Origin of the sequence: Streptococcus sp. VTCC 12886 (assembly GCF_049893425.1) — a bacterium.
Lineage (GTDB): Bacteria > Bacillota > Bacilli > Lactobacillales > Streptococcaceae > Streptococcus > Streptococcus suis_AA.
In genome coordinates this window covers 1-57,671 of the sequence record NZ_JBMVJB010000008.1, presented here as the reverse complement: position 1 = coordinate 57,671, position 57,671 = coordinate 1, and the positions used below count along the sequence as shown (strand labels likewise).

46 protein-coding genes, 5 pseudogenes and 1 riboswitch (1 of these 52 running past the window's edge) are annotated in these 57,671 nt (G+C 39.8%); of the genes and pseudogenes, 10 read left to right on the top strand and 41 right to left on the bottom strand.

What is annotated here, in order from left to right; all coding sequences use genetic code 11:
• The 7 genes from recJ to miaA form a co-directional block, all read right to left on the bottom strand.
• On the bottom strand, nucleotides 1-1,232 hold the 5' portion of the coding sequence (recJ, locus tag ACPC57_RS03825; protein ID WP_434066350.1) for a single-stranded-DNA-specific exonuclease RecJ. It extends 982 nt beyond the left edge of the window; 1,232 of the gene's 2,214 nt are visible here — the first part of the coding sequence; its start codon is at nucleotides 1,230-1,232; its stop codon lies beyond the left edge, outside the window.
• A 348-nt stretch (nucleotides 1,233-1,580) separates the two neighbouring features.
• Entirely contained in the window at nucleotides 1,581-3,128 is a 1,548-nt protein-coding gene (gene cls / locus ACPC57_RS03820) for a cardiolipin synthase (protein ID WP_434066349.1), read from the bottom strand.
• 279 nt (nucleotides 3,129-3,407) lie between these two features.
• Nucleotides 3,408-4,163 carry an SDR family NAD(P)-dependent oxidoreductase gene (locus tag ACPC57_RS03815; RefSeq protein ID WP_434066348.1) on the bottom strand — a complete coding sequence of 252 codons (756 nt, stop codon included), beginning with the start codon at nucleotides 4,161-4,163 and terminating at the stop codon, nucleotides 3,408-3,410.
• Complete coding sequence (rnz, locus tag ACPC57_RS03810) at nucleotides 4,160-5,089, bottom strand: ribonuclease Z (RefSeq protein ID WP_217375022.1); 930 nt, start codon at nucleotides 5,087-5,089, stop codon at nucleotides 4,160-4,162. The genes ACPC57_RS03815 and rnz overlap by 4 nt, the downstream gene beginning before the upstream one ends.
• Nucleotides 5,089-5,724, bottom strand: coding sequence for a cystathionine beta-lyase (locus ACPC57_RS03805; protein ID WP_434066347.1), 636 nt, complete (start codon nucleotides 5,722-5,724; stop codon nucleotides 5,089-5,091). The genes rnz and ACPC57_RS03805 overlap by 1 nt, the downstream gene beginning before the upstream one ends.
• Entirely contained in the window at nucleotides 5,708-6,958 is a 1,251-nt protein-coding gene (gene hflX, locus ACPC57_RS03800) for a GTPase HflX (RefSeq protein WP_434066346.1), read from the bottom strand. Before hflX ends, ACPC57_RS03805 begins: the two co-directional genes overlap by 17 nt.
• Nucleotides 6,951-7,835, bottom strand: coding sequence for a tRNA (adenosine(37)-N6)-dimethylallyltransferase MiaA (gene miaA, locus ACPC57_RS03795; RefSeq protein ID WP_434066345.1), 885 nt, complete (start codon nucleotides 7,833-7,835; stop codon nucleotides 6,951-6,953). Before miaA ends, hflX begins: the two co-directional genes overlap by 8 nt.
• A 68-nt stretch (nucleotides 7,836-7,903) precedes the next feature.
• Here miaA and ACPC57_RS03790 point away from each other — a divergent pair, with 68 nt between their 5' ends.
• Entirely contained in the window at nucleotides 7,904-8,074 is a 171-nt protein-coding gene (locus tag ACPC57_RS03790; protein WP_042761772.1) for a DUF3042 family protein, read from the top strand.
• A gap of 75 nt (nucleotides 8,075-8,149) precedes the next feature.
• On the opposite strand, the gene ACPC57_RS03785 is transcribed toward ACPC57_RS03790, so the two are convergent.
• On the bottom strand, nucleotides 8,150-9,316 hold the full coding sequence (locus ACPC57_RS03785) for an MFS transporter (RefSeq protein WP_434066344.1): 1,167 nt from the start codon (nucleotides 9,314-9,316) through the stop codon (nucleotides 8,150-8,152).
• Between the two features lie 202 nt (nucleotides 9,317-9,518).
• On the opposite strand from ACPC57_RS03785, the gene ACPC57_RS03780 reads away from it, so the two are divergent.
• Nucleotides 9,519-10,667 (top strand): cobalamin-independent methionine synthase II family protein, encoded by a 1,149-nt coding sequence (locus tag ACPC57_RS03780; protein WP_434066343.1) that lies wholly within the window; start codon nucleotides 9,519-9,521, stop codon nucleotides 10,665-10,667.
• Between the two features lie 64 nt (nucleotides 10,668-10,731).
• Here ACPC57_RS03780 and ACPC57_RS03775 read toward each other — a convergent pair whose 3' ends face one another.
• The 10 genes from ACPC57_RS03775 to ACPC57_RS03730 all read right to left on the bottom strand — a co-directional run bounded on the left by ACPC57_RS03775 (nucleotide 10,732) and on the right by ACPC57_RS03730 (nucleotide 20,720).
• Nucleotides 10,732-11,148: a CPBP family intramembrane glutamic endopeptidase gene (locus tag ACPC57_RS03775; protein ID WP_434066342.1), complete on the bottom strand. Its 417-nt coding sequence runs from the start codon at nucleotides 11,146-11,148 to the stop codon at nucleotides 10,732-10,734.
• A gap of 54 nt (nucleotides 11,149-11,202) precedes the next feature.
• Nucleotides 11,203-11,493: a hypothetical protein gene (locus ACPC57_RS03770; protein WP_434066341.1), complete on the bottom strand. Its 291-nt coding sequence runs from the start codon at nucleotides 11,491-11,493 to the stop codon at nucleotides 11,203-11,205.
• A 52-nt stretch (nucleotides 11,494-11,545) separates the two neighbouring features.
• Nucleotides 11,546-12,229, bottom strand: a complete 684-nt coding sequence (locus tag ACPC57_RS03765; RefSeq protein ID WP_434066340.1) for a YjjG family noncanonical pyrimidine nucleotidase — start codon at nucleotides 12,227-12,229, stop codon at nucleotides 11,546-11,548.
• A 679-nt stretch (nucleotides 12,230-12,908) separates the two neighbouring features.
• A complete protein-coding gene (gene thiE, locus ACPC57_RS03760; RefSeq protein ID WP_434065218.1) occupies nucleotides 12,909-13,553 on the bottom strand; it encodes a thiamine phosphate synthase in 645 nt (214 codons plus the stop codon).
• Nucleotides 13,546-14,331: a hydroxyethylthiazole kinase gene (gene thiM / locus ACPC57_RS03755; RefSeq protein WP_217375012.1), complete on the bottom strand. Its 786-nt coding sequence runs from the start codon at nucleotides 14,329-14,331 to the stop codon at nucleotides 13,546-13,548. Before thiM ends, thiE begins: the two co-directional genes overlap by 8 nt.
• Before the next feature lie 4 nt (nucleotides 14,332-14,335).
• A complete protein-coding gene (gene thiD / locus ACPC57_RS03750; protein ID WP_434065217.1) occupies nucleotides 14,336-15,133 on the bottom strand; it encodes a bifunctional hydroxymethylpyrimidine kinase/phosphomethylpyrimidine kinase in 798 nt (265 codons plus the stop codon).
• Nucleotides 15,130-15,777 carry an HAD family hydrolase gene (locus ACPC57_RS03745; protein WP_434066339.1) on the bottom strand — a complete coding sequence of 216 codons (648 nt, stop codon included), beginning with the start codon at nucleotides 15,775-15,777 and terminating at the stop codon, nucleotides 15,130-15,132. Before ACPC57_RS03745 ends, thiD begins: the two co-directional genes overlap by 4 nt.
• A 335-nt stretch (nucleotides 15,778-16,112) precedes the next feature.
• Nucleotides 16,113-16,202, bottom strand: a riboswitch (TPP riboswitch).
• A gap of 62 nt (nucleotides 16,203-16,264) precedes the next feature.
• Nucleotides 16,265-18,544: a DNA helicase PcrA gene (gene pcrA, locus ACPC57_RS03740; RefSeq protein WP_434066338.1), complete on the bottom strand. Its 2,280-nt coding sequence runs from the start codon at nucleotides 18,542-18,544 to the stop codon at nucleotides 16,265-16,267.
• Nucleotides 18,545-18,841: 297 nt separating this feature from the next.
• Nucleotides 18,842-20,209 carry a H2O-forming NADH oxidase gene (gene nox, locus ACPC57_RS03735; RefSeq protein WP_217375008.1) on the bottom strand — a complete coding sequence of 456 codons (1,368 nt, stop codon included), beginning with the start codon at nucleotides 20,207-20,209 and terminating at the stop codon, nucleotides 18,842-18,844.
• Between the two features lie 172 nt (nucleotides 20,210-20,381).
• Complete coding sequence (locus ACPC57_RS03730) at nucleotides 20,382-20,720, bottom strand: ATP cone domain-containing protein (protein WP_024397113.1); 339 nt, start codon at nucleotides 20,718-20,720, stop codon at nucleotides 20,382-20,384.
• A 127-nt stretch (nucleotides 20,721-20,847) separates the two neighbouring features.
• Between ACPC57_RS03730 and pepF the strand changes: the two genes are divergently transcribed.
• Nucleotides 20,848-22,638: an oligoendopeptidase F gene (gene pepF / locus ACPC57_RS03725; protein ID WP_434066337.1), complete on the top strand. Its 1,791-nt coding sequence runs from the start codon at nucleotides 20,848-20,850 to the stop codon at nucleotides 22,636-22,638.
• Between the two features lie 27 nt (nucleotides 22,639-22,665).
• Here the strand turns inward: pepF and ACPC57_RS03720 are convergent, their stop codons facing one another.
• The 13 genes and pseudogenes from ACPC57_RS03720 to ACPC57_RS03660 form a co-directional block, all read right to left on the bottom strand.
• Nucleotides 22,666-23,268, bottom strand: a complete 603-nt coding sequence (locus ACPC57_RS03720; RefSeq protein WP_434066336.1) for an alpha/beta hydrolase — start codon at nucleotides 23,266-23,268, stop codon at nucleotides 22,666-22,668.
• Between the two features lie 12 nt (nucleotides 23,269-23,280).
• The gene (locus ACPC57_RS03715) at nucleotides 23,281-24,231 is read right to left on the bottom strand and encodes a VOC family protein (RefSeq protein WP_434066335.1); all 951 of its coding nucleotides are present in this window, start codon (nucleotides 24,229-24,231) and stop codon (nucleotides 23,281-23,283) included.
• A 131-nt stretch (nucleotides 24,232-24,362) separates the two neighbouring features.
• On the bottom strand, nucleotides 24,363-25,070 hold the full coding sequence (locus ACPC57_RS03710; RefSeq protein WP_277837240.1) for an MIP/aquaporin family protein: 708 nt from the start codon (nucleotides 25,068-25,070) through the stop codon (nucleotides 24,363-24,365).
• A gap of 13 nt (nucleotides 25,071-25,083) precedes the next feature.
• Nucleotides 25,084-26,913, bottom strand: a complete 1,830-nt coding sequence (gene glpO / locus ACPC57_RS03705; RefSeq protein ID WP_434066334.1) for a type 1 glycerol-3-phosphate oxidase — start codon at nucleotides 26,911-26,913, stop codon at nucleotides 25,084-25,086.
• 75 nt (nucleotides 26,914-26,988) lie between these two features.
• On the bottom strand, nucleotides 26,989-28,503 hold the full coding sequence (glpK, locus tag ACPC57_RS03700; protein WP_434066333.1) for a glycerol kinase GlpK: 1,515 nt from the start codon (nucleotides 28,501-28,503) through the stop codon (nucleotides 26,989-26,991).
• A gap of 211 nt (nucleotides 28,504-28,714) precedes the next feature.
• Nucleotides 28,715-30,181, bottom strand: coding sequence for a helix-turn-helix domain-containing protein (locus ACPC57_RS03695; RefSeq protein ID WP_434066332.1), 1,467 nt, complete (start codon nucleotides 30,179-30,181; stop codon nucleotides 28,715-28,717).
• Entirely contained in the window at nucleotides 30,171-31,520 is a 1,350-nt protein-coding gene (locus tag ACPC57_RS03690; protein ID WP_434066331.1) for an FAD-dependent oxidoreductase, read from the bottom strand. The genes ACPC57_RS03695 and ACPC57_RS03690 overlap by 11 nt, the downstream gene beginning before the upstream one ends.
• 414 nt (nucleotides 31,521-31,934) lie before the next feature.
• Nucleotides 31,935-32,870, bottom strand: a complete 936-nt coding sequence (dapA, locus tag ACPC57_RS03685) for a 4-hydroxy-tetrahydrodipicolinate synthase (RefSeq protein ID WP_130554620.1) — start codon at nucleotides 32,868-32,870, stop codon at nucleotides 31,935-31,937.
• 70 nt (nucleotides 32,871-32,940) lie between these two features.
• Nucleotides 32,941-34,017: an aspartate-semialdehyde dehydrogenase gene (locus ACPC57_RS03680; protein WP_418127359.1), complete on the bottom strand. Its 1,077-nt coding sequence runs from the start codon at nucleotides 34,015-34,017 to the stop codon at nucleotides 32,941-32,943.
• Between the two features lie 288 nt (nucleotides 34,018-34,305).
• Nucleotides 34,306-34,597: pseudogene (locus ACPC57_RS03675) on the bottom strand (DUF1905 domain-containing protein).
• Nucleotides 34,598-34,605: 8 nt separating this feature from the next.
• Nucleotides 34,606-35,258 (bottom strand): annotated as a pseudogene (locus tag ACPC57_RS03670) (DNA alkylation repair protein).
• A 1-nt stretch (nucleotide 35,259) separates the two neighbouring features.
• Complete coding sequence (locus ACPC57_RS03665) at nucleotides 35,260-35,757, bottom strand: GNAT family N-acetyltransferase (RefSeq protein ID WP_418127357.1); 498 nt, start codon at nucleotides 35,755-35,757, stop codon at nucleotides 35,260-35,262.
• Nucleotides 35,758-36,375 carry a DUF5052 family protein gene (locus ACPC57_RS03660; RefSeq protein WP_418127356.1) on the bottom strand — a complete coding sequence of 206 codons (618 nt, stop codon included), beginning with the start codon at nucleotides 36,373-36,375 and terminating at the stop codon, nucleotides 35,758-35,760.
• 332 nt (nucleotides 36,376-36,707) lie between these two features.
• Here ACPC57_RS03660 and ACPC57_RS03655 point away from each other — a divergent pair, with 332 nt between their 5' ends.
• Complete coding sequence (locus ACPC57_RS03655; RefSeq protein WP_434066330.1) at nucleotides 36,708-37,484, top strand: DUF6261 family protein; 777 nt, start codon at nucleotides 36,708-36,710, stop codon at nucleotides 37,482-37,484.
• A gap of 233 nt (nucleotides 37,485-37,717) precedes the next feature.
• Here ACPC57_RS03655 and ACPC57_RS03650 read toward each other — a convergent pair whose 3' ends face one another.
• The 4 genes and pseudogenes from ACPC57_RS03650 to ACPC57_RS03635 all read right to left on the bottom strand — a co-directional run bounded on the left by ACPC57_RS03650 (nucleotide 37,718) and on the right by ACPC57_RS03635 (nucleotide 44,968).
• A complete protein-coding gene (locus tag ACPC57_RS03650) occupies nucleotides 37,718-38,881 on the bottom strand; it encodes a restriction endonuclease subunit S (protein WP_434066329.1) in 1,164 nt (387 codons plus the stop codon).
• Complete coding sequence (locus tag ACPC57_RS03645) at nucleotides 38,874-40,490, bottom strand: N-6 DNA methylase (RefSeq protein WP_434066328.1); 1,617 nt, start codon at nucleotides 40,488-40,490, stop codon at nucleotides 38,874-38,876. Before ACPC57_RS03645 ends, ACPC57_RS03650 begins: the two co-directional genes overlap by 8 nt.
• A gap of 4 nt (nucleotides 40,491-40,494) precedes the next feature.
• A pseudogene (locus tag ACPC57_RS03640) lies at nucleotides 40,495-43,558 on the bottom strand (DEAD/DEAH box helicase family protein).
• 93 nt (nucleotides 43,559-43,651) lie between these two features.
• On the bottom strand, nucleotides 43,652-44,968 hold the full coding sequence (locus tag ACPC57_RS03635; protein WP_434066327.1) for an FAD-containing oxidoreductase: 1,317 nt from the start codon (nucleotides 44,966-44,968) through the stop codon (nucleotides 43,652-43,654).
• 301 nt (nucleotides 44,969-45,269) lie between these two features.
• On the opposite strand from ACPC57_RS03635, the gene ACPC57_RS03630 reads away from it, so the two are divergent.
• Complete coding sequence (locus ACPC57_RS03630) at nucleotides 45,270-45,989, top strand: PrsW family glutamic-type intramembrane protease (protein ID WP_434066326.1); 720 nt, start codon at nucleotides 45,270-45,272, stop codon at nucleotides 45,987-45,989.
• Between the two features lie 178 nt (nucleotides 45,990-46,167).
• On the opposite strand, the gene ACPC57_RS03625 is transcribed toward ACPC57_RS03630, so the two are convergent.
• On the bottom strand, nucleotides 46,168-47,838 hold the full coding sequence (locus ACPC57_RS03625) for a formate--tetrahydrofolate ligase (RefSeq protein WP_434066325.1): 1,671 nt from the start codon (nucleotides 47,836-47,838) through the stop codon (nucleotides 46,168-46,170).
• A gap of 198 nt (nucleotides 47,839-48,036) precedes the next feature.
• On the opposite strand from ACPC57_RS03625, the gene ACPC57_RS03620 reads away from it, so the two are divergent.
• The 4 genes from ACPC57_RS03620 to ACPC57_RS03605 all read left to right on the top strand — a co-directional run bounded on the left by ACPC57_RS03620 (nucleotide 48,037) and on the right by ACPC57_RS03605 (nucleotide 51,638).
• Nucleotides 48,037-48,732, top strand: coding sequence for a phosphopantothenate--cysteine ligase (locus ACPC57_RS03620; RefSeq protein ID WP_434066324.1), 696 nt, complete (start codon nucleotides 48,037-48,039; stop codon nucleotides 48,730-48,732).
• Entirely contained in the window at nucleotides 48,725-49,273 is a 549-nt protein-coding gene (coaC, locus tag ACPC57_RS03615) for a phosphopantothenoylcysteine decarboxylase (RefSeq protein ID WP_130554610.1), read from the top strand. The genes ACPC57_RS03620 and coaC overlap by 8 nt, the downstream gene beginning before the upstream one ends.
• On the top strand, nucleotides 49,260-49,829 hold the full coding sequence (locus ACPC57_RS03610) for an ECF transporter S component (protein ID WP_434066323.1): 570 nt from the start codon (nucleotides 49,260-49,262) through the stop codon (nucleotides 49,827-49,829). The genes coaC and ACPC57_RS03610 overlap by 14 nt, the downstream gene beginning before the upstream one ends.
• 90 nt (nucleotides 49,830-49,919) lie before the next feature.
• Nucleotides 49,920-51,638, top strand: coding sequence for a phospho-sugar mutase (locus tag ACPC57_RS03605; protein ID WP_277843521.1), 1,719 nt, complete (start codon nucleotides 49,920-49,922; stop codon nucleotides 51,636-51,638).
• Between the two features lie 154 nt (nucleotides 51,639-51,792).
• Here ACPC57_RS03605 and ACPC57_RS03600 read toward each other — a convergent pair whose 3' ends face one another.
• Nucleotides 51,793-52,707, bottom strand: a complete 915-nt coding sequence (locus ACPC57_RS03600; RefSeq protein ID WP_434066322.1) for a magnesium transporter CorA family protein — start codon at nucleotides 52,705-52,707, stop codon at nucleotides 51,793-51,795.
• 414 nt (nucleotides 52,708-53,121) lie between these two features.
• Here ACPC57_RS03600 and ACPC57_RS03595 point away from each other — a divergent pair.
• Nucleotides 53,122-53,537 (top strand): annotated as a pseudogene (locus ACPC57_RS03595) (transposase); the annotation flags it as partial.
• Nucleotides 53,538-53,728: 191 nt separating this feature from the next.
• Here ACPC57_RS03595 and ACPC57_RS03590 read toward each other — a convergent pair.
• The 4 genes and pseudogenes from ACPC57_RS03590 to ACPC57_RS03575 all read right to left on the bottom strand — a co-directional run.
• Nucleotides 53,729-54,643 carry a magnesium transporter CorA family protein gene (locus ACPC57_RS03590; protein ID WP_434066321.1) on the bottom strand — a complete coding sequence of 305 codons (915 nt, stop codon included), beginning with the start codon at nucleotides 54,641-54,643 and terminating at the stop codon, nucleotides 53,729-53,731.
• Between the two features lie 494 nt (nucleotides 54,644-55,137).
• Nucleotides 55,138-56,100: a DNA/RNA non-specific endonuclease gene (locus ACPC57_RS03585; protein WP_434066320.1), complete on the bottom strand. Its 963-nt coding sequence runs from the start codon at nucleotides 56,098-56,100 to the stop codon at nucleotides 55,138-55,140.
• A 294-nt stretch (nucleotides 56,101-56,394) separates the two neighbouring features.
• Entirely contained in the window at nucleotides 56,395-56,670 is a 276-nt protein-coding gene (locus tag ACPC57_RS03580; RefSeq protein ID WP_434066319.1) for a YciI family protein, read from the bottom strand.
• A gap of 598 nt (nucleotides 56,671-57,268) precedes the next feature.
• Nucleotides 57,269-57,399 (bottom strand): annotated as a pseudogene (locus tag ACPC57_RS03575) (helix-turn-helix transcriptional regulator); the annotation flags it as partial.
• Nucleotides 57,400-57,671 lie beyond the last annotated feature (272 nt).

Genomic DNA, 57,671 nt, shown 5'->3' with positions numbered 1-57,671 from the left:
TGACCACCAAAAGCGATAAAGAGGTCCTGATGATCTTTAAGGGCCTTGAAAATATCAACCGCTTCAACCGAACGAGCCGAACCTTTTGCCTTACCATCTTCAATCGACAAAACGACGACAGGCTGGTGCAATTCTTCTAGTAGGCGTCCTGCCACAATCCCTAAAACACCTGGATTCCAACCTTCTTTAGCCAGAACTTGAAGAGGTCTATCTCTTCGGAACATGGTTTTTGCTTCATCGTAAATTGCTTGGACAACGTCTTTGCGTTCTACATTTTTACTGTCAATCATGAGAGCAATTTGATGGGCCTCTTCGTCATCAAAACCAGTCAGTAATTCGATGGCTGGATTTGGATCATCGAGTCGACCAAGGGCATTCAACCTCGGAGCAAGTTGGAAACCAACTGTTTCTTCATCAAGGCTATCCATATCAATGCCAGCTATTTTCATCAATTCTTGAAGGCCTGCACGTTCGGTCTGTTTGAGAAGCGAGAGACCATATTTGACCATGACACGATTCTCATCGGTCATGCTAACCATATCAGCGATGGTACCAATTGCGACCAAATCCAGCAAGTCTGCATGAACAGTTTCAAGAAGAGCACAGGCCAATTTGAAGGCTACACCGCAGCCCGCCAAATGTTTGAAAGGATAATTTCCCTCTGGATGCTCTGGATGTACAATCGCATAGGCATTGGGAAGGGTTTCCTGCATGGAATGGTGGTCTGTCACAACAACATCGACACCCATCTCCTGGGCATAGGCAATCGCTTCATGACCCGCTACGCCATTGTCCACCGTCACAATAAGAGAAATCCCATGCTGCTCGATAAAATACTTGTAAACTGACTGATTCGGCCCGTAGCCATCTGTGAAACGATTGGGAAGATAAACTTGGACTTCTGCACCCATTTCTTCCAGAGTTTCTTTCAGAATCGATGCCGAGGTCATGCCATCAGCATCATAATCTCCATAAATCAAAATCTGTTCGTAGTCTTCGATGGCTCGGCGAATCCGCTCTACCGCCTTGTCCATATCGTGAAGCAGGTATGGGTCATGGAGATCTTCTAAACTTGGTTGGATAAAGGAATGCAGTTCTTCTTGCGAATGAATGCCCCGCTCATACAACAATTTGGCCGCTACTGGATCCAGCCCTTCTTTTTTTGCTAATTTGATAAAGTGTTCATCAGAAAAACTGGTCAATAATTGCCAGTCATAATTGGGTTTGATCACGTTATTAACTCCTTTAATACTCATACTCAATGAAAACCAAAAGTAGCCTAGCTTTAACAATCTTGGGGAAAGTTGAAAACTAGAAAAATAAAAAACTGAGTTCGCGTCATAAAGCTGAAGATAGAACTCTGTCACATTCACATTTCAAGGTAACAGACTAAAAAGCTCTTGACAAGGGACAATTTTGATTTTCGAAGAATATCAAATAATTGAAACAATGTCCACACTGATAACATTGATTTTTTCGAGTATAAACTATCTTACTATTATACCATTTCCCAAGAAAAAAGGAGCAGAGGAATTCAACGATTGATTTGAGTCGCCCTGCTTCTTTCTTTGAAACAATTATTATAGTAAAGGTGACAAGATATTTAACAACGCTCCTGCCAAACGCTTATACCACGGGTAATTATTTTCAAAACCAAGTAAAGTAATCCGTTCAGATTGTTCAAAAGAATGCATGAAATCTTTGTGAATATCTTCTAAAACTTGGCGATGGTTATATATATAAAGCCCACATTCAAAATTGAGATAAAAAGATCGAAAATCCATGTTTACTGTGCCAACTGTTGCCTTTTTATCGTCGACTAAAACCACTTTGGAATGAACAAACCCAGGAGTAAATTCATAGATTTCAATACCGGATTCTAAATAGGTTCTAAAATCTGTTCGTGCTGCCAGATAAGCCATCTGCTTATCGTAAATATGAGGAAGAAGGATACGAACTGTAACCCCACGTTTCGCTGCATAGGTGAGATTATCAATCATTTCATCATCCAGAACCAAATAGGGAGTCATAATATAGATGTAGTCAGTTGCTGACTGGATCATATCCAAGTAAACCCGTTTCGCAACCTCATCTCCATCAAATGGACTTTCACCGTAAGCTAAGAAATAGCCTTCTGTATCTATAGTCTCTGTCTCAGCATCATGCGCTTCCTTTAAGTATTTCAAATCATCATTTGACTTTTTCTCATCATGATTCCACATTTGCAAAAACATCAAGGTAAAGTTTGATACGGCCTCACCTCGTATCATAATCGCTGCATCTTTCCAGTAGCCAAATCGTTCCTTTTTATTGATATATTCATCGGCAATATTGACACCACCTGTAAAAGCAACTTTTCCATCGATTACTGCAATCTTTCTGTGATCACGATTATTATGAATAGTTGACAGAGCAGGGATTATTTGACAGAAGACCTTTGTCTTGATACCAAATTGCCGTAGGGTTTTATAATAATTATAAGGTAGAGTGCTTAGCGAGTTCATTCCATCATACATAAACCGAACCTCTACACCCTGAGCAGCTTTTTCTTTTAAGATATCTAAAATAGAATCCCACATATAGCCAAAATCGACAATGAAGTATTCCATAAAAATATATTTCTCAGCTTTTTTTAATTCTTCTAATAACGCCTCAAATTTCGCTTCTCCAGATGGAAAATAGACTGCTTCTGTGTTGGTGTGTAAAGGATAGCCCACATATTCACTCATATAATGAGCTAACTTAAGTTGCTCACGGTCTTCCTTAGCCAAACCTCTCATTACTTTTTCAGAAGTCTTCCCATACAATCTCAATATTTCAGCTTGACGCTGAAAAGTCCTGCGAAACCGTCTGGTTTCAATGTTTGACTGTAAAATAAAGTAAAACAGAGCTCCAAATACTGGGATTCCAAGTACAAATACAATCCAGGTTAACTTGAAACTAGCATTCATCCGCCGATTAATAATCGAAACTGCTACAACTAGAGAAAAAAGTTGCATAACCGTCACAAACGCTGGGAAATAAGTTGCCGCTGAACTAACTGCCCACAAAATAACAAAAATTGTTAAGGCAATCAAACTAAGAACAATAAATGTTCGACTATAAATAATCCTCCAAATCTTTTCCATGTCATCCCCCCTTGCAAATTTCAACTATTATATCAAATTTTAGTCAAATATCCCACTAAAACGATGTATTCTTCCTACACAATCTATGTTTTTTCATTTACATCTACCTATTGTATCTAAATTTTGAAAATAAAAAACAGATACTTTATACAGATTTTGCTCATAACGAAGAAATCTTTTTATCTTGTGCTCATTACCAGGTATACTATGTAAAGAATATGACTTCACTATTTGAGAGATGGTTAAACGTAAAACAAGAATTCAGCGTTTTTTCTATGTTTATTTTAAATTAAATACTGTACTGGCCAAGTAATCTGATATTCTTGGGAAAAGGGTATAGAGTTTATGAGCTGCAGCTAGTGACCACGGTAAATTGATATCACGCTTCTTCGTCCCCATGGCAGCCACAATTCTCTTAGCTACATAGTCGGGATGCAAGAGAAAGGTTTTGACGCTTTCTTGATAGCTTCCATCAGGATCTGCTTGGTCGAAAAAGCCAGTCGCAATAGGTCCTGGGTTAACAGTTGTTACTGTCACACCATACTGGGCCAACTCCAAGCGAATGGTATTTGAAAAACCCATAGCCGCAAACTTAGTTGCAGAATAGACTGACGACTTGCTTGAAGCGATTAGACCTGACATCGAAACAATATTAATGATTTGCCCGCTCCGTCTAGCCTTCATCCGTTTACCCACTAAACGGCACATGGTCATCAGAGCAAAAGTATTGATGTCAAACATAGCTTGAACCTGCTGACTTGAAAAATTTTCAAAGTCATCATAAATTGCATAGCCTGCATTATTGACTAAAATATCGATTTGACCAAACTGGCTATCTAATCCTTCAAAAAATGCAATTAATGCGGCTTCGTCTCGAATATCCACATTAAAAACTGCCTTTTTTTCATGATAGGCATAGAGCTGCTCTATCTTCTCTACATCTCGCCCCAACAAAATCAAGAAGTCATCTTTCAGCAAAGGAATCATTTCCTGTACTAGACCACCAGATGCCCCAGTTATTAAAATGGTTCTCATAGTTCTATTTCCTCTAAATCTTTAACGATATGGACCTGTTCAAATATAGTTCTCGCATCATTGCGCAATCGGCTGATATCCTTGGACAAAAAGCGCGGACTGATATGATTGAGCAAGAGTCGCTTGACACCAGCATCCTTAGCTACTTGAGCCGCTTCCATATTGGTTGAATGCCCATGCTTACGAGCAATCTGCTCATCACCCTTACCATAGGTGGACTCATGCACCAGCACATCAGCATTTATAGCTAGACGCACACTGGCATGACACTTACGCGTATCCCCTAAAATCGTCACTACCTTACCAGGCCTTGGAGGGGAAATATAGTCACTAGCGATAATTTCAGTCCCATCCTCAAGTGTCACATTCTGACCATTTTTTATTTTCCCAAAGAGGGGGCCAAATGGTACACCCGCCGCGCTCAGAGCATCCGCATCCAAGGTCCCTTCCAAATCCTTTTGGATGACACGGTAGCCGACACAAGGAATGGTATGGTCCAGCTTTTCGGCGAATACCATGAATTTGTCTGTTTCTAGAACCTGACCGACTGTATCAACATCAAACTCATGAAAATGAATGCGATAAGGTAAGTGTGAACCAGATGCTTTCAGACTAGCCAAAACAAAAGATCGAATACCCATAGGACCGTAAATATCAATATCTGTTTGTTCCTCACTCGATTGAAACGAACGGCTGGATAAAAAACCTGGCAAACCAAAAATGTGATCACCATGTAAATGTGTTATGAAAATTTTAGCAACTTTTCGAGGACGAATAGTGGTTTCCAAAATCTGATTTTGAGTTCCTTCGCCACAATCAAAAAGCCAAATTTGATTGATTTCGTCCAAAAGTTTTAAGGCCAAACTGGACACATTACGGGCCTTGGAGGGCTGACCAGCCCCTGTACCTAAAAATTGAATTTGCATTATTTACTTTCTAATCGATATATTATAGCTGAGCGACCCGACCAGGCAAAATAGCGCTGACCCGAATAAGAATCCGCCACTTCTACTACTTCCTCCTGATTGAGACCCGAAATTTTGATAAAGTCAGCCGAGCTAGCCACCTCTGTTAGCAGAAAATCTGTTTCCTCATCTTTCAACTGACGTTCATCAAAGGCATTGGCCTCCATGAAAATCTTGCCGTCTTCTACAAAAACGACATAGTGGAGAAAGACTTGAGCTATCTCAAAGAGCAGATCTTCAGTGATCTCCTCTTCTCCTTCCGAAAAAACTTGAGCCAGTCCGTCTGCCGACACATAGGCAAATCCGAAAGACTTACCTGATAAATTCAGGCGGACAAAGGGCTTGTCTTCTTCAAAGCTGGGATCTTTTGGAAAAAGGCAGAGCTGCTGAGAAAGTGTCAGATAGTAGTCCGTCGCCTCTTCTGCTCCTTGTTTCTGGTAGATTTCCGCAAAATATGCGTTGATAACAGAAGGCGGTGGTGTGATAAAGTCTAGTTTTTGTTGGTCAGTCAAATCAGCTAATTTCTTCGCCAGATAGACCTTGTCCAGACTGGTAAAGCCACCGTATTTGATTGCCAAATCAAGATAATCCGTCATAAAATTCTTCCAACTTCCATTTATTAGCGGAAGCAATATAGCCTGATACCACTTCCACATCCTCTTCGTAGGTCCGATTTTCTATCAGGGCAAGAGTTGCTAAATCATGCAATTTATAAGATTCAGCAAGTGGCACTCTGACCTCAAATCGTTCAAACATAGTCTTAATCTTAGCCAAGACCATCATCTGAATATGGCCTTTGGCATTTTCATCCTTAGCGGACAGCATGACATGCGGAAACTGACTAGGGGTAAAGCTGTCATCGGTCTTGTCCAGCTTGTTATACAGAGCCAGGCGAGGAATGTCCAGCATATCCAGGTCTTTCAAAATATCCAAGACCACCTGCTCCTGCTCACTGTGATTGGGGTCAGAGGCGTCGATGACATGGAGCAAGAGATCCACGTTCATGGACTCCTCCAAGGTTGATTTGAAGGCAGAAATCAACTCAGTCGGCAGGTCCTGAATGAAACCAACCGTGTCGGTCAAGGTCACGTTGAACTTGTCTGCCAAGTTAATCTGCTTGGTCGTGGCATCAAGTGTGGCAAAAAGTTCATCTGCCTCATACTGTCTCTTGTCCGTCATGGCATTCATGATAGTAGACTTACCAGCATTGGTATAGCCAATCAAGCCAATCTTGAAAACGCCTGATTGCAGACGGCGTTCACGTACAGTCGCTCGGTTCTTCTCTACCATTTTGAGTTGGCGTTCGATATCGTGAATCTGGTTGCGAATGCTCCGACGGTTGAGCTCCAACTGGCTTTCACCTGGTCCACGAGAGCCGATACCACCTGCCTGACGGCTGAGCATGATACCTTGTCCAACCAAGCGTGGCAACATATACTTGAGCTGGGCTAGGTGGACCTGTAACTTCCCTTCGTGACTCTGTGCCCGCATGGCAAAAATATCCAAAATCAACTGCATCCGATCGATGACCTTGACACCTAAAATCTCTTCCAAATTAACATTCTGACGGGGCGTCAGCCGGTTATTGACAATGACGGTATCAATCTCGTCAGCTTCGACCATCTGGGCAATTTCATCCAATTTTCCTGAGCCAACAAAGGTCTTGCTGTCGTATTTTTCACGTTTTTGAGTGTAGACTCCCTTGACCAGAGCACCAGCCGTCTTAGCAAGACTTGCCAACTCCTCCATGGACATGTCAAAATTGTCTGTCTGCTGTAATTCCACTCCAACCAGGAGGGCACGTTCTTGTTCTTTCTTCGTTTCAATCATTTAAAAATTCCTCCACGGCGGTGAAAATCTGCAACTTGTAATCTGGCTCGCCTACTGAATAAAAGGGAACCTGCATCCGATTTTTGAACCAGGTCAATTGTCGTTTGGCAAAGCGGCGACTATTTTGCTTGACCTTATCAACTGCTTCTTCTAGGCTGATTTGACCTGCTAAGTAAGGAAAAAACTCCTTGTAGCCAATTCCCATAGCAGCTTGGGCTTCTGGGTGTTCTTGGTAGAGCCAGCTAACTTCATCTAGTAAGCCCGCCACCATCATCTTATCCACTCGCTGATTGATGCGGTCGTAAAGAACCTGCCTGTCATCCGTCAGGCAGATGTAAAGAGGCTCATATTCTGACTCTGTATTTTCTAAGTTTTTGCCAAATTTTTTTAATTCTAACCCACGAATCAATCGCCGACGGCTGTTTCCCTCGAACATCAAACCTGCCTGCTCTGCCATTGTTTCCAAAACCTCGTCAGACAAGCAGTCGAGTTCCGCCCGATAAGCAAGAACTTGTTCCTGGTCAACCTGCCCGCCCAGATGGTAGCCTTCAAGCAGACTTTGGATGTAAAGACCTGTCCCACCCACGATAATAGGCAACTTGCCACGACTAGTAATGTCTGCAATTAGGGATCTGGCTTCTGCTACAAATTCATAAGCCGAATAGCCCTCGTTCACATCTCGGACATCAATCAAGTGATGAACCGCCACAGCCTGCTCTTCAGGGCTAGCTTTTGCCGTCCCGATATCTAGTTTACGATAGACTTGCTGGCTATCACCGCTGATAATTTCTCCATTGTAGCGCTGGGCCAAGTCTATGCCAAGGGCAGTTTTTCCTACCGCTGTCGGTCCAATGACCACAATAACTTTAGTTTTCATCTTTTTCCTTGAAAATATTTTGTTTTTTCGCTAAAATCTATTATAACATAAGTAAAGGAGAATTCACTATGGCTAAAGGTTTTGGCAAAGGTTTCTTGACAGGTATTCTTTCTACAGTCGCTCTTGCAGCAGGCGCAGTCTTCACCGTTCATAAAACAATCATTGAACCAGAAGAAAAGAAAGAAGCTTTCATTGAGGAAAATCGTAAAAAAGCTGCACGTAAACGTGTAGCACACTAAAAAGCTGGGAAATATCCAGCTTTTTTTGTTTTTATTATATCCCAAAATGAACAAGTGAATTGTGGGAAAATGTGACTAAATGATGATATCTTCTTTCTCAATCAGTACAATCGTCCACATCATCACCAAGGTTACAGTAGCCAATGATAGAATCAAGGGTAACCAACTACCAAAAATTGGAAAACTATATCCTAAGAGAACTGGACCAAATGCTGCGATTAAGTAGCCACCTGTTTGTACCATACCTGATAAGCGAGCCGTTGCCTGACTGTTACTGCTTTTCATAGTAAAGCTGAGCATCATATATGGGAAGAGTGATGCATTGGAAACACTGAGTACGATATGAATAATTGTCCAAGCAAAAAAGTTTTTTGGAGTGATTACCATAAGGGCCAAGCCAATTAATGTAATCAAAGAGATGAGGAGCATGATGTTCCTGCGAGATTCTTTCGTCTGACGCGAAAGTAGAGTTGTAATGATTGAAGACATTGGTATGGCAGCCAAGTTATAAATTCCAGACATCAACCCTGCTTCTGCTTTTGAAAATCCAATAGATTGCGAAATGGTTGGTAACCAAGTGACTTCAGTGTAGAACAAGACGGATTGCAACCCACCAAAAATAAGAAAGGCAATGGCAGCCTTATTTTTCCATAGAGAACTTGTTTTCTCTGATTGGTTGCCAGTAACAAATATATGATTGTTCTTCACATTTGGTAACCAGATAAGTAAAGCTAAGAGGATGACTCCGGTGATTAAATAAATAAAAAATTTCCAAGAAGTAGCTGAAACAATTGGTACTGCAACCATTGACGCGACTGTTCCAGAAATCCCCATCAGAGTAATGTAGATGGTTGTATAAAGCCCAATCTTATGCGGGAAATTAGCAGCAACTAAGCTTGGCAACAAGACATTAATAAATGCGATACTAGCTCCGATCATCATCGTACCGATGAAAAGTGTTTGGAGGTTGAATACCCTCAATCCAGAACCAATAACCATAATCACAAGTACAATGGCCATTAGACGTTCCAAGCCAAATTTTGCTGCCATACGTGGCGCTATTGATGAGCATAGTGCAAACATGATCAAGGGAATCGAAGTTAAAATGCCGAGTGAACTCACTTCAACACCCAACCCAGATGCAATATCTGTAAGGACTGCTGGCAAAGCTGTAAAGGGTGCCCTCATCACCACACCCAACATCATAATCCCTAATAAAATAAAACTAAAGTGTTTTTTCATTCTTCTCCCCTAAACTTTTTCCAAACGTTCGGATTTCTGCAAAGAAAATTATACCATAGTTCTGCCCCCAGAAAAAGTATTTTAGAAATCTAAAAATGTGATATAGCGAACAACTATACCTTTTTACTCAAAATAACTATTTTTCAAATAAAGCAAACTGGGATAGAATTAGTTCAGTAATAAGTGAAAGAGAGATTTACAAATGACAACATCAAGATTTCAACTAGTGGGTTCCCTTCTACGTCCAGCAGAATTGCGTGACTACAAAACACAAATCGAACATAGAGATGATATCCATTATCCTTTTTATAATGACTTCTCTGGATATCAAGAAACTGAAACAGCAGCCATCGAATCAATCGTAAAGGAACAAAAAGAAAAAGGAATAGATATCCTAACTGACGGAGAATATTCTAAATCTATGTGGCACCTTGACTTTGTATGGGGCTTAAAAGGTATTGAACGGTATATTGCTGATCATGGATATACTTTTAAAGACCATGATGGCAGTCACTTTGAAACAAGAAAAGACATAGGTATCCGCATCACTGAAGAATTATCTGGTAAGAACCACCACTTTATTGAAATCTTTAAAAAAGTGAGTGAGCTAGCTGAAGATACGCAAACAAAATTGACTGTATGGGGCCCAGCTCATGCTTACACTGAACTTGCTGTTTTTAATGAATTGTATGGCGAAGGTCAAGTATATGCAACTGCCGATGATTTAAAAAACGGTCTCATTCAATCTTATAAAGAATTCCTTGATGACTACAAAACTGCTGGTGGCACCATTATTCAGTTCGACGACTGCCTTTGGGAACTTTTTGATGAAAGTAATCCTGCAAGTTTCTTTGCTGAAGGCAATGCAGGACTAGCTGATTTAGCAGATGCCTTTGTCAAAATAAATAATGAAGTCGTTGACTATGCACATTCACTTGGTCTTACTGTTTGGACACACAACTGCCGTGGTAACTACGAAAGTCGTCATGCCGCTGGTGGGACTTATGAGGCAATCGCTGAAAAATTCTTGCGTGATCAGCACTACGACCGCTTCTTCCTTGAATGGGATGATGAGCGTGCTGGTGATTTGAAAGCCTTAGAAAGCTTACGCGATAAAAACGCAGAAGTTGTTCTTGGACTTCTGTCAAGTAAGACAACCGATTTAGATGATGAAGAGCGTGTCTATAAACTCTTAGAAGAAGCAAGTAAAATCATCCCTAAAGAACGTCTTTACCTTTCTCACCAATGCGGTTTTGCTTCATGTGACTCTGGTAATGAATTGGCCATTCCACAACAATGGGCTAAAATCAAACAAGGTCAAGATATTGCAAGCAAATTCTGGAATGAATAATAAAAAATCCCATGGAACAAAGAGGAATTCCATGGGATTTTCATTATTCGAAGAATGCTATTTTCTACCCAATAAATAGTGACAAGAAGCTGGTACCAACCATATCTGCCAGAGCATGAGCTTGAAAGTAAGGTAGGAGATTATCATTTTTATTTTTATACATATAATAGTAAAACAAACCAAACGGCACACCTATTACTAAGGCTGAAACCAATCCTTGATAGGTATGGAATGAGGTTCGGACGATGGTTGAAAAAAGCAATACGAGCGAGCGTTTCTTTGTATCTGTACTTAACAATAAACCTAGGAAAAAGAATTCTTCGTAAAAGCCGTTAAACAAAGCATAAACAACTGTACTATAATCAACCGCTAAGAAGCGATGGATCACCGACATGATATCCTGATTATAATAAAGGAGATATCCTAGATAGTTATACCCTCCAGTAATCCCTAGAAGGTAAGAAAAGTCTGTAAATGCCAAGTCACCAATCTAACAAGTACCGATAAAAATCCGTGGTCCCCAGAGTAAAACTGTCTATTGTAATTTTACATTTAGTTGTTTGAAATCATAATTCCGAATCAGCAAATAAACCAAGGCAAACAAAAACAGTTTTCCTTGATTGACCAATGCCCACCAATTGTCTGCTGCGGTAAAGGATTGCACTCCATTTTCCACTACTTCTGTCGCAGACAAAGATACAATCCATTGCATGGTCGAGGTATAAATAGCATTGCCAAATAAAATTGCGGTCAGGACAAACACATCTGGCCAGTTTAATTCTATCAGTGATTTTTGGGGTCGAATAGCTTTCAATATTCTCTTCACACTTTCTCCTCTGATACATTTTTCTCAACCATTTAGATGGGTATAGTCGATTTTATAACATTTCTAGTAATCCTTGATAACTGTGAATTGTATAGGTCGGAATAGCCTTGCTGTTGTTTATCAGGTTAGAAGGATTATACCAAACAGTATCCATACCAGCATTATTCCCGCCTTGGATATCTGCAGTAAGGCTATCTCCAATCATCAATGCTTGTTCAAATTGAAAACCTGCAATCTGCTCTGCTATTTTTTCATAAAAATCCGCCGAAGGCTTTTGCGTCCCCATCTGTTCTGAAATAAATACTTCTTTGAAATAAGGTTGAATAGGTGAGTGCAACAAGCGATTTTCCTGAATATAGGTCACACCGTTGGTCGCCGCATAAATCTGATACCCACGCTTGGTCAACTCTTGCAACAGTTTATCCGCTCCTGCAAAAATTTGTCCCTGCTGTCCTATAAACTCTTGGTATCGCAAAGCCATCTCCTTCCCATCAACCTGACGACCAAAGTGAGCAAAGGTCCGTGAAAAACGAGTATTAATCAACTGTTTCTTTGTAATCAGACCTTTTTCTAAATCCTTCCACATGCCCTGGTTGAGCGGACGATAGACTTCTTTAAAAGCTTGAATATCCTCAACCTCCATCGAAGCCAAAAACTGTGTCAGAGCCACCTCCTCACCCCGACTAAAATCAAGAAGAGTATGGTCAAGATCGAATAATAAATGTTTGTAGTGCAATTGTGAACTCCTTTTAGTTATTGAGCATATTATATCACAGAATAGTACCAATTTTAGGAAATAAGGAAACACTGAAAACTTTGAAAATGAACAAAAATATTAATTACGGTGTTTTTATGATAATATTTTCGTATAGAATATGATGTTCTTATCTTATAACAAATAGTCCAGATGTAAAGTGAAATTAGTGATTAACTTTTTAATTTATTTAAAGCAATATTATACCTTAAAATTGTCACAGTATCTATCTGCCAATTGCGATACAAAGCATAGATTCAAAATTAATGATATTACTTCAACTCAAAAATTCTATACAAACACAAGTTACTTTTTTCACTGAAATTGAGATAGCTAATAAAAAATCTATGATTTTTCCATCACGTTCCTTTTACAATTACCTCCTTTTTAGTTTATCAGTTTAAAAATATAAATAGCTCTATAAATGTGACAAATCCACGTTTTGGAGCTTTTTTTAACTAATAAATTGTGTTGTGTATGAAATCTTTCCCTAACTTTTGAATATTTTCATATCTGCTGTTCAACTGGTCCAACTATACCTAATAAATATAGCAACTATACTCAGTAAATCACTCGTCCATGTTCGCAACTAACACAAAATGAGGATTCGAACCCTCTTTTTAATCTCCTGGCTATAATATATATCTTATTCTACAATAATTTAGACAGACATTGCTTGCATCCCATCCACCAATATCTTGGTTGCTTTGTAGGGGTCTTCAGCATGGGAAATGGCTGAGATAAGAGCTATGCCATCTGCACCTGCTTGGAGAATATCCTTGCAATCTTTAGCAGATAACCCTCCTATCGCAACCATAGGAATATCGGAATTGAGTCTCCTTAGTTGCTTTAATCCATCCATTCCAATTGCTGGACTAGCATCATCTTTAGATAAAGTGGGAAAAACAGGTCCGCTTCCGATATAATCTACTAGTTCAATAGGCGAATTGAGGTATTCTTCTTCTGTTCCAACTGATAGTCCAATTATTTTCCCTGGGAAGAGCTGTCTCGCTTCTACTACTGACAAATCTTCCTGACCAAGGTGTATTCCATCAGCATCAATTGCACATGCTAACTCAACATCATCATTAATGATTAATGGAACCTGATAGCGATGACACAGGTGTTGAACTTGTTTTGCCAACAGTAGTTTATCAGACCCTTTTAAACCTTGCTCACCTTTTTCACGAAATTGAAAACAAGTGATTCCTGCCTGCAATGCCTTTTCCAGTACATCCAAAAATTTGCCTTTTGGACAATCTGTCGTGCCACAAATAAAGTAAACTTGAAGGATTTTTCTATTCATAATGAATGACCTTTTTATTTTCCTCAACCTCTTCTGATTGGATTGCATAGAGGCTATTTATAAACTCAATCTGGAAGGTTCCTGGTAGTGAGGTTTTCTGCTCTGCCATTTCTCCAGCGATCGAATAAGCCGATAGGACCTCTTCCAAACAATCCAATAAAGAATCCTCATCAGCTAGGTGAATAGAGGCAGCCAGAACTGCTCCCAGTAGGCATCCTGTCCCTGTCACTAGGGTCATTAACTCACTACCGTTTTCCAAAATTCGAACCTGATGATTCACAGCGATAGCATCTTTTTTTCCTGTAATCACAACAGGAATTCCTAATTGTTGGTTGGCTCTGAGAGCTAGTTCACCAACATTGTCAATCTGAGCAGAATCTACCCCTTTCGTTTCAATACTTTCACCAATCAAGGCTGCAATTTCTCCTGCATTCCCACGAACGAGTGAAATAGTATGATGATGTAACAGATCCAAGGCAACTTTCTTGCGATAGGCACCAGCACCTGCCGCGACAGGATCTAAGACAGTAGGTACACCATATTTCTCAGCAATATCCAAGGCAGATTTGTATAGTTCCCAAGTTTCATTTGTCAAGGTTCCTGTATTAATCAATAAGCCTTTTGCATAGGGAAGTAGATCCTCCAAATCTTCTGGATACTCGCTCATCGCAGGGGAGGCACCGAGAGCAAGCAAGCCATTGGCTGTAAAATTTTTGACTACATCATTCGTAATACAAATGGTCAAGGGATTTTGACTACGTAATTTTTCCAAATACATCTAGTTACTCTCCTCTGTAGGTGGTATGATTAACAGGACCATTTCCATGACCCAATTCTGGAGCAGTCTGAATTGCTTCAGTAATAAATCGTTTGGCGGTTTCGACTGCTTGTACTACTGTCCGACCTTTCGCCAACTCTGCAGTAATGACTGCCGCATAGGTACAACCTGTACCATGGGTATGGTTCGTGGCAATGCGTGCTGCACTGATGACACTAATCTCACCATCTTCTAAAAATAAGTAGTCAGATGCCACCTTTGCCAAATGACCACCCTTAATGACCACATTTTTTACCCCAAGCTCTTTCCGGATCCAACGGCCCGCATTCATAATGTCATTTTCACTTTTCAGTGTTCTACCGACTAAAACTTCTGCTTCTGGTAGATTCGGTGTAATGATGGTAGCAAGGGGCAGTAATTTTGTTTTCAGCGCTTGGATTGCATCCTCTTCAATCAAACGGTCTCCACTCGTTGCGACCATAACAGGATCCAAAACATATGGACACTTCTGTTCAGAAAGATAGCTTGCGACGAGCTCTATGGTCTCGACTTGTGCTAACATTCCCGTTTTTATTGCATCTGGAACAATGTCCTGAAAAACACTTTTCAATTGTTCTTCTAAAATTTCCTGATCAAGATGACGAATTAGTTGCACCCCTTTGGTATTTTGAGCAACGACACTCGTCACGACTGCCATACCATAAACTGATCTAGCCTGAAAGCTCTTCAAATCAGCCATAATGCCTGCTCCGCCTGTTGGATCTGTTCCTGCTATTGATAATGCTACATGTAAAGATGTCATTTTCTATCCTCCAAAATTGGTATTAATTCACTTAATTGCTTGATGCTAACTATACCGATATTCTCAACAGAAAAAGGGGAATTTGGATGTTCTATATAAACTCCCGCTATTCCTAACTCATGTCCAATACGAAGATTGTTCTTATTATCCTCGACCATTACGATATTGGCTGGATCTATCCGTTCCTGATGTAGGATGAATTGGTAAAATTCCCTATTTTTATCACTCCCAAACAGATCCAAACTGCTATATAGTTTCACAAAATAGTTAGACAGATGATGGGATGACAATCCTAGTTCAGCCAGCTCCAGATAGTTTGAAGTGACTGCGTAAATGACTGCACCTTTTGCCTTCAATGTAGATAGGAGTTCATGCACACCTTCCACCAAGGAAATATCTCTATATAGTGATTGCAGTTGATTCATTTTTTGCCTTTCAAGTTCATTCTCATCTAAGGAATTCTCCACAAGTTGCAATAAATACGCGTTAACATCTTCCATTGGCATACGCCAAAGTTCTTCCCTTATCTGCTGGGTATACGGAACTCCGTGATGTTTCAAAATCCCTTGAACCACCTGGTCCCAGACCTCATAGGAATCAAAAATAACTCCATCAAGGTCAAGCCAAATGACCATTTTGTTCATCAATGTCTCCTTTCACTTTTTCTCGTTAGGAAATGTAAAATGAATCAGCTGAGACTATTTGTGAAAATATTCTTAATTGTATTAGATTTATCATCACTTTCGCCTTGCCGAACTCTACGAAAGTAACTTATTGCGCCTATCTTATTTCCAACCTAGAACAGCCTCTGGGCTGTTCTATCTACCTGCACTCAGTTCCTTTTTTCTGAAAACTCTTCATTCGACTATAAAAAAAACTCCATCTGATGGTTTATCAAATGGAGTTACACCTACGATGATTGATGTCCAGTAAATACAGTATCCTATATTAGAATACGAATATAATACTTGTCAACAAAATTTGTTGATACACATTTCCCTTCGACAGTCCTAACTGCATCAGGTTCGATGGGTATAATCTCAGCCTCTTGGCACCCCAAATGTTCTATTCAATTTTACAAAAATATTTTATCATATTTTCGAGCTTACTGCAATTGTTTTTTAACTAAATTTAATCTTCTTTACTTATCGGCGCTAAGCTAGCCAAGACTTTTTTGAGTCCCATGTCGGGGAAATTGATTTTGAGTTCTTGATTGCTGCCTGAACCTGATACTTCAAGGACTGTTCCGCGGCCCCATTTCTTATGGACTGCGATGTCACCAACTGACCAGTTGGTGCCCGAGCTTGACGATTGGTTGCTTGATGCGAAGGGCATACTGCCTCCGAGCTTGGCGGATGGTTGTACGGCTGCTTTTCGACTTTGTAGGGCTTGTTGCAAGCTCATGGCTTGTCCAAACTGTGTCGCTCTGCCATTGACATAAGAAGCCTTAAAGCTAGTATTAGCTGGACGAGCAAGCCCTTGGTAGTCAAGGAGGTCACTGGAAATTTCACGTATAAAGCGGCTAGGTTGGTTGTAATTACTGCGACCAAAAAGGAGGCGTGAATTAGCATTTGTCAGGTAGAGAGTCTGCTCAGCACGGGTGATGCCTACGTAAGCCAAACGACGTTCTTCTTCCAATTCGTCCTCTTCTTCTGCTGCACGGCTGAGCGGGAAGACATTTTCCTCCATACCAATCAGGAAGACTACAGGAAATTCCAGACCCTTAGCCGCATGAAGAGTCATGAGGGTCACTTCTGAAGATTCGCTATCGCCATCATCTGTGTCAGCAATCAATGCCAAATCAAGCAGGAAGCGCGTCAACCGATCCAGACCTGTCTCTTCTTCCTCAGCATCCTTTTCGTCAAATTTTTTAGTAACAGAAAGGAATTCCTGGATGTTTTCAATGCGAGCATTGGCTTCCAACGTATTTTGTGCTGCAAGGGCATCAATGTAGCCTGTCTCCTGTAAGACAGTTTCTACCACTTGAGTAACTGTTAAGCTGTCCAGTTGATTACGGAGCTTATAAAGAAGATTGGCTAGGTCAAAGACCGCCTGTGCAGCCTTGCCTTTGATTGGTGACAGAATAATATCTTGTGATGCTTCCAGCAAGGACATGCCATGACTGGTCGCAAAATCACGTATCTTTTCAACCGTACCGGGGCCAACCCCACGCTTTGGCTCATTGACAATGCGTTCATAAGAGATATTATCTGATGGGTTGGCAATGAGGTTCAAGTAGGAAATGACATCCCGAATTTCCTTACGGCTGTAGAACTTAGTACCGCCAACCATTGTGTAAGGGATATTGGACTTGAGCAGAGCTTCTTCAATGGTACGGGATTGAGCATTGGTCCGGTAGAGAACTGCAAAATCCTTATAGGCCTTGCCTTCTCGGTGCAACTGGTCGATCTGACTCGCTACAAATATTGCCTCGTCATTTTCATCCCGAGCACGATAATAGGTAATCAAATCCCCTTGGGCATTCTGTGTCCAGAGTTTTTTCGGACGGCGATTGCGATTGTTTTCTATCACTTCATTTGCTGCCTGCAAGACGTTCTTGGTCGAACGATAGTTTTCCTCCAAAAGCACGACCTTGCTCTCTGGATAATCCTTTTCAAAGTCCAGGATATTTTGCATATCCGCACCACGCCAACCATAGATAGACTGGTCCGCATCTCCGACCACGCAGATATTCTTGAAACGAGATGCCAGGAGCTTAACTAATTGGTACTGGGCATGGTTGGTATCCTGGTACTCGTCGACATGGATGTACTGGAATTTCTGCTGGTAATAGGTCAGGACCTCTGGATTTTGGTCAAAAAGGCGGAGCGTCAACATGATCAAATCATCAAAGTCAACGGCCTCTGACTGTCTTAGCTCCTTTTGATAAGCCGTGTAGCATTTAGCAACAATCTGCGTATATAGATCGCCTGCCTGGGCTTCAAATGCCTTGTCATCAATCAAATCGTTTTTGGCATTAGAAATGGTTCCCAGGATAGAACGTTCACTCCACTTTTTCGGATCTAAATTAAGATTTTTCAAAATCCGTTTCATAAGGGTGCGTTGCTCACCTGGATCGACAATCGTAAAATTGCGATTATAACCAATATGGTCAGCATCACGACGCAAAATCCGTACGCACATGGAGTGGAAGGTAGCTATCAAACAATCTTGAGTAGCAGGATTGAGAGCATAGGCCCGCTCCTTCATCTCACGCGCCGCTTTATTCGTAAAGGTAATAGCTAAGATATTCCAAGGATTGACCATTTTTTCTTCAATCAAATAAGCGATACGGTGAGTCAGAACTCGCGTCTTACCCGAACCAGCCCCTGCCATAATCAATAGCGGTCCTTCTGTCGTCTGCACCGCTTCTGCCTGTCTGTCATTCATTCCGTTTAATAATGGGTTCATTTTCTCATACTTTCTTAGAACTTGTATTTACAAGTAATTTACTTTCAAATAGAAGATCGTTTATAGCTAATCAAGGTATTTTTTTGAGGAAATACCGACTGTATTTTTGGAAAAACAAACAATGAATAGCTGAAAAACTAGCCTTAGATGGAAGTACTACACTGTGAATACAGGTTCGTTATAATCATACCCTCCATTATACCAAAAAAACTCTAGATAGGCAGTCGACAACGTGAGAACCACCGCCCAAAAAAGCCCAGAGAACATCTCTGAGCCATATTTATCAACTTAAATTGATTATTCAGCACCCAAGGCAGCTACTGTGATGTAGTTGTAAGGTTTGTTGAAGTGTGGCAAGAAGAACAAGTCTGTCAATGCCAATTTTTCGATTGTTACACCTTCTTGGATTGCCAATGAGAAGAGGTGGATACCCAATGAAATATCTTCACGAGCAGCCATTTGTGCACCAAGAACACGACGTGAATCTTTATCGTAAACAATCTTGAGAGTTACAGGGAAATTACCATGTTCAATGAATTCTGGTTTTTGGTTATCAGTAACTTCAGTAACTGCTGCGTTAAAGCCAAGACGAGTAGCTTTTTCAAGTGTCAAACCTGTTGATACAAGGTTTAATCCATAGATAGAGATACCGTTAGAACCTTGTACACCGATACCTTCAAGGTCAGTGCCACAGATGTTGTGAGCTGCTACGATACCAGTACGTACCGCGTTTGAAGCCAATGCGATGTAGCTTGTGTCGCCAGTAGCATTGTCGTAAATTGTTGCACAGTCACCAATAGCGTAAACGCCTGGGATTGAAGTTTCTTGGCGTTTGTTTACAAGGAAGGCACCATTGCGGAAGCGCTCAATTCCTTCACCTGCAAATGCAGTGTTTGGACGGAAACCAACTGCCAAGATAACCATGTCAACATCGTATTCGTTCTTGTCTGTGATAATTTTTTCAACTTTGCCATCACCAGCAACTTCTTTAACAGTTTCACCGAAAGCAAGTTTGATACCATTGTCTTCCAAGTTTTTAGCCATAAGGTCTGACAAGTCGCGGTCATAGTAACCAGCTAAACATGTATCAACAACATCGATAAGGACTACTTCTTTACCTTTACGTTGGAACGCTTCCGCAAGCTCAACACCAATATAACCAGCACCTACAACTGCTACACGATTGATATCTTTGTTTTTCAATTTTTCGATAACATCAGCTGAGTTTTGGTACAATTTAACAAATTGCAAGTTTTCAAGAGTTGCTTCAAATTCAAGAGAACCTTCTTTAATTTCAGCGCCTTTGATTGGTGGCAAGATAGGTTGTGAACCAGTTGCGAGAAGAAGTTTGTCAAATGATTCAACATGTTCTTGACCATTTACAAGCGCAGTAACTGTTTTAGCATCATAGTCAATATTTGTAACAGGTGACTCCAAATAAACTGTAGCTCCCAAACTCTCCAACTCTTCTTTGTTTGAGTAGAAAAGTCCTTCTGGACCAGCAATTTGCTCACCAATCCATAAAGCCATTCCACAACCCAAGAATGAAATGTTTGAGTTTTGGTCAAATACAACGATTTCATTTTCTTGACCATATTTTGTTAACATAGTTTTGATTGCGGCAGTACCAGCGTGGTTAGCACCAACAACAACGATTTTAGACATAGTAAAATCTCACTTTCGAAAATATATTTTTTTACAAATTATATTATACAATATGAATGTTACCGATTTCAAAGAATATGCTCAGAATATCACATTTTTTAAATTTAATTGATTATTGCCAAAATAGGTATTGATTGATATGCAAAAAACCTAGATTCCTCTAGGTCTTAGCTTAACGTACTTGTTCAAAACGCAAATGCACAATAATCTTATCAGCATAACCATTACGTTCCAAATCACGTTGTAAACGATAAGAAATATAATGTTCTGCGATTGAGATATAACCCGCATCAAGCAAACGATGTTCAACCTGAGATTGAACCATACTAATGGTAGGTCGCTCTGTATGAGCTTCTTCCAAGTCAAGAACAACTTTTTTGGTTACCTGAGCAAGATTCTTGCGCCAAGTTTCATCAATAACATAAACTGTTTGGGCTGCCTTGAGAATAGCTTGATAAATTTTTTCTGGATCAAATTCAACAATTTCTCCGCTACGTTTAATGACTTGCATAAAAGCTCCTTTCTGGTTTTCAGTAAACCCTTTCATACTTATATTATCTAGGTTTTTCACGGTTTTGTCAAGTTTCTTTTTTCATTCTGTGATATAATGTCAATATTACAACATAAAGGAGAATACCATGTCTACTGCAATGCCAAAGCGTCATGAAATTGACGTTCAACTTACTTGGAATACCAATCTGATTTTTCCAGATAATCAGGCCTATAAAAATGCCTTGGCAACCTATAAAAAACAAGTTGAGAATTTTGAAGCAAGTTACAAAGGGAAATTAACAACACTTGAGACCATTGTGGCAGCTCTAAAAGAATATGAAGGCTTAGCTATTTTAGAGAGTAAATTATCACACTACGCTTTCCTACCCCTTGAAGTTGATAAAATGAACACCGAGTTAGCCAGTTTGTCAAATGACTTTGACTTGACAATTGCCTACACAATTCCAAAATTGTCTTTCTTACCTACAGAACTGAGTTTACTAGACCAAGATGTATTGGAAAGTGTGATTACTGACCAACCTCAGTGGAAATCATACATCCAAAATATTATTCGTCAAAAACCATACCAGCTTCATCCTTTACAAGAAGAGCTTCTTGCAAACTTTGCACCAACATTTAGTCAGCCTTATAACAATTACGGTGTGACCAAGTTTGAAGATATGACTTTTGATAGTTTTGAAGCCAATGGTGAAACACTTGGAAACAGCTATGTTCTCTTTGAAAATGATTATGAACTCAGCCATGATACCGAAATCCGTCGCAATTCAGCTGCTGGATTCTATTCAACCTTGAAGAAATACAAGAATACAACTGCAGCGACTTATTTGTCTCATATCAAAAACGAACAAATCGAAGCTCGCTTGCGTGGATTTGACAATACGATCGACTTCCTCTTGCATAGCCAAAATGTCTCTCGCGACCTCTTCGACCGTCAGATTGATGTCATCATGAAAGAATTGGCTCCTCACATGCGTCGCTATGTGAAATTGGTTGCTAAGGCTCATGGTTTGGATAAAATCACACACGCTGACTTGAAAATCAGTCTGCCATCTGAATACAACCAACGCATTACTCCTGAAGAATCCAAACAATTCTTGATTGACTGCTTGGGCATTCTTGGTGAAGATTATGTGAAAATGATTGAACAATCATTTGATGAGCGTTGGATTGACTTTGCTCAAAATGAAGGCAAGGCAACGGGTGGATTCTGTGCTACCTTGTATGATGGACCATCTTACATCTTACTTTCATGGACAGGTTTGATGAATGAGGTCTTGGTATTGGCTCACGAATTAGGACATGCTGGTCATTTCCAATTGGCTAAGAAACAAAGTGTGCTAAGCTATGAACCATCACTATACTTCATCGAAGCTCCATCTACTGCAAATGAGGTCTTGACATGTAATACCCTCTTGAAAAACAATCAAGATCCTGGTTTCCAAGCCTATTTGATTAGTGAATTGATTAGTCGCACCTACTTCCACAACATGGTGACTCACTTGCTTGAAGCTGCCTTCCAACGTGAAGTCTACACTCGCCTTGATAATGATGAATATCTAAATGGGGACATTCTCTGTCAAATCAAGCTAGACATCATCAAAGAATTCTGGGGTGATGACTTTGAAATCGGTGACGATGCAGGTCTTATCTGGATGCGTCAACCACACTACTACATTGGTTTGTATCCATATACCTACTCAGCTGGTTTGACCATCGGTACTGCTATGGCTAAGCAATTGGAAGAAAATCCTGAAGAAGTTGTTGAAAAATGGTTGGAAACCTTGTCACTCGGTGCAAGTCTTTCTGCTCAAGACCTTGCTAAACACGCTGGTGTTGACGTTTCAACAGATCAACCTCTTAAAGAAACCATCGCCTATGTAGGTTCATTGGTTGACAAATTAGAATCTTTAATCTAATAACTCTTAAAGGCTTGAACAACTTGTTCAGGTCTTTTCGTTTATTTTTTCCTGATACCAATTTCTAACATAGATCAATTCGTCTTGACTTAGAAAGTGGCCTTTGTCAAAACGAGCTAGGTTGGCTTTGGGAAAGGCTGACGCTTGCCAATCATCTACAAGATTTTCAAGAGCAACTTGGTCGACGAGTTGGTCATTCTGCCCTAGTGTAATCAAAATCTCTGCTCTGCTATTTTCCATAGGAAAAGCATAATCTAAGGCTGAAGGGTGGTGCAAGATATAATTGTCCGCCAGATTTGACTGTTTGGTTAACAAGACCATGATGAAGTTGGCACCATTTGAAAAGCCAACGAAGGTAACCTGCTGGTAGGGCTGAATGTCTGAGTCCTGCCAAAAATCCAGAAAAGCCGACAAGCGCATTTCAACATCGACAAGATCCAGCTGACCATCAATCAGCGGGGCAAAGAAACGCCTTTTCCTACCTTGTCCCCAACTTCCATCCAAGGAAAGGATAAAAGCTTCTGGATCCAGCTGTTGGCGGAGAAAGAGCATTGATTCCTTGTCGCCACCTGTACCGTGGAAAAAGACCAAGAGACGGGGTCTGGTCCCTTTGATAAAGCGATAATCCATACAAATTTTCTCCTAATAACGTTGATCGAGTATTTTTTCAATTTCTAATCGTTCTTGCTCTAAGAAACTTGGTAGAAATAATTCAACTTCATCTAATTTGGATGATTGATTTGGCATTGGAGCTTCTTTATCACCATTTATCGTTGCAACCTCAAACATGAGATAATTTGGTGCTCGGAAGTACAAGGAATGCATGAAATCTCGATTGATAATACCAGAGTGTGGACAATTTTGAAGATTCAAATGGTCAACCATTTCTTCTAAATCAGATTCATCTAGAACGCCGAAAGCCACATGATGGATACCGCCAACACCGATTACACTGATTTTTGATTCCTTATCGACCATAACCTGCACTCGGTGTTGAAACTCGTTATCAAATACTAGTGAAATAACTTCTTGTCCTTGGTATTCAAATCGATTTTCTTCCACAAAACCAAAACGGTCCTCAAGTAATTCAATTAGAGCTTTCTCTTCACGAACCCGCATTTTTATGCCAGCTATGCCTACAATTGCTGCAGCCGCAGGAATGTCCTTGATCTCAACAGGTAGCATCTCTCCTATGGATTCATGGTATGTTAAACCAAGCAACTGACCATCCTCATCTTGGAAATTCAAGATATGCCCGCTTCCAAAAGCCTGAATCCCTTCGTTTACCACTTCAAACTCTGTCAATCTTTTCTGCCAAAATTCCAAGGCAGTTAAATCTTTGACTAGAAAAACGGTTCTCTCCAATCGATTTGCTCCCTCCCGTTGTCGAGCTAGTGTCGGCATATTAAAAATAGTGAATTCCGTTCCAAATCGACCTTCTGCATCTCCAAAAAACAAATGATACATAGAAGAATCGTCCTGATTCACCGTTTTTAATGTTAATTTCAAGCCTAGAATATGGTGATAAAAATGATAGGCTTGATGAATATTTCCTACCAAGCTTGAAATGTGATGAATACCTGTATTGTTCATAAGAATACCTCTTAGATTATGATACAATTATTTTATCACTAGTTATTGATATTTTAAACTATCTTGTTTACAATTGTTATCCAAATACCAAAAAAATTCCCTAACCATTGCTGATTAGAGAAGGATATTTCTTAAAAAATGAGACCATATAGGGCAGCCGCTAGCAAGCCTCCGATGATCGGACCAACTACTGGTACCCAAGCATAACCCCAATCCGAATCACCCTTGTGCTTCAACGGAAGAATGGCATGCATGATACGAGGACCAAGGTCACGCGCAGGGTTTAGGGCATATCCTGTGGGACCTCCTAATGATACTCCTAGAGATAGGATTAAGCCACCAACAATTATGGTACCAAGTCCTGTAGGAAAATCATACTGACCGAAAGCCAATAATCCCAAGACCAAAACAAAGGTTCCAATTGCTTCGCTAATTGTATTGGAAACAAGGTTGCGGATGGCAGGACCAGTAGAGAAAGTTGCCAATACAGCGCCTGTGTCCTCAGTAGCGTCGTAGTGATCTTTGTACATGAGGAAAACTAGGATACTACCGATAAAAGCTCCGATAAATTGAGCAAGGATATAAGGGACTACAGACCCCCATGGGAGATTTCCTGCAAAGGCCATTGCAATTGATACAGCTGGATTGAGGTGGGCAGGTCCCAATAAGCCACTCACAAAAGCTGCCATGGCTACTGCTAGACCCCAACCAATTGTAATTACAATCCAACCAGCATCCTTAGCCTTACTCTTATCTAGTACTACTCCTGCTACCACACCATTGCCTAGTAAGACAAGTAAGGCGGTACCCAACACTTCACCGATTAATTCATTTGTCATCATGCACCTCTTTCTATTTTTCTTTTAAATAGGTCAAATCATTCTTAACAAGTGTATCTGCCAACAATTGTTCCTGTTGTGCTAGTTCTTCTTCTGACCAAGCATAGTAAGCAGCCATCTCTTTCAAAATGTCTGGTGCCACCGCATCCAACTGATCACGCATAAAGAGCATGTAATTGGTACGACGGAGAAGATAGTCAACTGCAGTCAAGGTCATCTCTTCCTTCATAGCATAGTAAAGGGAAAGCAAATCACGCTTGTTCAAGCCAGAAACGGCCTCTACTTTATGGTTTAATGCAAAGACTTTTGGCGCATTTGAGCCGTACAAGTTTGCCAAGTAAAGCGCATCATCATAGACAAGACCTTTCTTCACACCTAGTTGAGCAAGATGTTCGATTTCTTCTGCAACGTTTGCCGGGTTCAATTCACCACCAGAGACTGGATAGGTTTTAGAATTGATGAGTTTAAAGCTGCGACCGTGTTCTTCTTTGAGGATGTCTGCAACCTTTTCTATTGCTCCTTCGGCCATCTTACGGAAGTCTGTGATTTTACCACCTGCAAGAGTCAGCAAACCATTGTCATCGCGATCAAGTGCAGAACCGCGTGATACAGCAGATGGATTCAGGTGTTTTTCAGAAACACTGCCTTCCAAATGTGTCAAATCTTGCTCCACATCGTCACGACTCTTTTCATTGTTCAAATAACCTTTAACTGTTTCAATCAAGCTATTGAAGCTCTCATCGCTGAGTTTTCCGTTGTTTCCACCGTTGTAGTCAGAAGCTCCATTTCCAGACAAGAGGGGACGAAGACCTGCCCAACCGCTCTCAATGTCATCCAAGGTCAAGTTTGCTTCTGGGAAGCGATTGTTGACAATATCAAGCAGATAGTCAACGTCTTCTTGGGTTACCATCGGATTCGCCAAATCGCCAGTGTAGTCTGTATCTGTTGTACCAAAATAGGTTTTATTTTCACGTGGAAGGACAAAGACCATTCGACCATCTGCGTGACCTGTATCAAAGTAAGTTGGCTGAGGAACAGACAAGCGAGAGCTATCGACAACTAGGTGTACACCTTTGGTTGGACGCATCTGGAGAATGCCTGAGCCCTCGCCACCCAGATTACGCACTTCATCACTCCATGGTCCTGTTGTATTGATGACCAAACGAGCATGAATTTCAAAGGTGCTATCTGTCAGCAAATCACGAGCAACAATTCCGATAACTTTACCTGACTCATCCTTGATAAATTTCTCAGCTTTGACACGGCTGGCAATCAAGGCGCCGTCTTTGGCTGCACGTTTGATGTTCTCAATGACCAAGCGGGCATCATTGTTGCGGAAGTCGAGGTAGACACCGCCACCAATCAATCCTTCTTGCTTCAAGTTTGGTTCACGTTCAATGACTTCTTCTTTAGTCAAGACCTTATTGGCCATTGCAGTATTGTTGACTCCAGCTAAGAGGTCATATAAGTCCATGGCTACTTTCAAACGGAAGAGGCTAAAGGTAGAACCTGGCTCATCATAGACTGGTAAAAGCATTGGATCTGGCTTTGGAATATGTGGGGCAATATTTTGTACTACAGCACGTTCAGATACGGTATCGGATACCACTTCCACGTCAAATTGTTTCAAATAACGTAATCCACCATGCACCAATTTTGTTGAGCGACTGGAAGTTCCTTCTGCAAAGTCTTGCATTTCAATCAAGGCTGTTTCCATGCCACTTGCTGCTGCCTGTAAAGCCACACCAGCACCCGTAATACCACCACCGATAATGAGGAGGTCTAGTTGACGATCCTGCATTCGTTCAATGGCTATGCGTCTTGTTTCTTTTGAAAATTCCATACGATTCACTTCCTAACTTTTGAATAGGACTGTCTAGCAAGAGGAAAGCCTTCTTTCCCCACGCTAACAAGTCCTTTATTGCTCTTCATCCACTTCTGCAAATAGTTGAGTTGCTGCGACAGCTTTTTTCCATCCCTTGTAAAGTTTTTCTTTACGAGCTTCGTTCATGGTTGGTTGGAAAGATTGGCCGACAGCGTTGAGTTCTTTCAATTCATCCAAATCATTCCAGAAACCAACTGCTAAACCTGCCAAGAATGCTGCTCCAAGAGCTGTAGTTTCAAGGTTTTGAGCGCGTGCGATTTCAATACCCAAAATATCTGCTTGGAATTGCATGAGGAGGCTGTTCATGGCTGCACCACCGTCAACCTTCAAGACAGAAATATCAATACCCGTATCCAATTGCATGGTATCAATAACATCACGAACTTGGTAGGCAATGGATTGAAGAGTTGCTTTGACGAAGTCTTCTTTTGTTGTACCACGTGTCAATCCAAAAACAGAACCACGCGCATCTGAATTCCAATACGGAGCTCCAAGTCCTGTAAAGGCTGGAACAACATAGACTTCATCATTGCTGGTAGATTTGCGTGCCAACTCTTCTGACTCAGGCGAGGTTGTCACCATTCGCATGCTGTCACGGAGCCATTGAACCGCCGAACCAGCGATAAAGATAGAGCCTTCCAAAGCATAGTATACTTTACCATTGATACCATAGCCAATCGTCGTTAATAGATTATTACGAGACAACTGCATCTCCTCACCTGTATTCATCACGATGAAAGAACCAGTTCCGTAAGTATTTTTCACCATACCTGGCTCAAATGCCAGTTGTCCAAATAGGGCAGCCTGTTGGTCACCTGCCATGCCAGAGATTGGCACTTCTGCGCCATAGAAATGGAATGGAGCTGTCTTTCCATAAACTTCAGAGTTTGAACGAACTTCTGGCAACATGGCTTTTGGAATGTTGAGAAGAGATAAAATTTCATCATCCCATTTCAACTCTTCAATATTGAAGAGCATGGTACGAGCTGCGTTTGAATAATCTGTCACATGCTGTTTGCCATCTGTTAACTTCCAAACTAACCAAGTATCAATGGTTCCGAACAAAATCTCACCTTTTTCAGCACGTTCCTGCGCCCCAGGGACTTGATCCAAAATCCAACGAACTTTGGTTGCTGAGAAGTAAGCATCCACTACAAGGCCTGTTTTTTTATGAATCATATCTGCGTGACCATCCGCTTTCAGCTGGTCAGCAAGATGAGCTGTTTGGCGAGATTGCCAGACAATGGCATTGTAAATTGGAAGACCTGTTTCCTTATCCCAGACCACCGTTGTTTCACGCTGGTTGGTAATACCAATTCCTTCAATCTGATCAGGACGAACACCACTTTCGATAAAGGATCCTGCAATGACTGACTGGACCGAATTCCAAATTTCATTGGCGTTATGTTCAACCCAACCTGGTTTAGGGAAGATTTGCGTAAACTCTTTTTGGTAACTGCCAACTTTCTCACCTTTTTTATTAAAGATGATGGCACGTGAACTTGTAGTTCCTTGGTCAATAGCCATGATGTATTTTTCAGTAGACATAGGTCTCCCTCCTGTTTGTTTATATTTTTTGAAAACGCTTCCGTTTTCTTAGTAACTCTATTCTAACCCATTCTCGGGAAAGTATCCTATCAATTTTTTTAAAAAAATAAAAAAATTTGATATAAGTGAGCTAGAAAGTCCAGCAAATCAACGAATATCAAATTTTTTCAAGCAACTATTTAGTTCCTGCTAAAGATATTTTTTCAATCAGTTACCGATGTTCTATTGGAAAAGGTGTTTGAGTTGCAATTTTTTCTGATTGTCTTGCCTTTTGATTGTACAGCTCTTGTATAATAGATTTCAATTGTACAACATCATACATTTTTAATTGAGTTCCTAAATAATAAATAGGGTATGACGATTCGTTAAGGTAGTCAGTGATAATGAAATCATAAGTTTCTCCATTCTGATAGGGGTCTATAAGCACCTGACGATTGCCTTCAAGCTTTTCTCTCAACTGCATTAATAAAGGGTAGGATAAAACCTCATGCAAAGAAGATGCGAAACCAATTTTGACCTGTATCGGCTTTATCTGACTAAAATATACATATAAGGCTTTGATTTTTGGAGAATAGCTAGCCATTACCTGATCAGCATCTAGACTTCTATGAAAAGCTGTTTTAAAGACATTTTTTAATAATTGGGCTGATTCGTCTTCAAATGAAAGTTCTTGTACCACTTCAAGTTCAAGCGAAGATTGAAAGAAATACAATTGACTCATGGTCTGATTCAAATGATAAAGGGCCTCTTCTGAAATCGACAAGGACTCTCCTAGGTGTGAACGAAAAACGTGCAAAGCAAGTGACGTTGCTTGCATAATTGGACCCCCAAAGCCCAGAACCTGTTCCAACTGATGTGGTTCTAAAATAAAGTGACTAAACAAAAATGCAAATAAAGCCATGATATCCCCTTCCTGAAAGGAAGCAGATTGTTGTTGTCCCACTGTCAGATACATCTTCCGCAATTGTCGATAAAATTTATGGTCCTGATAAGGTCTCATGAGGCTATACAGTGACCTATAATCTAACTGTTGTAACTTAGACCGTTGTTGTGAAATCATCAACCATAATAAAAGACGATAGGCCTGTTTAGGATTGAGTTTTGACTGATAAAAGCGTTCAAATAAGGGTAATAAGGCGTCCAAATGGCGTCTGGCAAATTCCTCTTGGTATTTGGAGCTAACAGTTGTCAAGAGGAGGACTTGATGTAAAAAATACCGGATTTGAAGCTCGCTTCCTTTCAACCGGCCGCTTTTAATGGCGATGCCGAATTCAGCCAGTAATTGGTTTAGTGATGCGAGATGGCGATTGAGCGTTGCCTCACTAATTAGTAATTCTTGAGACAATGTCTGTAAAGAAACATCTTCTTTATCTAATAAAAATACAATGATCTGATACTTGATACTTGGCTGAAAAAGATAAGATAATATTTGTTGCTGACTTAGTCGAGCATCTTTTTGTAAAGAAACCTTTTCTTCCTCAAGGTGAAATAAAAGACCCAATTCTGCAGCATGCGACTCTTCATTAAAAGAATCTATATAGCGCAATAAAGTTGATTTTGTCAGATCTAAATGGCGACATACATCTTTCAGCAAGGGAGCGTCTTTTCTGTTTTCCACAAACAGGAGCAACTGATAAATAGCTCGTTCGCGCTTTTCCAATAGGGAATCAATCTGCATAGTCAACCTCCGTATGTGCTAGGTTTTCTTGCCGAATATATTCCTGAGCTGCTTCTACCATCATTGGCACCAAGGGAGTCTTACCTGGAAGACATAACCAAGATTGTTGGACTAGATCAAATACTGTTAAACCATTTGAAATAGCAAGTGACAAGGCATCCATTTGTTCAATATGATCGACAACCGAAACGAGTTGACCTCCTACAATCCGTCCATTTTTATCTACAATCAATTTAAAATCAGCCATTTCTGATTCCCATTGACTGTATGGGCTCCTCATCCGAATCGACTTACAATTCAGCCATAAATTTGCTTCACTTTCTGTTAACCCAATACTAGTCACATAATAGCCAAACAAGCGACTCGATACAATCCGTTGGGTTTTCTTCAATGGAATACTCTGCATCACTAAGTTCTGAGCAGCTAGTCTACCAGTTCGGATAGCATGATGAATCATTGGAAGATATGCTTGGCCAAAATATTCTACTGGTAAACTAACCAAATCTCCCACAGCAAAAATATTTTTCTGGCTGGTTTCAAGATACTCATTTACCCACACAGTACCTTCAACGTTTATTCTCAGGAGATTTTTTACCAATTGAATATTGGGTATTAAATTCGTTGATGGAAGAATAAAATCAGCTCGATACTTTCCATTTACAGTCCGGCAAATAACTTGCTTTTCCTGCTCATCTATCTCAATCTGATTCACAGTTTCGGATAAATGTATTAGAATTCCTCTTTGTTCCATTTCCAGACGTATGGGCTCAACCATCTCCTCATCAAGATACTTCGCCAACAGGGAATCTTGCGCCTCGAACACATGTAACTTCAAATTCATTCGACTCAGAGCATCCAAGCTTTCTAATCCAATCTGCCCTGCTCCAATCACTGCAATAGTTTTTGCTTGCTTTATTTTTTCTAGACTTCTTTGCGCTTGAGTAAGGGTCTTAGACCGGATCAAGTAGTCTTGAAGTTCTTCCTGGCCCCATTCCCACGTTTGACTGGCACCCATAGCTAAGATCAGACGATCATAGCTTATTTCACTGATGACATTTTGCTGTCTTAATTTAAGCCGATTCGTTTCAGGATTAATGGCTAAACACTCAGTTTCAAAGAGATAGGTAATGGTAGTCTGCAATAGTTCCTTGTACAGAGAAATCCTTGCTTCCTCCCATTCAGTCAAGCGATCTGACAATTTCCAGTTTAAGGCATTTGGAAAAAAGGCAACATCCTTTTCTCGATCAATCAATGTAATCTGAGCATCTTTATACAATTTTCTACACTCCAAAGCTGCACTCAACCCAGCAAATGAAGCTCCGATAATAACAATTTTCATACTTGCTCCTTCATCCTTTTTTGTCATTATAACAAGAAATTAACAAGAATGGAAAGGCTTGCAACTGGAAAATGGAGAATGGAAAATGATTTTTAGAAATGTTGAGCTTTCTAATATTTGTTTATCTAAGAAAAAAATAAGAACACGGATTTTCAAATTACTGATTTAAAAATCTGTGTTCTTTCTTATAATTTCAGAAAACAAACAGTCATTGTTTATTTATTGTATCTCAGCTCGGGTTAAAACACTTCGCTTTTGGGTTTTCCGGCTCAGGTACGAATAGTTCACTGAACTATTCGTATCCCCTGACTTTCCTCACTTTCGTGTTTTTAGGCTCGGGTTAAAAACGTCCACTGGACGTGCTCGCTTTCTTGTTTTTAGGCTCGCGTTAAAACAGTCACTCCCCTGACTGTTTTAATAATCCGGTCTGACTACTCCGGTGACGGTGGCTTTTGTTGCTTCATAATCGCCGTCTACAACGACCTTGATGATCCGTTTTGCATCTTCAATAGGACATGGTACGAGTGGTAGGCGAAGTGGTCCAACTTCAAATCCTAGATAATTTAATACTGCTTTCACCGGTGCAGGGCTTGGATATGAGAATAAGGCATTGACTTTCGGAATAAATTTCCGTTGAATGGCTGCTGCCGTTTTGATATCTTGCTGAGCGATAGCGGAAATCATTTCGTACATCTCATCACCATTAGTATGGGACGCAACAGAGATGACCCCATCAGCTCCCAGATTCATTGCATGGAAAGCATCACCATCTTCACCAGTGTAGACTAAGAAATCTTCTGGTTTGTGCTCAATCAAATAAGCCATATTGGCAAGGCTAGTACACTCCTTGACACCGATAATATTAGGATGTTCAGCCAAACGCAACATGGTTTCAGGAGTCATTTCCACCACTACGCGTCCAGGAATATTGTAAATAATGATTGGTAAATCAGAAGCGTCAGCAATAGCCTTAAAGTGCTGATACATTCCCTCTTGAGATGGCTTATTGTAATAAGGGACAATAGCCAAACCAGCTGCAAAACCGCCAAAAGCTGCAACTTCTTTGGCAAACTCAATTGAGTCACGGGTATCGTTGGTACCAATACCAGCAATTAGAGGAACACGGCCATTGACAATTTTTTGAACTGCGCCAAACAACTCCAATTCTTCTTCGTGTGTCAATGTCGGACTTTCGGCTGTTGTACCTGCTAATAAAATACCTTCCGTATGATGTGCCAACAAATGCTCAATTAATTCTGGTAAAACGTCAAAATTAATAGAACCATCTTCTTTGAAAGGGGTAATCATCGCTGTGATGATTTTTACATCACGTAAATCTTGAATAGACATCGTACTTCCTCTCTTATTATTGCTAAAAAAGGCTGAGCGCAGCCTTTTGTGTACTTCTGTTAATAAGTTCTTATTTCAATTCAAATTTCAGCTCTGCTGTTGGACGAACAAGACCACGTTCATGAAGTGTTTCTGCGATTTGAACTGAGTTCCATGCAGCACCCTTCAGCAAGTTATCTGAAACAACCCACATATGGATACCATTTTCCTTGTCCAAATCCTTACGAATACGACCAACGAAGGTATCACGACTTCCAACAGCATTGACTGCTTGAGGATAAATTTGGTTGGCAACATCATCTTCGAGAACAGCACCTGGGAAATCAGCGATTGCTGCTTTAACTTCATCAATCGGAGCAATCTCTTTTGTCTCAATGTAAACAGATTCTGAGTGAGCTGACAAAACTGGAATACGAACACAGGTTGCAGAAACGGCAATACTATCATCTTCCATGATTTTCTTCGTTTCCTTCGTCATCTTCATCTCTTCGTAAGTATAGTCATTTTCAGTGAAGAGGTCAATCTGAGGAAGTGCATTGAATCCAATTGGGTAATGTTTCTTATCACCACCAGAAGGAAGAATGTTTGCTTCAACAGCTTTTGGCTCAACACCATCATTCAATACAGCTCGAAGTTGAGCCTGCGTTTCTAGGATTGCACCCATACCTGCACCAGATACAGCTTGATAAGTTGAAACGATAATCCGTTCCAAGCCCCACTTCTGACGAATTGGTTCCAAAGCAACCATCATTTGAATAGTTGAACAGTTTGGACAAGAGATAATTCCATTATGTGCATCCAAAGCATGTGCATTAACCTCAGGAACAACCAAAGGAACATCAGGATTTTGACGGAAATAAGAAGTATTATCTACAACAACTGCACCCGCCTTAACAGCGTATGGAGCGAACTTAGCAGATGTAGAACCACCAGCTGAGAAAAGTGCAATATCAACACCTTCAAAGGCAGTTTCAGTTGTTTCTTCGATAACAATCTCTTGTCCTTTAAATTGAAGGGTTTTTCCCGCAGAACGAGCAGAAGCTAATAAACGTACTTTTTCGATTGGAAGAGTTGATTCTTCCAACATTTTAATCATCTGCTCACCAACTGCACCTGTCGCACCAACGACAGCCACTACATATGCCATAAGTATCTCCTTTAGATCAATTCTTCAAAATTTTCTAAAAATTTATTATTTCTTAATTATACCACATTTTATATAAATGAAAAGTATATAAATGAAAAAAAAGCCCACCATAAATGGTGGGTAAGGGCATCATTGCTGATGAGAATAGCAGGTTCACAACAACTATTCAAGGTCCGCTCCTGCGTTTCAATTAAATGAAGACCTCCCTAGCGTCGAATGTGACTAAGTCACTACTCGGCTCATCGCATGTACCTATTCTATCATAATTTGACAATTTTGCAAGTCTAATTACTCAATACGCTCTCGAATGGTTACGAACACCTTATCTCCAGGTTGCTTACCTACCGATTGCAACGCTAATAGCCTTTTGGATACCTAGGATATAACAAATATTGCCTACTTCATCCTTCATTCCCATATTGACAATAGAGCCATCATAGGGATGCCCATCAAAAGTCGCATGTACTTTTGCTCTCCCCTTCCCGAATTCCTGACGGATATCATATGGCAAAATAATATATGCTCCACCCTTATCTGAGACAGGAAGCATAACTGCTTGAAATTCATATACTTTTGTCATCATTCAACCTATAAATACTTACTTGCTTCACGAATCGATAAACTTGCCATTTGATGTTGGTATTTTCCCAGAAAGTCTCGAACCCAATGAGGATTAGTCTTCGAATAATCACGCAAACTCCAACCAATCGCTTTAGTGATAAAAAATTCAGGCTGATTGAGATTATTGACGAGGATCTTCTCTAATAGTACTATATCTGTCTTTTCCTTTTGCAAAAGCTGATGGTCAATAGCAATTCGCCTCAACCAGAAATCCTCATCCAAACTCCAGTCAATCATCACCTGCTTGGCCTCTGGATTGTCCAAAACAATTTTACCAACGAGTTTGTCCAATCCGTCAATACTATCCCACCAGGACTTCGTCTGGGCAAGTTTTTTAAGCAGGGTAAATCAGCTAATACTAGGTTTTTCTTATGAGCCACGAGGTAATCAATAGCGACATATTGAAATTCACGGTAGGGTTTGCCCCAACAAGCCTCTACAAAATCCCAGTCAAGTTCTGGCGTTTTGAAGTCTTTGAAAAATTGTTTGGCAGCTTTTCTACGATCTGGACTACGAACACCTAAAAACTCAAAGTTGTTTTTCATATAGGCTTTCATAGGCTGTGCCTGACCTTTTTCTGCCAGGGCCAACAATCGTTTTTCCAATTCTACAAAATCCAATTTAGTCACCTACAAGAGACTTTTGGAGCCAGACGATATCATGCCAAGTGCCAAATTTGTATCCAACTTTTTTAAAATGAGCCACCTGCTCATAACCTCTCTTTTCATGCAAGGCAATGGAAGCAGGATTTGGTAAGGCAATGCAGGCTAAAAAGTTTTTGAACCCACGCGCAGTCAATTCTTCCTCCAAAGCAGTGTATAGCAAGGTTCCAACCCCTTTTCCACGCGCTTCTTTTTGAACATAGACCGACAATTCCACCGTCCAATCATAGGCTGCACGAGCATAATAGGTCGATGCGTAGGCATATCCCACTATCTGTCCTTCTTCTATTGCGACCAGATAAGGGAATTTTTCCATAGTTTTTTTAATTCTATTTTCAAAATCTTCTACTGTAGGTACTTGTGTTTCAAAAGTAATGGCAGTTTTTTCAACATATGGGGCATAAATGGCCACCAAATTCGCCGCATCTTCAAACTGCGCATTCCGAATCTCTATCATTTAATTCTCCAATAGCTCCCTGTCATAAATGGTATAGTCACAACGATAGATAATCAAGCGTTTGCCATCAACTAAAAGTTCAGAAGTCTTTGGTGCATCTGAAGCATATAGCGAAACTTTATCTCCAACATATGTTGCTAAAGGTGTACCATTTTGTGACCGAATAAGTACCACCTTTGCCTTTCCGGTAAAATCATTTTTCAAACTTGAAACCATGCGATTCACCAAGGGAATCGAACGGTCATAATTCGCAATATCTACCGTAGTTTGGTATTTGGCATAAAGATCCTCCAGACCCTCTTCTGCAGCAATTAAAGAAGAGCCTACATGGTCGATTTCATAATTACCGAGCGTCACTTTTAATACCGAAGAATCTGAATTCGAGTAGCCTTCAGCATCCACAGAGTCAAACTCTTGGTTGCGAGAAATTGACAAGGACTTCCCAGACATTTCATCAATTAATTGAGAATTTTCATCAAAAGTTCGAACGGTCATTTCTAGACCAATCCATTCTTCCTTGGTGTTCTTCAACCAGTTCGTAATCGATTGACAGGCTGATAAGGAAACCAAGCTAACGAGCAACACAACAGACAATAAAATCTTTTTATTCCATTTCATATAACACCTCCAAAGTGTGATACCTTATTGTAACATGGAAAAGTTTAGTTGATATAAAAATTTAACTGTCTTTTATAAATAATCAGGCAACCATAAACAGTATTGCCCTTTTTCAAATTGAAAAAAAGCTACCGAAATCTGATTTGCATCAAAAAACTTTTTAAAAATTGTAAAAATAAGTCTGTGGTAACTTTTAAAAGTTTAAAACGTATCATTTTGTTTGGAATACTACTTTTAAACATTTAAAACTATTTTTCAAATTTTGTACATTTTTGGTTTCCTTTAACGAATAAATAGATAACCGGATAAAAAAATAAAGCGAGGTATATTAAATGAAAATCCGCATTCCACTATACGCCCAACATTTGAATCAGGCAGAGTTTATTCAACTAATGAGTAGCACAGTTGATACTCTAAAACAGTATCGTTCTTCAAGCAATGATCCTATGGTTGCTGACCTGACGCAACGTTTAGAAGACTCCTTACCTTTGATGAAAGAGAGTCTCAAACAAAAACGAGGATCTGATTTGACCAAGGAACTGAAGCAAGCTCTTAAAATCCGAAATATTGATTTTTCGGCTTTTGTAGGTGGTCTCAAACTCTTTCAAAATGCTCGAACAGTTGAAAAGTTAAAGGCTTATCGCCTGTTACAAGAGCTGGTCGAATTGTATAAGACTGCTCCAACTGCAAATATGCAAGAATCATCTGCCTTGATGGATTCCCTGCTTGCTCGACTCGCACAGCCACCCTACTCCGAGGCTGTTACTATGCTGATGTTAGAGGAGGCTGTCGCCAATCTGCGTGACAGTCAAGAAAAATCCTATAGCCTTTATCTCCAACGTTGTCAAGATACCAGTACACGTGTCAAGATTGATAGTGCTAAAATCCGTAAAAATATGTTCAAAGATTATTCTCTTCTGTATAACCACTTGGTCAATAAGGTAAGTTATGATGCCAACGCTAGTGAGAAGGTCATCTTACAAATCCTAAACGATATTCGCCAAGATTTTTCAGAGCGAAATAGACAGAAAAATAAGGTAGAATCTAACCCTTCCACCAATGAAATCAAAACTGTTTTGCCACAAGGAAAAGAATTGGAGACAACATAGAAAATATCCCCCTAGTCGAAATGATTAGGGGGATTTAACAATAATACAATATCGACACTTTAAAGAGTCTAACAACTACCAGAAATTAATAATGCCTATTATTGACATTACAATCCAGAGAAATGAAACAGGAATTGAAATCTTAAGAATATCTGACTCATCATCTTCGTGGGAGATTGGTAAATTTTCTACATCCCCTGTACTAATTCTAAATAACCATTTTCTTACAATTTCTATGTTTTATCCTCCACCCTAGCCTGCCCATTCATCAGCATTGGCAAGAGCCAGTCGCGCAGTTGGGTGAGTTCTTGGTTTTGTCTACTTCTATTTTTGATTTCTCTATCAAATGAATTTACTGATTTGTCAAATTTCATCAATAGTTCATTTGGCGGATAGATTAATTTTAATGAGTAAAGGTCATCTTTAGTAATTGAACCAAAGGTAGTTCCTACTGAGTTCATCATGTCAAATAGCTTTTTAAAATCTTGCATAACATTAAAAATATAGCTATTTGCTCCTACTTTACTATTAATAGCCGCTAAACCTCGACCAATACAACATCTTGTATCAGCGATATTCAAAGTCCCCACAGGTGCTCTAACACTTAACAAGATATCATCTTCTTCTGCTATCCTAGACGGTTCAGTTGTGTATTGTCTTGCCACAGGAAATCTCCATCCAAAATCTGTTGAACCTTGAAAAAATAACATTCCCTCTCCAACTTCATTATAAGAAGTTCCTTTAGGAGATTGCCCCATTGTTATATTAGCAATATTTTCCAACTTCTCCACTCCCCACCCTTCTGGGATTTCACGTTTGAGTTGGTCATTATAAACCATTTTACCACCAGAGGACTTGTAGGGTTTGCCATTTTCATCAGGGAAATCAAACTGCACAAACCAATAATCATAAAGGGTCTTAGCCATAGCCTCCAACTCTTCGTTGATTTGGTTGTTCAGAGCGATTTTTTGGTCGAGAATTGATAAAATAGACGAGAGTTTAACTTGATAATTTTTATCAATAAAAGCATTTACTTTTAATGGATGTAAGTGATTACGGTTCATGGTTGGAACGCCCGAACCAGTTTTAAAATCATTTAATTTTAAATGTTTTAAAAGATAATATATGTATTTCCTATCATTTCCTTTAAAATCTTTAACAAAAAGAGTTGTATTATGTGGATAAAAATTTTCATTCAAATAATGAGGTATTCCCACAGTTCCACTCCGTCCGATTGTTATTCCTGGTCCCTCAACTTTATAATCGATATGATATCCCAATATTCCATTTGAAGACTGTACAGGATAAGGACCGTTCCTAAACTCAGATTTCGGTAAATCATACCCCCTTTGAAACTCAATCAAATCTCCAAGTTCACAAGTTTTAACCTCACTCATACCTCACCCTCCTTAGCTGCTCCGCAATTTCCTTTTCCAATTCATGCGATTGGGCAAAGAGGCTGGCTAGGCGGTCTTGGTAGCCCTGCATTTTTTCTTCAAATTCTTCTGGGCTAATATCAACGTAATCAATCTTGATGTCAAAGTACTGGCCGGCACTGAGGGAGTAGTTCTTGTCCTTAATCTCCTCATAGCTGACCTTGACAGAGAAGTCTTCGACAACTTCTTTCTGGATAAAAGTTTGGATGATTTGGTTTTCTTCATCAGGGCTAAGGACAGTCTTTTGGTTCTTGCCTTCCTTGACCTTGGTTCCGAGATTTGAGGCATCGATAAGGACGACATCACCCTTATTTTTCTTATCGATAAAGAGGATGGAGACGTTGGTACCGGTCGTCGCAAAGATATTGGACGGCATGGACACAACCCCTGCTAGCATCTTCTCATCGACCAGGTGCTGACGGATTTTCTTGTCAATACCTGACTGGGCAGTGATAAAGCCCGTAGGCAAGACAATAGCTGCCTGCCCGTCTTCCTTCAAACTATGGATAATATGCTGGATAAAGAGTTGGTAGATAGCCATACTCTCTTTTTTCTTGTTGGGAATCTTTGGCACACCTGCAAAGAAGCGTTCACTACTATTTGGCAGGCTTTCTACCTGATCTCGCCACTCAGAAAAATCTAGTTTGAACGGAGGATTGGATACGATATAGTCCATCTTCTCCACATGGCGATTGTTGAGAATAGTATTTCCCTGTACGATATTGTGAATGGAATGCTGCAAGCCATTGAGAATCAAGTTGAGACGCAAGAGATTGGAGGATTTTTGAGAAATGTCCTGACTGTAAACGCTGGTACGGTCGGTACCAATCTGAATGGCCAGGTTCATCAAGAGAGTCCCCGAACCAGCAGAAGGATCATAGATTTTTACGTTACTTGGCTGGTCATTTCCCACCAAAATGGCCGCGATGATTTTAGCAACGGAGTGGGGAGTGTAGTATTCCGCATACTTTCCACCACCGTCTTTGTTATAGTCCTTAATCATGTACTCAAACAAGGTGGAGAAAAAGTCAAAACCCTGTGAAAAAATCTGCTGGTCAAATTTAACACGCGCCAATAGATTGATAATAGAAGCTGCCACTTCATTTCGCTTGCTGGTATCTGAAATCGTATCCGTAATCAAACGTTGATCGAAGAGGCGAATATCTGTTCCACCATCCGTATGGACAGAGAAAATAGCATTGTTGTCAATGGCAATCTGATTGAGAGTCTGTTCAAAAATCTCAGCAAAATCTGCTTGGTTCTGTTGACGGTGTAGGCTTTCAATCAATTGTTCAGGTTTTAGATGAGCAGTTTTGGTTCCAATATCATCTAAAAACCAGTCATAATCTTCTTCAGACAAGTTCAAAAGACCTTGGTAATCATAGGATTCGTCAATGTTCAGGGCTTCGTACAAAAACTTATCATTCAAAAATTTGTAAAGGAAGGACTGGGTCAGAAGCTTATACTCCGCTGCCTCTCCTGCAAGTCCTGCATGGGTAAAGACTGCTTTTAGGTCATCCACCAAGCCTTGGACTTGACTCTGCACCTGTACGATATAATGTTCTTCCATTTACTTAATATTCTCCTTCATAGACTTCCATTAGGGAACGAATCAACTTATCATAATCGACTCGTTTGAGTTGCTTCCCTACTTCTGTTTTCATCATTTCTTTACGGGCCAGTTGCCTGATCTGCGCTACCAAATAGGCTTCGTTTTCCAGAATGCCTTGATTAAGCCCGATTTGATAATCAATCATAGGTTTGGCACCTTTTAGAACCTGGTAAATAGCTGGGAAGTCACTGACAACTGTTGATTGGGTAATGTGCTTAAAGGCACGGGCAGACATGGTATCTCCACCAAAGTTCATGGCCAAGCGATTCATTCTTGTTTTATAGTCTTCTACTGAATCGAATAAACTTTGATAGGCTTGTTTGGTTTCGTTAATGGTTGAGAGACTATATCCTTCTACTTCCTGTGTCATGTGCTTGTTTAGGATGCGTTGAAACTCTTCATAAAGACTTACCCATTCTGGATCTTTTTCATCCCTCCGCAAATTGATACCATTGGCCACACGGCGGCTGATATCGTCCAAATCATTGGCTGCCAGTCGTAGTTCCTCTTCCTTTATCTTGGTAAAACTAAAGCTAGTTTCAGACATGGCTAGATTCAATAGTTGCTGACTAGAAAAACTATCTGGTTTTTCTAACAAGCTCAAAGTCAAGAGGCGGCGGGACAGCATATTTAAAAGGCTAGCAATTTCTCCCATATTGACCTGTTTGACAATATCGTGGTAGCCATGCAAACGTGCCATGTTGTAGTATTGACGAATGGTTTCAAGAGATTTTCGGAGGGCGATTAACTCTTTCCTATCCTTGACTTCATCGATGGCTCTTCCGAAAAATTCTAAGTTATCTGTCGGATAGTTCATTAGAACTCGGTAGAACTCGGTTAGAGCTCGCTAGCTGTTCCTGGACTTCTTCTGGGGACACAAAAATAGTTCCAAAAGGATTATCTCCGTCTTCTTCTGTCAAAGCTGCCTGGTATTCCCGATTGAGTTCTTCCAGATAGGCTTTATTGGTCTTGTCAAATTCCTTGGAAATGTCCGCAAAATCAATGATATAGCCAAAAGCATAATCCTTGTACGGACGGTTGACACGGGTCAAAGTCTGCAAGAGATTATGGGCCTTGATTTTCCGTCCAAGATAGAGCCGTTTCAGCCTTGGTGCATCAAAACCAGTCAAGAGCATGGAGTAGACGATGACAAAATCTGTCAGACCGTCCTTGAATTTATCCACTTCTTCTTTCTTGTATTCCTTATCCCCTGCATCATGTAAAATCAAGGTTGAAGTAAACGATGTAAGCCCTGCTTTTCTGCGTTCTTCTAACTGTTTGTGCAATTCTCGTGCTTGTTCTGAAGAATCACAGACCACCATTCCACCGATGGACTGGTCGCCAAATATGATCTCTCGTGCTCTTGTAAAATCATCAAGAATAAAGTCTAGCATTGGTGAGACATAACGTGGGTGAGCAAATATGGATTTCTTATCCAGCGTCCCCTTTTGAATCTCCTCATGCACCACTTGTAAGGTTTCTTTATAGGAGGTTTCGATATCTTCTCGTATCAGTCGCAGGGTAAAACCGTCAGCAATGGATTGATTGTAGTAGTATTTATGGATATAATCCCCAAAAATATCACGAGTCGTTACAGCTGTTTCCTTGGTTTTTCCGTCAGCCTTTGTCGCAATCAAAGGCGTTCCTGTCAGTGCAATCTTAACAGCTTCTTTATCAGCATTATACAGATTTGGCAGATAGGAACCTTTTTCATTGTAAGAACGGTGAGCCTCATCAATGAAGTAGATATTTTGCCGATTCAAGTCATAGCCTGAATGGTCTGTTAGATCAGAGGATTCTTTGAATTTTTGGATGTTGACAACCGAGATATCGAATTGGTCTTGAATCTGATTTAACTCACTCGGCTTGTTAATGCGTTTTACCTTCAGGCCACGTTTGGTAAATTCCTTATAGGCTTGATCAGCCAAATCCAATCGGTCTACCACAAAGTAAAATTGCGGGACAACACCTCTTTTAGCATAAAAGTCTCGTAAGTATCTGATATTGAAAAATGCTAGAGCGGTTTTACCAGAACCTTGCGTATGCCAGATAACTCCTTTCTTGATCCCGTCTTCTAATCCTCGCTCAATCGCCTTGGTCGCAAAATATTGAGGATAGCGCATAGCATGCTTTTGGAGTTGAACTTGCCCCTTTTTATCCCGTTCTTCTACATAGACTAAACCATAACGAAGCATGAAAAAGAGTCGTTCTTTCTGATACAGCGAGGTCAGGAATGAGTTACATGGGCTAGCTGAGTCTAAGTTGGTTCGAAACTCTGCCTGTGACTTTAATGCAAAGCGATTGACATCCGTGAGAACCAAATCAATCATCTCTTCTGTTAAGCTAGACAGGCTAGACTGTACTTGTCTCTCCTGCTCTTCCTTGAAAGAGTTGAACTTGGTACCAGAATAGGCATTAGTACAGTAAAATGACCCTTGGAACTGCTGACCTTGACTATCATCGTAGGGCAGATTGTCTGAAATAGCGATGAGTTGAGTGATATTATTAAAGCGTCTGAATTTTTTATTTTCAAAGCGAAGCTTTGTACGTTCTTTTTCAGAGTTAATTCCTGTTTTTCCATCACGAATAGCATCTGGTTGCTTGACTTCGATATAACTGAGAGGGAGGCCGTTGATAAAAACGGTGATATCAGGCCGGAACTCTTCCTCACCATTTTGACAGGTGACTTCTAAGGCTATATGAAAGGTATTCTCCTCTATATTATCCCAATTGATATAGGTGTAGCCAGAGTCTGCATGAATCCGATTGAAAAAACTTCGTCCAATATCATCTTGTTCCAATTCCAAGCGGATATTCTCAAATTCCCGTTCAAAGTCAGTTTCACTTACATAATTATTAAACTTTAGAAACTGTTGCTTAAAAATAGCAACTAGAATATTTGTAGTAATATCCCGCTCTTTTAACTCCCTGCTGGAAGATGAAAGATAGGTATAACCTAGCCGCGTAAGATGTAAAGCAGCCGGTAACTGTACCCTCGTAAACTCATTGTGTTCCCTCTTTCTCATACAGGATCTCCTTGCATATTCTTACCTTTCATTATACCATATTTGCAAGTGCTTTCCGACAAAAAACCGCCCTATTGGACGGTTATTACACTATTAAAAATTAAAGACATCATTCAAATTCTCAGCCATAGTCGGATGGGTGAAAATCTGTGTTTTGAAGTAGGTATAAGGAATCTTATTGTCAATTGCCATAGCAATCAAGTTAATCAGCTCCTCTGAATTGTGACCAAAGAGAGTTGCACCAAGAACAAGCTTACTTTCCTTGTCCACGATGACCTTGAAAATACCTTTGAGGTCGTTGTTGACATGGGCGCGTGGCATATTGGCAACAGGCAATTCATTGGCAATGTAGTCGTAACCCGCTTCTTTGGCTTCCTTCTCGGTCAGACCGACACGAGAAAGTACAGGCGTAATAAAGACGCTGGTTGGGATTGACTTACGTTGGCTCAAGCTATAAGTTCCAGTCCCAGTCAACTTGCCGAAGACGATACGGAAGTCGTCTAGAGATGTGTAAGTGAATTGTGGACCGCCATTTACATCACCCACTGCGTAGACACCTGGAACAGTGGTTTCACAGTTGTCATCCACCTTAACAGCACCATTATCCAAAACCTCAATCGCCGTATTTTCCAAGCCCAAGTCAGCAGTGTTTGGCACACGACCTGTCGCATATAGGACAGCATCGAAGTTAGCTGTTTCACCATTGACAGTCACGGCAACCTGCTCTCCTGCTGCAGCCACTTGCTCGATGTTTGCTCCGAGAACGAAGGTCACGCCTGCTTCTTCCATATACTCCTTAGCTAGTTTAGCAACCACTTCTTCTTCTCTTGGTAAAATAGCAGAGCTGGCTTCGTATACTGTCACCCGACTGCCGAGTTTGCTGTAAAGTCCAGCAAATTCCAGTCCAATGTTACCACCACCGATAATTGCCAACTTGTCAGGACGAACCTCCAAATTCTGAATGCCAGTACTGTCATAAACGTGAGCTGAATCCAACAAACCTGGAATTGGTAGCACGCGCGACTTAGCACCTGTATTGATGACAATAGTTTCGGCAGTCAGTTGGATGGATTCCTCACCTGCTGATACTTCCACAACCTTATCCGCCACAAAACGCGCGTGTCCTTGATACAAACTAGCACCGCTGCCTTTCAAGACTGCCTCGTTTTTGTTCCGCAAGCGAGTAGTAACGGTTTCTTTTTGCTCCATGACCTGCTCGAAAGTCCAGTTTTTATCTGCTGCAACTAAAAGAGTCTTGGTTGGAATACAGCCAATATTGATACAAGTCCCGCCAAACATAGCAGGATTTTCCTCTACTAAGGCAACCTTCTTCCCAGCTGCTGACAGCTTCCCTGCCAAGGTCTTACCAGCCTTTCCAAAACCAATGACTACTAAATCATATTGTTCCATAGGTTGCTCCTTTTTTTCTGTTTGCTCTTAGTATATCAAAAATGATTCAATTTGGCATAAAACTGCTACGCTGTGAAAAAATGAAAGAACATAGTAAAAAACGTTCGGAAAAACCGATAATTACTAGACAAAACTTTTTTTTGTTGCAATGTATTCATGCATTAGTTGATTAATACAGTTTGTACACATCAAGAAACAACTACTTCATTCTTGTAAAACCTACTTCCCTATCTTGCTGGCAGCGATTGGATTTGTCAGTGGATGTAAAATTGTCTTCGGAGAATTTGGAAAACCCAATGGTATGGAGGATAAATACCCTCTCTTCTTCCTAACGATATCATTAGTTGCAATTTATCTACTTCCCCTTCTCTATCTCACTCGCTACTTGGCTAAACGTTATCATATTTCCAAAAAAGTTACAAATCTATCTTGGCTACTTGGTTTAACTGCTGGTATGGCATTCTCAGAGCTTGGTCACATGGCAGTAGGCTACTTTTGGATTGAGATTGTTAAAGCAAGTGATAACTTTAAAGCAGATTGGGGAGCTGCAGTCTCCGCCCCATTTGCCGAGGAGTTTGGTAAAGGTTTAGTGGTTCTACTTGTCTTACTGATTTGTAGAAAACTCACCCTAAAACATGCTTTAGTCAGCGGAATTATTGCTGGACTTGGTTTCCAACTCATAGAGGACTGCATGTTTACCTTCCGTGATATGTTCATGGGTAAATTAGATGGATTCGAAACCATCATCGAGCGCGTTGGTCAAGCTGGTTGGACCCATTGGGTATTTACAATGCTCTTTGCAATTGGTCTAGTTGCGCTATTGACTAAAGATTCAGGTATGTCAAAAACACAAGGAGCAGGTTGGCTATTTGCCAGTATGGGACTCCACTTCCTGTTTAATTCTCCCTTCAATACAGCTATCCTCAGTACAGTGTTCCCAGTAATGAGTATCTTACTAGGTTTGCTTGCCTATCACATGGTAGATAAACTCCCTGAAGATAGTTATTTGAATAAGCTTTGACATATTGTCACTTTCGGCTTGACCTACTTTAGTACTTCTGCAACTCAGTTTTTTATCTGAAAGCTGATTCATTCGACTACATCATCACAGTTCTTAACTAAATGGTCTTCATTCGAGTATAGAAGTAAAAGTATATATAGAAAAAAATCCGCGTAAAAAGCGGATCTTTTGTTTCATCTTAGAACAATCCAATTGCAGTGCCGTCTTCTGCTACATCCATATTAAGTGCGGCAGGTGCCTTTGGTAAGCCTGGCATGGTCATGACGTCACCAGTTAAGGCAACAATGAAGCCAGCTCCCAATTTTGGAACAAATTCACGAACGGTGATTGCAAATCCAGTTGGAGCACCCAGTGCAAATTGATTATCTGAAAAACTGTATTGTGTCTTGGCCATGCATACTGGTAATTGATCCCATCCATTCTTGGCAAATTCAGCCAATTGATTTCGTGCTTTCTTCTCAAAGACAACACCTGTACCACCGTAGATTTCTGTGACAATCTTAGTCACTTTCTCTTCTAGGCTATCTTCTGATTTGTAAAGGCGTTGGTAGTTTGCAACCTGATTTTCAATTGTTGCAACAACTGTCTCAGCCAACTCAACACCACCATCAGCACCATTTGCCCAAACACTTGCCAATTCAACTGGTACACCGATTTCAGCACACAGTTCTTTCAAGGTTGCAATCTCATCAGCAGTATCTGATACAAATTCATTAATGGCAACAATTGCTGGAATACCAAATTTCTTAATATTTTCAACGTGGCGTTTCAAATTTGCAAAACCAGCTTTCACAGCCTCTAAGTTTTCAGCAGAAAGATCTGACTTAGCTACACCACCATGCATTTTAAGGGCACGAAGTGTCGCTACAATTACCACAGCATCAGGTGCTTTTGGAAGATTCGCAACTTTGATATCTAGGAATTTTTCTGCGCCAAGGTCTGCACCGAAGCCTGCCTCAGTCACAGTATAGTCTGCCAAGCGCAGAGCTGTTGTAGTTGCAAGAACTGAGTTACAGCCATGAGCAATATTCGCAAAGGGTCCACCATGAACAAAAGCTGGCGTGCCATAGATCGTTTGGACTAAGTTTGGCTTGATAGCGTCTTTCAAAATGAGGGTCAAAGCACCTTCCACCGCCAAATCACGCACGTAGACAGGACTGCGATCGAAACGATAACCAATAACAATATTTGCCAACCGTTCTTTCAAGTCATTGATGTCTGTCGCCAAACACAAAATTGCCATGATTTCAGAAGCTACGGTAATATCAAATCCATCTTCACGAGGAATACCATTGAGCGAACCACCCAAGCCAACAGTTACCTTGCGAAGAGCGCGGTCATTTAAATCAACAACGCGTTTCCAGATGATACGGCGTTGGTCAATACCTAATGCATTTCCCTGATGGAGATGGTTATCAATCAAGGCTGAAAGAGCATTGTTTGCTGTCGTAATGGCATGCATATCGCCAGTAAAATGCAAGTTGATGTCTTCCATTGGCAAGACTTGCGCAAAACCTCCACCTGCAGCGCCACCCTTGATCCCCATCACTGGACCCAATGAAGGCTCGCGTAATGCAATCATGGTTTTCTTTCCAATTTTAGAAAGAGCATCAGCCAAACCGATGGTAATGGTCGACTTACCTTCACCAGCTGGCGTTGGGTTGATAGCTGTTACTAAAATCAACTTACCAGGCGCATTTTCCTTGACTGCATAGATTTTATCGAAAGACAATTTTGCCTTGTATTTTCCGTAAAGTTCAATATCATCAAAGCTGATACCAACTTTTTCAACGATTTCTGTGATTGGTTTCAAAGTTACACTTTGTGCAATTTCGATATCTGACTTCATAACTTCTCCTATATCCCTTTTATATAGATATAGTATAGCATAGATTTCGTAAATCATGTATTATTTCAATATCATTGGATCAAAACGTACGTATTTTACTAGTCTTATTTCCAATATAAATGATTTATTTGGCAATTTCCTAATTGAAAACGGTCTCTAAAACTTTACTAAAAATAGAAATTTTAGTAAAATATGAATATGAAATTATTGATTACTTCTGGTGGGACTAGTGAAGCCATCGATCAAGTCCGCGCCATAACAAACCACGCCTCTGGTCATTTAGGAAAATTGATTGCTGAAAAAGCCTTGGATGCAGGGCACGAGGTTACTCTGGTTACGACGAAGCAGGCTGTAAAGCCAGCGCCTCATGAGCGGTTAACCATTGTCCAGATTACAAATGTAGAAAGTTTGAAAGATACATTAGAACCTTTGGTCAATACACACCAGGCTCTCATCCATAGTATGGCTGTTTCTGACTATACACCTGTTTACATGACTGGATTAGATGAACTTAAAAATACGGATGACATTGCTAGTTTGCTGGATAAACAAAATACAGAAAGCAAGATTTCCTCCAACGATGAGTATCAAGTTCTTTTTCTGAAAAAAACACCCAAGGTTATATCCTATGTTAAGGAATGGAATCCGACTATCACGCTGATAGGATTTAAGCTTTTAGTTGGTGTTCCAAAAGAAGAATTATTTGCGGTGGCACGTCAGAGTATTGCTCGGAATGGTGCTGATTTTATCCTTGCAAATGATTTGAACGACATCAGCGAAAATCAGCATATTGGATTTTTAGTGAGTCCGACTACAGAATTGCAGGCAAACACAAAGGAAGAAATTGCCCAGCTGATTTTAGATACACTAGAAAAAGGTGAACAGAATGGCTAATATAACACTTGCCGTGACAGGCTCTATTTCAGCCTATAAGGCTGCTGATTTGACCAGTCAATTAACAAAACTTGGCCATAAGGTGACCGTGCTCATGAGTCGCTCTGCTATGGACTTCATTACTCCACTTACACTTCAATCCCTTTCCAAAAATCTTGTCCATACTGAAGTCATGGTGGAAGAAGATCCCAGTCTCATTAAACACATTGATATTGCAAAAGAAACGGATTTATTCCTAGTTGCGCCTGCTTCAGCCAATACCATTGCAAAATTGGCCCACGGTATGGCTGACAATATTGTTACAGCCACAGCACTGGCTTTGCCAATTGGAATCCCAAAATTGATTGCCCCCGCTATGAATACTAATATGTACCTCAATCCTGCAACTCAGAAGAATTTGAATACCTTAGAAGAGTATGGATTTGACGAGGTCAAGCCACGGGAAGCACTACTCGCCTGTGGAGATTTTGGAACTGGGGCCTTGGCTGAGGTAACTGATATTTTAGAGAAAGTGAGTAACACCCTTAATGAAAAAAAATAAATCAAATCAAATTGCTACAATTGCAATCTTCTTTGCTGTCATGATTGTCATCAATATATTGAGTTCAATTATTTTTAATATATTGCCTGTTCCAATAAAACCCACCATCGTACATATTCCAGTCATTATTGCTTCTATTATATACGGCCCACGGGTTGGGGCTTGCTTAGGGGCTCTCATGGGCTTGATGAGTATGACCTATAATACTATCAACTTACTACCAACCAGCTATCTTTTCTCGCCATTTGTTGAGAATGGTAATGTTTATTCAATCATCATTGCAGTTGTCCCTCGTATATTAATCGGAATTACACCTTATTTCGTATACAAATGGATAAAAAATCGCAAAGGTTTGTTCATTGCTGGTGCAGTTGGTTCAATGACCAATACTATTTTTGTACTTGGAGGTATTTTCTTCCTCTTCTCCTCTGTCTTTGATGGAAATATTCAAGCAATGTTAGCAACCGTTTTAGGTACCAATTCAATTGCAGAAATGATCATTTCTTCTGTATTAACTGCAGCGCTTGTTCCAACTTTACAGAAAATCCAAAAATAAATATCAGAAAATCGCGTGAAAGCGTGATTTTTTCTTTCGAAAATGGTATACTGAAAGCGTTTAAGAGAAAAATTTTAAGGAGACACTACAATGACTTATCAAGAATCCTATCAAACTTGGCTCGACTTTGCTGATCTACCTGACTATTTGCGTGAAGAATTAGTTGCAATGGATGAAAAGACAAAGGAAGATGCATTTTACACAAACCTTGAATTTGGTACTGCTGGTATGCGTGGTTATATCGGTGCTGGTACTAACCGCATTAACGTATTTGTTGTTCGTCAAGCTACTGAAGGTTTGGCCAAGTTGGTAGAATCCAAAGGTGAAGAAGCCAAAAAACGTGGTGTTGCAATTGCTTATGACTCACGTCACTTCTCGCAAGAATTTGCCTTTGAATCTGCTCAAGTTTTGGCAGCACATGGTATCAAATCATACGTCTTTGAAAGCCTTCGTCCAACTCCCGAACTCTCATTTGCAGTTCGTCATTATAATGCTATCGCAGGTATCATGGTGACTGCCAGCCACAACCCGAAAGAATTCAACGGTTACAAAGTATATGGTGAAGACGGCGGACAAATGCCACCAGCAGACGCTGCTGCTTTGACCGACTATATCCGTGCCATTGAGAATCCATTTACTGTTGAATTGGCTGATCTTAAAGCAAGTAAAGAAAATGGTTTAATCACCGTTCTTGGTGAAGAAACAGACGTAAAATACCTTGAAGAATTAAAAGATTTGAGTATCAATCCTGATTTGATTGCTGAATATGGTAAAGATATGAAGATTGTCTACACACCTCTTCATGGTACTGGGGAAATGTTGGCTCGTCGTGCTCTTGCACAAGCTGGTTTTGAATCTGTGCAAGTCGTAGAAGCTCAAGCGACTCCAGATCCTGATTTCTCAACTGTTGCTTCTCCAAACCCAGAAAGCCAAGCTGCTTTTGCATTGGCAGAAGAATTAGGTCGTGAAGTAGATGCTGACGTTCTTCTTGCAACAGACCCTGATGCGGACCGTGTTGGTGTTGAAGTACGCCAAGCAGATGGTTCTTACTGGAACCTTTCTGGTAACCAAATCGGTGCTATTATCGCCAAATATATTTTAGAAGCTAACAAGCAAGCGGGTACACTTCCTGCAAACGCTGCCCTTGCTAAATCAATCGTATCAACAGAGTTGGTTACTAAGATTGCTGAAAGCTACGGCGCAACCATGTTCAACGTCTTGACAGGTTTTAAATTTATTGCCGAAAAAATTCAAGAATTTGAAGAAAAACACAACTACACTTTCATGTTTGGTTTTGAAGAAAGCTTTGGTTACCTTATCAAGCCATTTGTACGTGATAAAGACGCCATCCAAGCCGTTTTAATCGTTGCTGAGATTGCTGCCTACTATCGTTCTCGTGGCATGACCTTAGCTGATGGTATTGATGAAATCTTCAAAGAATATGGCTACTTTGCTGAGAAAACTATTTCAGTTACTCTTTCTGGTAAAGATGGTGCAGAACAAATCAAGGCTATCATGGCTAAATTCCGTGATAACTCACCAGAACAATTTAACGGCACAGATATCGCAGTCTTTGAAGACTTTGCCCTTCAAACCAAGACTTACAAAGATGGAAATGTTGAAAAACTCACTACTCCTCCATCTGATGTTTTGAAATATACCTTGGCTGATGATTCATGGTTTGCAGTACGTCCTTCTGGAACAGAACCAAAAATCAAATTCTATATTGCGACTGTCGGTGAAACACTGGCTGAAGCAGAAGAAAAAATCGCCAATATTGAAAAAGAAATCAACGAATTTGTTGGTTAAGTTATTACGATCAAAATTACTTAAAATGAAAATAGCGACCGGTACAGGACTAACTACTCCGAAAGTTCTGTATCGTTCGCTTTTTTGTTTTTTGCTTTTCATATTTGAATTATCGTTGAATTCCACTTTTGATGTGCATACTTATCTAGTTCAGCTAATTTCTTCTTGACATCATCAAGTTTAATAGTGTTGTAATAATGATGAGCAGTACCAAAGACATTATTACAATCCGAATCCATGCCAGTGGCTCGTTTTCCCATGGTGTCTGAACGTTCATTCCAAAGAATCCTGTTATTACAGATAATACAGCGAGTAAAATGGAGATGATTGTTAGAATGGTAAGGTTGTCATTCAAGTTATTGTTCAAGATATTATTGTAGGCACCAGAAAGTTGTTGTAGAATCTGAGAATCCAATTGTGTCATGGCTGACAATTGCTCCGCTTCAATCAAGGCATCATCTAATTGTTCAAGTTCGATACTACCAAGCTTCTGAATACGCGGATGGTTTCTCAATTGTTTTAAAAGCAGAACATTTTGGTTTGCCGCTGTCAGTAAATAGACTGAACCTGTTTCTAAGTCCGATAATTCAAATAGCAGTTGCTTAGTTGTTCTCTTCCTTAGTTTGGAATTAAGAATCTCTTTATCACTTTCCAATTGATCTAGTATGGGAAAATATTCTTTAGAAGTTAAGGTAAGGGCTGCAAAAAGAAATTGAAAACAGGACATAACGGAATGGTCCATCAAGTACTTTTCTAATTTTTCCTGGAAATAGGCATTTCTTGCATTAAAAATTGTAATAAATTGATTCTGTTGCACGATAAAGGCCATCGGTGTTGTTTCATAATAATTATCCTCTTTTGTTATATCTAATAGATTAAAAATCAATAACAATCGATCGAGTTTTACATTGTATTCTATATGAGGCCTTTCATTTTTGTCTAATACATATGAGACCGATTCTTTATCTAATCCATAGTCTTCGACTAATTGTTTGTCTATTATTTCTCTTTCTGAATGGATAATAATCCAGCTCAGCTCATTATTGTTGCCAAAACGTTTTTCAATCACAAATTTGTTCCTCCACACTGATTTATGTCTATTCTATTATATCTTTTACGGATTGACAAGCATGATTAAGAAAAATAAATATTTCTTAAAAATTATTACATCGACAACACTTCCTATAATCTTGGAAAAATAGCATTCACAGCAATACTTGTGAGTGAATCACACTCTCACAAATAACCTTCCAAATTTCTTTCTACTAGATGATTAGTGTATTTAAAACGGAACTGTAGGTCAAGGAATAGTAAGGAACGACTCGAATAAATATCTTCTTACTCTTTGAGAATCAATAATAGTCTTCAATAGTCTTCGAAAACCAAAATCAAATGCTTTTGACTTGATTTGATGTACTTCGGTTCTATTTGCATCTACGTCGCCTATTCTGATTTTGATTTTCATTGAATATAAGACCACAAAGAAAAACTCCTATCCTACTCTGATGAACTCAGACAGCACTATGAACTCTATCAATTTCTCTTGTTCCATTTCCAAGAGAAAAACTCAGATCATTTCTTCAGTCTCATCGAACAGGAAATAGCCACTGTTAATCCTATTTTCCAGACGGTATTTAAGACATTTTTAAAGGATAAAGACAAGGTTGTAAACGCCATGGAATTGCCTTATTCAAACGCCAAACTGGAAGCTACCAATAATCTCATCAAAATCATTAAGAGAAATGCCTTTGGTTTCAGGAACTTTGAAAACTTTAAAAAACGGATTTTGATTGCTTTGAACAGTGAAAAGGGCTGGGGAGAGCCCTTTTCAGCTTATCTCCTAAAAACAAGAAAGAGATAAAGAAAGAGAGGACGAAGTTCGTCCTCTCTAGGTGTTAGCTTTTCATCTACCCACTACAGTTGACAAAGAGCCTAAGTTATTACGATCAAGATTACTTAAAATGAAAATAGCGACCGGTACAAGACTAACTACTCCGAAAGTTCTGTATCGTTCGCTTTTTTGTTTTTTGCTTTTCATATTTGAATTATCGTTGAATTCCACTTTTGATGTGCATACTTATCTAGTTCAGCTAATTTCTTCTTGACATCATCAAGTTTAATAGTGTTGTAATAATGATGAGCAGTACCAAAGAGATTATTACAATCCGAATCCATGCCAGTGGCTCGTTTTGCCATGGTAGCTGAACGTTCATTCCAAAGAATCCTGTTATTACAGCTAAAACAGCGAGTAAAATGGAGATGATTGTTAGAATGGTAAGGTTGTCATTCAAGTTATTGTTCAAGATATTATTGTAGGCACCAGAAAGTTGTCGTAGAATCTGAGAATCCAAATGTGTCATGGCTGACAATTGCTCCGCTTCAATCAATGCATCATCTAATTCTTCAAGTTCGATACTGCCAAGCTTCTGAATATGCGGATGGTTTCTCAATTGTTCTAAAAGCAGAACATTTTGGTTTGCCGCTGTCAGTAAATAGACTGAACCTGTTTCTAAGTCCGATAATTCAAATAGCAGTTGCTTAGTTGTTCTCTTCCTTAGTTTGGAATTAAGAATCTCTCTATCACTTTCCAATTGATCTAGTATGGGAAAATATTCTTTAGAAGTTAAGGTAAGGGCTGCAAAAAGAAATTGAAAACAGGACATAACGGAATGGTCCATCAAGTACTTTTCTAATTTTTCCTGGAAATAGGCATTTCTTGCATTAAAAATTGTAATAAATTGATTCTGTTGCACGATAAAGGCCATCGGTGTTGTTTCATAATAATTATCCTCTTTTGTTATATCTAATAGATTAAAAATCAATAACAATCGATCGAGTTTTACATTGTATTTTAAATGAGCCCTTTCATTTTTGTCTAATGCATATGAAACCAATTCTTTATCTAATCCATAGTCTTCGACTAATTGTTTGTCTATCATTTCTCTTTCTGAATGGATAATAATCCAGCTCAGCTCATTATTGTTGCCAAAACGTTTTTCAATCACAAATTTGTTCCTCCACACTGATTTATCTCTATTCTATTGTATCTTTTACGGATTGGCAAGCATGATTAAGAAAAATAAATATTTCTTAAAAATTATTACATCGACAACCCTTCCTATAATCTTGGAAAAATAGCATTCACAGCGATACTTGCGAGTGAATCAAACTCTCACAAATAACCTTCCAAATTTCTTTCTACTAGATGATCAGTGTATTTAAAACGGAGCTGTAGGTCAAGGAATAGTAAGGAACGACTCGAATAAATATCTTCTTACTCTTTGAGAACCAAAATCAGACGTTTTTGACTTGATTTGATGTACTTCGGTTCTATTTGCATCTACGTCGCCTATACTGATTTTGATTTTCATTGAATATAAGACTACAAAATACTCAACATCATAAAACGCATAAAATCATGTTTCAATCATATCAATTTTATGCATTTTTTATATATCTTTAGTTCTTTTTACAAATTCTATCCAGTACAAGAGTTTCACTATTCTTTCGTCGTATGACGTTTTCCTAGACTGAGTGCTTCCTCTTCTGACATCTCAATAACTTTTGACAAATTTGTATTGGATGGCATATTTTCTTTTGAATACCAATAGACATCTGCACTTCCGTTCCTTGCAATATAAACAACAGCTGCCAGCTGAGTGGATGGTTGAGATGCTTCTACACTCTCACTTGGTTGCGATTCAACCGCTGAGCTAGCAGAGGATGACTGACTACTCTCCTCAGTTGGAACCAGGGACGGTGTTGCAGTTCCTTTCAAGTAATCAATTGTGGCATTTTTAGAGTAATTCTCTAAAACGACCGTAGTAATTTCATTGCTATCTACAGATTCTTTTGAACCGCCGAGTTGAATATTGATCAGATTCCCTGACTCATCAAGACCAACATACTGAAGAACTACTTGACGCGGCATCAATTCATTTCCAGTATAAATCGGTTTTACTTGATAGTCTAACCAAAAATTGGGATGAGTCGCCAGCCAACTGTCCAGACGTTTCTCATAGTAGAGCATTCCTTCACTATTATTGGAATCCGTCCCCTTATAATGACCACTATTGGTCCAAGCAGTCAACGGAACCAGATTTTTCCCCTCATCTGTCAGGCCACTAAACTGATATCCTATCAGGTGGCCCCTATTAAATAACCATGACTTCTTGCCTTGATTCCCATAAGCTAGTTTATAGTTATGCCAACCGACGGGATTGTATTTTATTTTGGGTTCTCTCCGTTTTTTAGGCTCATCTTTATCTTGTAACTGAATGTGAGCTGATGTAGCTCTACCTAGACTATCAAACTCTCCAAGAACCAGCTGTTTTTCCTTTTTAAAGGTAAGCAAGTTAAGGCTTGGGTAATCAATATTCGTTTGATTAGCATGGACAGGAATACCAGAAAAAACAAAGACTAAAATAAGTAGGCAAATAATTCGTATCTTTTTCATAATCATAGGAATCCTTTGAAAACAATGACATATAAGGATATATTACAAATTGAATAGCAAATGAGGAGTGAACAAAACCTTCCATCACTTACTTTCTCCAACACTTATAGTATATCATTTAGCATATAAATATACCAATGATTTATATCCGTTTTTTGTTCTTAGTATCAGATTTTTAATTGCCAAAAGTTAATAGAGGAGAGCATTGGAACACCGACCAATAACGGATGAAAGAGGTCATTAAAATGCTAGACATTTGCTTGACCACCCGTCAAACAGACTATTGATACCTTTACACCCTCAAAGTAGATATTGATTGTCCTTGTTGGCAACTTCTAAACTTCTTAATTCATAGGTTTTACAACCAGAATGGATAAACGGGTCACTTTCAGCAATCAAAATAGCCTGGTCATAACAATCTGCGTTTAAAACAACCATACCACCAGGATAATCATGAAAAGGTCCACATAGAACAAGCATATTTTCCGCATCCAGTTGCTTCAAATGTTCAACATGGTCCTTAATCAACTGTTCAATCATTTCATTCTTATTTGTCATTAAATACAAATAGAGCATAGCAAACCTCCTTGTGGTATATCCTTAATATTTGTTTTTGAAAGTAAATGCCTACACTCAACTGACTCAGGTTAAATTTATTCAGTTATTTCATTGAAATAAGAAAATTTTAAAACATTTTTCGTTCAGGATAGATAGGCCGAATTGATTTCCATGTAGACTGGAAGTGGGAAAGAACTCGACCAGTCTAAAAAGAGTCGCCAACAAGTCTTTATTTCTAGTTGTTGAGCTTAAACAGTCTATTCCCAGACTTCAATTTATGTGAGCTGACTGCCGTCAGCTTATATTTCCCACTTTAAAAGGTCTCCCAGACCTTTTAAACTCCCACCCCCGCACAGCTCAAACTGTCTGGGAGACAGTTTGAGGTTGGAAATGGAGCGAACTTTGTTCGCAACAGTGGTAATGGTCAGATTTGGAGTGTGAAACACGAACTGCTGAGATTTGCTGTGCAAATCTTATCTCCTACCTTTAACAGTCTCCCAGACTGTTAAAGCCAGCTGAGATGTTGACACGAACTCTGAGAAGCGAGGCTGGACTTTCTGCCCAGCCTCTTTCAATCGCATGTTTCAAGTATACGATACCTCCCAACTGATTAATGACCTAATAGAGAAAAATCTCTCTGTATTGTTTTTTCACTAACTCCAAACTCATCTGCTAACTGTAACTTAGATAGATGAGCACCTGATTGCAAACGTTAAAATTCGTTAGTAAGCGTTCTTGATCGTTCATATTTACCTCAATTCTTAAAATGATTATAAAACCTTTAACAGTTAATATTTAATTGTTACCACGACTTTCAGGGGCAATCATTAAAACGATTTAAAGGTGGGTACGTTTCTATTCCCACAAACTCCTTGTCAATGGAAACAAACACGTACCTACAAGGTTAATGGAAATAAAAACTGATAATCTCTAGCTATCACTGTAACCGCCCAATAACAAGGTATATTGAAAAAGGATCCAAAGTCCTGTCGACTCTGGAACCTTTTTCTATTTACATA

Coding starts and splice junctions, on each gene's coding strand:
- ACPC57_RS03610 (WP_434066323.1), top strand. CDS start 49,260: ATGAAAAAAAATAAATCAAATCAAATTGCTACAATTGCAATCTTCTTT.
- ACPC57_RS03815 (WP_434066348.1), bottom strand. CDS start 4,163: ATGAGAACCATTTTAATAACTGGGGCATCTGGTGGTCTAGTACAGGAA.
- ACPC57_RS03715 (WP_434066335.1), bottom strand. CDS start 24,231: ATGAACAATACAGGTATTCATCACATTTCAAGCTTGGTAGGAAATATT.
- pepF (WP_434066337.1), top strand. CDS start 20,848: ATGTCTACTGCAATGCCAAAGCGTCATGAAATTGACGTTCAACTTACT.
- rnz (WP_217375022.1), bottom strand. CDS start 5,089: ATGCAAATTCAATTTTTAGGTACAGGGGCTGGTCAGCCCTCCAAGGCC.
- ACPC57_RS03620 (WP_434066324.1), top strand. CDS start 48,037: ATGAAATTATTGATTACTTCTGGTGGGACTAGTGAAGCCATCGATCAA.
- glpO (WP_434066334.1), bottom strand. CDS start 26,913: ATGGAATTTTCAAAAGAAACAAGACGCATAGCCATTGAACGAATGCAG.
- miaA (WP_434066345.1), bottom strand. CDS start 7,835: ATGAAAACTAAAGTTATTGTGGTCATTGGACCGACAGCGGTAGGAAAA.
- ACPC57_RS03665 (WP_418127357.1), bottom strand. CDS start 35,757: ATGATAGAGATTCGGAATGCGCAGTTTGAAGATGCGGCGAATTTGGTG.
- ACPC57_RS03790 (WP_042761772.1), top strand. CDS start 7,904: ATGGCTAAAGGTTTTGGCAAAGGTTTCTTGACAGGTATTCTTTCTACA.
- ACPC57_RS03635 (WP_434066327.1), bottom strand. CDS start 44,968: ATGGAACAATATGATTTAGTAGTCATTGGTTTTGGAAAGGCTGGTAAG.
- ACPC57_RS03655 (WP_434066330.1), top strand. CDS start 36,708: ATGAAAATCCGCATTCCACTATACGCCCAACATTTGAATCAGGCAGAG.
- ACPC57_RS03805 (WP_434066347.1), bottom strand. CDS start 5,724: ATGACGGATTATCTTGATTTGGCAATCAAATACGGTGGCTTTACCAGT.
- thiM (WP_217375012.1), bottom strand. CDS start 14,331: ATGTATTTGGAAAAATTACGTAGTCAAAATCCCTTGACCATTTGTATT.
- ACPC57_RS03710 (WP_277837240.1), bottom strand. CDS start 25,070: ATGACAAATGAATTAATCGGTGAAGTGTTGGGTACCGCCTTACTTGTC.
- thiD (WP_434065217.1), bottom strand. CDS start 15,133: ATGACATCTTTACATGTAGCATTATCAATAGCAGGAACAGATCCAACA.
- dapA (WP_130554620.1), bottom strand. CDS start 32,870: ATGTCTATTCAAGATTTACGTGATGTAAAAATCATCACAGCGATGATT.
- ACPC57_RS03690 (WP_434066331.1), bottom strand. CDS start 31,520: ATGAAAATTGTTATTATCGGAGCTTCATTTGCTGGGTTGAGTGCAGCT.
- glpK (WP_434066333.1), bottom strand. CDS start 28,503: ATGTCTACTGAAAAATACATCATGGCTATTGACCAAGGAACTACAAGT.
- ACPC57_RS03650 (WP_434066329.1), bottom strand. CDS start 38,881: ATGAGTGAGGTTAAAACTTGTGAACTTGGAGATTTGATTGAGTTTCAA.
- ACPC57_RS03720 (WP_434066336.1), bottom strand. CDS start 23,268: ATGGATTATCGCTTTATCAAAGGGACCAGACCCCGTCTCTTGGTCTTT.
- ACPC57_RS03630 (WP_434066326.1), top strand. CDS start 45,270: ATGGAGGATAAATACCCTCTCTTCTTCCTAACGATATCATTAGTTGCA.
- pcrA (WP_434066338.1), bottom strand. CDS start 18,544: ATGAACCCATTATTAAACGGAATGAATGACAGACAGGCAGAAGCGGTG.
- ACPC57_RS03785 (WP_434066344.1), bottom strand. CDS start 9,316: ATGAAAAAACACTTTAGTTTTATTTTATTAGGGATTATGATGTTGGGT.
- coaC (WP_130554610.1), top strand. CDS start 48,725: ATGGCTAATATAACACTTGCCGTGACAGGCTCTATTTCAGCCTATAAG.
- ACPC57_RS03660 (WP_418127356.1), bottom strand. CDS start 36,375: ATGAAATGGAATAAAAAGATTTTATTGTCTGTTGTGTTGCTCGTTAGC.
- ACPC57_RS03625 (WP_434066325.1), bottom strand. CDS start 47,838: ATGAAGTCAGATATCGAAATTGCACAAAGTGTAACTTTGAAACCAATC.
- thiE (WP_434065218.1), bottom strand. CDS start 13,553: ATGAATAGAAAAATCCTTCAAGTTTACTTTATTTGTGGCACGACAGAT.
- cls (WP_434066349.1), bottom strand. CDS start 3,128: ATGGAAAAGATTTGGAGGATTATTTATAGTCGAACATTTATTGTTCTT.
- ACPC57_RS03730 (WP_024397113.1), bottom strand. CDS start 20,720: ATGCAAGTCATTAAACGTAGCGGAGAAATTGTTGAATTTGATCCAGAA.
- ACPC57_RS03580 (WP_434066319.1), bottom strand. CDS start 56,670: ATGCTCTATTTGTATTTAATGACAAATAAGAATGAAATGATTGAACAG.
- ACPC57_RS03695 (WP_434066332.1), bottom strand. CDS start 30,181: ATGCAGATTGATTCCCTATTGGAAAAGCGCGAACGAGCTATTTATCAG.
- hflX (WP_434066346.1), bottom strand. CDS start 6,958: ATGATTGAAACGAAGAAAGAACAAGAACGTGCCCTCCTGGTTGGAGTG.
- ACPC57_RS03780 (WP_434066343.1), top strand. CDS start 9,519: ATGACAACATCAAGATTTCAACTAGTGGGTTCCCTTCTACGTCCAGCA.
- nox (WP_217375008.1), bottom strand. CDS start 20,209: ATGTCTAAAATCGTTGTTGTTGGTGCTAACCACGCTGGTACTGCCGCA.
- ACPC57_RS03745 (WP_434066339.1), bottom strand. CDS start 15,777: ATGAACAAAATGGTCATTTGGCTTGACCTTGATGGAGTTATTTTTGAT.
- ACPC57_RS03645 (WP_434066328.1), bottom strand. CDS start 40,490: ATGGAAGAACATTATATCGTACAGGTGCAGAGTCAAGTCCAAGGCTTG.
- ACPC57_RS03680 (WP_418127359.1), bottom strand. CDS start 34,017: ATGGCATATGTAGTGGCTGTCGTTGGTGCGACAGGTGCAGTTGGTGAG.
- ACPC57_RS03585 (WP_434066320.1), bottom strand. CDS start 56,100: ATGATTATGAAAAAGATACGAATTATTTGCCTACTTATTTTAGTCTTT.
- ACPC57_RS03605 (WP_277843521.1), top strand. CDS start 49,920: ATGACTTATCAAGAATCCTATCAAACTTGGCTCGACTTTGCTGATCTA.